Source organism: Nocardia sp. CDC160, from assembly GCF_035818795.1.
In the GTDB taxonomy this organism is placed as follows: Bacteria; Actinomycetota; Actinomycetes; order Mycobacteriales; family Mycobacteriaceae; genus Nocardia.
Window position 1 is genome coordinate 57,672 of sequence record NZ_JAYKYT010000010.1, and the last position, 56,057, is coordinate 113,728.

Annotated in this window: 58 protein-coding genes and 1 pseudogene (1 of these 59 only partly in view); 27 read left to right on the top strand and 32 right to left on the bottom strand. The window is 64.0% G+C overall.

What is annotated here, in order from left to right:
* On the bottom strand, positions 1-465 hold the 5' end (the start) of the coding sequence (locus tag VMT40_RS37055) for an NADP-dependent oxidoreductase (RefSeq protein ID WP_326364332.1). 498 nt of this gene lie to the left of the window's left edge; 465 of the gene's 963 nt are visible here — the first part of the coding sequence; it begins with the start codon at positions 463-465; the stop codon falls past the left edge of the window.
* 75 nt (positions 466-540) lie between these two features.
* Between VMT40_RS37055 and VMT40_RS37060 the strand changes: the two genes are divergently transcribed.
* Entirely contained in the window at positions 541-987 is a 447-nt protein-coding gene (locus tag VMT40_RS37060; protein ID WP_326364333.1) for a winged helix-turn-helix transcriptional regulator, read from the top strand.
* 1,143 nt (positions 988-2,130) lie between these two features.
* On the opposite strand, the gene VMT40_RS37065 is transcribed toward VMT40_RS37060, so the two are convergent.
* Genes VMT40_RS37065 through VMT40_RS37075 form a run of 3 tightly spaced genes read right to left on the bottom strand, consistent with a single transcriptional unit; the run spans position 2,131 to position 4,060 of the window.
* On the bottom strand, positions 2,131-2,613 hold the full coding sequence (locus tag VMT40_RS37065; protein ID WP_326364334.1) for an ABA4-like family protein: 483 nt from the start codon (positions 2,611-2,613) through the stop codon (positions 2,131-2,133).
* Positions 2,610-3,548, bottom strand: coding sequence for a hypothetical protein (locus VMT40_RS37070; protein WP_326364335.1), 939 nt, complete (start codon positions 3,546-3,548; stop codon positions 2,610-2,612). The genes VMT40_RS37065 and VMT40_RS37070 overlap by 4 nt, the downstream gene beginning before the upstream one ends.
* Positions 3,549-3,577: 29 nt before the next feature.
* The gene (locus tag VMT40_RS37075; protein ID WP_326364336.1) at positions 3,578-4,060 is read right to left on the bottom strand and encodes a DoxX family protein; all 483 of its coding nucleotides are present in this window, start codon (positions 4,058-4,060) and stop codon (positions 3,578-3,580) included.
* Positions 4,061-4,149: 89 nt separating this feature from the next.
* Between VMT40_RS37075 and VMT40_RS37080 the strand changes: the two genes are divergently transcribed.
* On the top strand, positions 4,150-4,710 hold the full coding sequence (locus VMT40_RS37080) for a TetR/AcrR family transcriptional regulator (protein WP_326364337.1): 561 nt from the start codon (positions 4,150-4,152) through the stop codon (positions 4,708-4,710).
* Between the two features lie 315 nt (positions 4,711-5,025).
* Here VMT40_RS37080 and VMT40_RS37085 read toward each other — a convergent pair whose 3' ends face one another.
* The 5 genes from VMT40_RS37085 to VMT40_RS37105 form a co-directional block, all read right to left on the bottom strand.
* On the bottom strand, positions 5,026-6,045 hold the full coding sequence (locus VMT40_RS37085; RefSeq protein ID WP_326364338.1) for a fused (3R)-hydroxyacyl-ACP dehydratase subunits HadA/HadB: 1,020 nt from the start codon (positions 6,043-6,045) through the stop codon (positions 5,026-5,028).
* Between the two features lie 562 nt (positions 6,046-6,607).
* Positions 6,608-7,057 carry a nitroreductase/quinone reductase family protein gene (locus VMT40_RS37090; RefSeq protein ID WP_326364339.1) on the bottom strand — a complete coding sequence of 150 codons (450 nt, stop codon included), beginning with the start codon at positions 7,055-7,057 and terminating at the stop codon, positions 6,608-6,610.
* Positions 7,058-7,067: 10 nt separating this feature from the next.
* Positions 7,068-8,585 (bottom strand): multicopper oxidase family protein, encoded by a 1,518-nt coding sequence (locus VMT40_RS37095; protein WP_326364340.1) that lies wholly within the window; start codon positions 8,583-8,585, stop codon positions 7,068-7,070.
* Complete coding sequence (locus VMT40_RS37100; RefSeq protein ID WP_326364341.1) at positions 8,582-8,965, bottom strand: hypothetical protein; 384 nt, start codon at positions 8,963-8,965, stop codon at positions 8,582-8,584. Before VMT40_RS37100 ends, VMT40_RS37095 begins: the two co-directional genes overlap by 4 nt.
* Complete coding sequence (locus VMT40_RS37105) at positions 8,962-9,780, bottom strand: NmrA/HSCARG family protein (RefSeq protein WP_326364342.1); 819 nt, start codon at positions 9,778-9,780, stop codon at positions 8,962-8,964. Before VMT40_RS37105 ends, VMT40_RS37100 begins: the two co-directional genes overlap by 4 nt.
* A gap of 82 nt (positions 9,781-9,862) precedes the next feature.
* Between VMT40_RS37105 and VMT40_RS37110 the strand changes: the two genes are divergently transcribed.
* Positions 9,863-10,285: a MarR family winged helix-turn-helix transcriptional regulator gene (locus VMT40_RS37110; protein ID WP_326364343.1), complete on the top strand. Its 423-nt coding sequence runs from the start codon at positions 9,863-9,865 to the stop codon at positions 10,283-10,285.
* A gap of 116 nt (positions 10,286-10,401) precedes the next feature.
* Positions 10,402-11,178, top strand: coding sequence for an enoyl-CoA hydratase/isomerase family protein (locus tag VMT40_RS37115; protein WP_326364344.1), 777 nt, complete (start codon positions 10,402-10,404; stop codon positions 11,176-11,178).
* Positions 11,179-11,302: 124 nt separating this feature from the next.
* Here the strand turns inward: VMT40_RS37115 and VMT40_RS37120 are convergent, their stop codons facing one another.
* The 3 genes from VMT40_RS37120 to VMT40_RS37130 all read right to left on the bottom strand — a co-directional run bounded on the left by VMT40_RS37120 (position 11,303) and on the right by VMT40_RS37130 (position 13,577).
* Positions 11,303-12,184, bottom strand: a complete 882-nt coding sequence (locus tag VMT40_RS37120; protein ID WP_326364345.1) for a hypothetical protein — start codon at positions 12,182-12,184, stop codon at positions 11,303-11,305.
* A gap of 9 nt (positions 12,185-12,193) precedes the next feature.
* Complete coding sequence (locus tag VMT40_RS37125; protein WP_326364346.1) at positions 12,194-12,748, bottom strand: type VII secretion system-associated protein; 555 nt, start codon at positions 12,746-12,748, stop codon at positions 12,194-12,196.
* A 259-nt stretch (positions 12,749-13,007) separates the two neighbouring features.
* Positions 13,008-13,577 carry a helix-turn-helix domain-containing protein gene (locus tag VMT40_RS37130; protein WP_326364347.1) on the bottom strand — a complete coding sequence of 190 codons (570 nt, stop codon included), beginning with the start codon at positions 13,575-13,577 and terminating at the stop codon, positions 13,008-13,010.
* A gap of 120 nt (positions 13,578-13,697) precedes the next feature.
* Between VMT40_RS37130 and VMT40_RS37135 the strand changes: the two genes are divergently transcribed.
* From VMT40_RS37135 to VMT40_RS37165, 7 genes are read left to right on the top strand one after another with little or no spacing between them, the layout of a single operon-like run.
* Positions 13,698-14,522 (top strand): enoyl-CoA hydratase/isomerase family protein, encoded by an 825-nt coding sequence (locus VMT40_RS37135; protein ID WP_326364348.1) that lies wholly within the window; start codon positions 13,698-13,700, stop codon positions 14,520-14,522.
* Between the two features lie 13 nt (positions 14,523-14,535).
* Positions 14,536-15,285, top strand: coding sequence for an SDR family NAD(P)-dependent oxidoreductase (locus VMT40_RS37140; RefSeq protein WP_326364349.1), 750 nt, complete (start codon positions 14,536-14,538; stop codon positions 15,283-15,285).
* Entirely contained in the window at positions 15,275-16,495 is a 1,221-nt protein-coding gene (locus VMT40_RS37145; RefSeq protein ID WP_326364350.1) for a mandelate racemase/muconate lactonizing enzyme family protein, read from the top strand. Before VMT40_RS37140 ends, VMT40_RS37145 begins: the two co-directional genes overlap by 11 nt.
* Before the next feature lie 56 nt (positions 16,496-16,551).
* Complete coding sequence (locus tag VMT40_RS37150) at positions 16,552-18,078, top strand: hypothetical protein (RefSeq protein ID WP_326364351.1); 1,527 nt, start codon at positions 16,552-16,554, stop codon at positions 18,076-18,078.
* 6 nt (positions 18,079-18,084) lie between these two features.
* Positions 18,085-18,975 carry an SMP-30/gluconolactonase/LRE family protein gene (locus VMT40_RS37155; protein ID WP_326364352.1) on the top strand — a complete coding sequence of 297 codons (891 nt, stop codon included), beginning with the start codon at positions 18,085-18,087 and terminating at the stop codon, positions 18,973-18,975.
* A gap of 13 nt (positions 18,976-18,988) precedes the next feature.
* Positions 18,989-19,849, top strand: coding sequence for a fumarylacetoacetate hydrolase family protein (locus VMT40_RS37160; RefSeq protein WP_326364353.1), 861 nt, complete (start codon positions 18,989-18,991; stop codon positions 19,847-19,849).
* A gap of 53 nt (positions 19,850-19,902) precedes the next feature.
* Positions 19,903-20,577 (top strand): SDR family NAD(P)-dependent oxidoreductase, encoded by a 675-nt coding sequence (locus tag VMT40_RS37165; protein WP_326364354.1) that lies wholly within the window; start codon positions 19,903-19,905, stop codon positions 20,575-20,577.
* A gap of 128 nt (positions 20,578-20,705) precedes the next feature.
* Here the strand turns inward: VMT40_RS37165 and VMT40_RS37170 are convergent, their stop codons facing one another.
* On the bottom strand, positions 20,706-20,846 hold the full coding sequence (locus tag VMT40_RS37170; protein WP_326364355.1) for a hypothetical protein: 141 nt from the start codon (positions 20,844-20,846) through the stop codon (positions 20,706-20,708).
* A gap of 231 nt (positions 20,847-21,077) precedes the next feature.
* On the opposite strand from VMT40_RS37170, the gene VMT40_RS37175 reads away from it, so the two are divergent.
* A complete protein-coding gene (locus VMT40_RS37175; RefSeq protein WP_326364356.1) occupies positions 21,078-21,314 on the top strand; it encodes a hypothetical protein in 237 nt (78 codons plus the stop codon).
* Positions 21,315-21,509: 195 nt separating this feature from the next.
* Positions 21,510-22,817 carry an ADP-ribosyltransferase gene (locus VMT40_RS37180; RefSeq protein ID WP_326364357.1) on the top strand — a complete coding sequence of 436 codons (1,308 nt, stop codon included), beginning with the start codon at positions 21,510-21,512 and terminating at the stop codon, positions 22,815-22,817.
* A gap of 1,041 nt (positions 22,818-23,858) precedes the next feature.
* On the opposite strand, the gene VMT40_RS37185 is transcribed toward VMT40_RS37180, so the two are convergent.
* From VMT40_RS37185 to VMT40_RS37195, 3 genes are all read right to left on the bottom strand, one after another.
* The gene (locus VMT40_RS37185) at positions 23,859-25,508 is read right to left on the bottom strand and encodes a WXG100-like domain-containing protein (protein ID WP_326364358.1); all 1,650 of its coding nucleotides are present in this window, start codon (positions 25,506-25,508) and stop codon (positions 23,859-23,861) included.
* Between the two features lie 328 nt (positions 25,509-25,836).
* Positions 25,837-27,441: a DUF885 domain-containing protein gene (locus tag VMT40_RS37190; RefSeq protein ID WP_326364359.1), complete on the bottom strand. Its 1,605-nt coding sequence runs from the start codon at positions 27,439-27,441 to the stop codon at positions 25,837-25,839.
* 31 nt (positions 27,442-27,472) lie between these two features.
* Entirely contained in the window at positions 27,473-28,231 is a 759-nt protein-coding gene (locus VMT40_RS37195) for a Clp protease N-terminal domain-containing protein (protein ID WP_326364360.1), read from the bottom strand.
* Positions 28,232-29,008: 777 nt separating this feature from the next.
* Between VMT40_RS37195 and VMT40_RS37200 the strand changes: the two genes are divergently transcribed.
* Positions 29,009-29,914 carry an alpha/beta fold hydrolase gene (locus tag VMT40_RS37200; protein ID WP_326364361.1) on the top strand — a complete coding sequence of 302 codons (906 nt, stop codon included), beginning with the start codon at positions 29,009-29,011 and terminating at the stop codon, positions 29,912-29,914.
* An 18-nt stretch (positions 29,915-29,932) separates the two neighbouring features.
* Here the strand turns inward: VMT40_RS37200 and VMT40_RS37205 are convergent, their stop codons facing one another.
* Both VMT40_RS37205 and VMT40_RS37210 read right to left on the bottom strand, forming a co-directional pair.
* Complete coding sequence (locus VMT40_RS37205) at positions 29,933-30,181, bottom strand: hypothetical protein (protein WP_326364362.1); 249 nt, start codon at positions 30,179-30,181, stop codon at positions 29,933-29,935.
* The gene (locus tag VMT40_RS37210; RefSeq protein ID WP_326364363.1) at positions 30,178-30,930 is read right to left on the bottom strand and encodes a GAF domain-containing protein; all 753 of its coding nucleotides are present in this window, start codon (positions 30,928-30,930) and stop codon (positions 30,178-30,180) included. The genes VMT40_RS37205 and VMT40_RS37210 overlap by 4 nt, the downstream gene beginning before the upstream one ends.
* 339 nt (positions 30,931-31,269) lie before the next feature.
* Between VMT40_RS37210 and VMT40_RS37215 the strand changes: the two genes are divergently transcribed.
* Complete coding sequence (locus VMT40_RS37215; protein ID WP_326364364.1) at positions 31,270-31,752, top strand: hypothetical protein; 483 nt, start codon at positions 31,270-31,272, stop codon at positions 31,750-31,752.
* A gap of 15 nt (positions 31,753-31,767) precedes the next feature.
* Here the strand turns inward: VMT40_RS37215 and VMT40_RS37220 are convergent, their stop codons facing one another.
* Positions 31,768-31,965: a hypothetical protein gene (locus VMT40_RS37220; RefSeq protein ID WP_326364365.1), complete on the bottom strand. Its 198-nt coding sequence runs from the start codon at positions 31,963-31,965 to the stop codon at positions 31,768-31,770.
* 355 nt (positions 31,966-32,320) lie between these two features.
* Between VMT40_RS37220 and VMT40_RS37225 the strand changes: the two genes are divergently transcribed.
* The 3 genes from VMT40_RS37225 (at position 32,321) to VMT40_RS37235 (ending at position 35,596) form a co-directional block, all read left to right on the top strand.
* A complete protein-coding gene (locus tag VMT40_RS37225) occupies positions 32,321-33,655 on the top strand; it encodes a hypothetical protein (protein WP_326364366.1) in 1,335 nt (444 codons plus the stop codon).
* Entirely contained in the window at positions 33,652-34,251 is a 600-nt protein-coding gene (locus tag VMT40_RS37230; RefSeq protein ID WP_326364367.1) for a GNAT family N-acetyltransferase, read from the top strand. Before VMT40_RS37225 ends, VMT40_RS37230 begins: the two co-directional genes overlap by 4 nt.
* Before the next feature lie 121 nt (positions 34,252-34,372).
* Positions 34,373-35,596: a DNA cytosine methyltransferase gene (locus VMT40_RS37235; RefSeq protein WP_326364368.1), complete on the top strand. Its 1,224-nt coding sequence runs from the start codon at positions 34,373-34,375 to the stop codon at positions 35,594-35,596.
* A 387-nt stretch (positions 35,597-35,983) separates the two neighbouring features.
* Here VMT40_RS37235 and VMT40_RS37240 read toward each other — a convergent pair.
* From VMT40_RS37240 to VMT40_RS37250, 3 genes and pseudogenes are all read right to left on the bottom strand, one after another.
* Positions 35,984-36,844 (bottom strand): annotated as a pseudogene (locus tag VMT40_RS37240) (IS5 family transposase); the annotation flags it as partial.
* A 2-nt stretch (positions 36,845-36,846) separates the two neighbouring features.
* On the bottom strand, positions 36,847-37,272 hold the full coding sequence (locus VMT40_RS37245) for a hypothetical protein (RefSeq protein WP_326364370.1): 426 nt from the start codon (positions 37,270-37,272) through the stop codon (positions 36,847-36,849).
* A 5-nt stretch (positions 37,273-37,277) separates the two neighbouring features.
* Positions 37,278-38,147 carry a DUF6192 family protein gene (locus VMT40_RS37250; protein WP_326364371.1) on the bottom strand — a complete coding sequence of 290 codons (870 nt, stop codon included), beginning with the start codon at positions 38,145-38,147 and terminating at the stop codon, positions 37,278-37,280.
* A 666-nt stretch (positions 38,148-38,813) separates the two neighbouring features.
* On the opposite strand from VMT40_RS37250, the gene VMT40_RS37255 reads away from it, so the two are divergent.
* Both VMT40_RS37255 and VMT40_RS37260 read left to right on the top strand, forming a co-directional pair.
* On the top strand, positions 38,814-39,044 hold the full coding sequence (locus VMT40_RS37255; RefSeq protein ID WP_326364372.1) for a hypothetical protein: 231 nt from the start codon (positions 38,814-38,816) through the stop codon (positions 39,042-39,044).
* The gene (locus VMT40_RS37260) at positions 39,041-39,451 is read left to right on the top strand and encodes a hypothetical protein (protein ID WP_326364373.1); all 411 of its coding nucleotides are present in this window, start codon (positions 39,041-39,043) and stop codon (positions 39,449-39,451) included. The genes VMT40_RS37255 and VMT40_RS37260 overlap by 4 nt, the downstream gene beginning before the upstream one ends.
* A 108-nt stretch (positions 39,452-39,559) precedes the next feature.
* Here VMT40_RS37260 and VMT40_RS37265 read toward each other — a convergent pair whose 3' ends face one another.
* The 4 genes from VMT40_RS37265 to VMT40_RS37280 form a co-directional block, all read right to left on the bottom strand.
* Complete coding sequence (locus tag VMT40_RS37265) at positions 39,560-39,787, bottom strand: hypothetical protein (protein ID WP_326364374.1); 228 nt, start codon at positions 39,785-39,787, stop codon at positions 39,560-39,562.
* 716 nt (positions 39,788-40,503) lie between these two features.
* Positions 40,504-40,902, bottom strand: a complete 399-nt coding sequence (locus VMT40_RS37270; protein ID WP_326364375.1) for a hypothetical protein — start codon at positions 40,900-40,902, stop codon at positions 40,504-40,506.
* Positions 40,903-40,976: 74 nt separating this feature from the next.
* On the bottom strand, positions 40,977-41,549 hold the full coding sequence (locus VMT40_RS37275; RefSeq protein WP_326364376.1) for a hypothetical protein: 573 nt from the start codon (positions 41,547-41,549) through the stop codon (positions 40,977-40,979).
* Positions 41,546-42,328, bottom strand: coding sequence for a hypothetical protein (locus VMT40_RS37280; protein WP_326364377.1), 783 nt, complete (start codon positions 42,326-42,328; stop codon positions 41,546-41,548). Before VMT40_RS37280 ends, VMT40_RS37275 begins: the two co-directional genes overlap by 4 nt.
* A 149-nt stretch (positions 42,329-42,477) precedes the next feature.
* On the opposite strand from VMT40_RS37280, the gene VMT40_RS37285 reads away from it, so the two are divergent.
* From VMT40_RS37285 to VMT40_RS37295, 3 genes are all read left to right on the top strand, one after another.
* Entirely contained in the window at positions 42,478-42,810 is a 333-nt protein-coding gene (locus VMT40_RS37285; RefSeq protein WP_326364378.1) for a hypothetical protein, read from the top strand.
* A gap of 1,235 nt (positions 42,811-44,045) precedes the next feature.
* Positions 44,046-44,630: a hypothetical protein gene (locus VMT40_RS37290; RefSeq protein ID WP_326364379.1), complete on the top strand. Its 585-nt coding sequence runs from the start codon at positions 44,046-44,048 to the stop codon at positions 44,628-44,630.
* Between the two features lie 1,204 nt (positions 44,631-45,834).
* Entirely contained in the window at positions 45,835-46,248 is a 414-nt protein-coding gene (locus tag VMT40_RS37295) for a recombinase family protein (RefSeq protein WP_326364461.1), read from the top strand.
* Positions 46,249-46,440: 192 nt separating this feature from the next.
* Here the strand turns inward: VMT40_RS37295 and VMT40_RS37300 are convergent, their stop codons facing one another.
* The 3 genes from VMT40_RS37300 to VMT40_RS37310 all read right to left on the bottom strand — a co-directional run bounded on the left by VMT40_RS37300 (position 46,441) and on the right by VMT40_RS37310 (position 48,975).
* Positions 46,441-46,965 (bottom strand): hypothetical protein, encoded by a 525-nt coding sequence (locus VMT40_RS37300; protein ID WP_326364380.1) that lies wholly within the window; start codon positions 46,963-46,965, stop codon positions 46,441-46,443.
* Positions 46,966-47,360: 395 nt separating this feature from the next.
* On the bottom strand, positions 47,361-48,497 hold the full coding sequence (locus tag VMT40_RS37305; protein WP_326364381.1) for a SagB/ThcOx family dehydrogenase: 1,137 nt from the start codon (positions 48,495-48,497) through the stop codon (positions 47,361-47,363).
* A gap of 349 nt (positions 48,498-48,846) precedes the next feature.
* On the bottom strand, positions 48,847-48,975 hold the full coding sequence (locus VMT40_RS37310) for a hypothetical protein (RefSeq protein ID WP_326364382.1): 129 nt from the start codon (positions 48,973-48,975) through the stop codon (positions 48,847-48,849).
* 212 nt (positions 48,976-49,187) lie between these two features.
* On the opposite strand from VMT40_RS37310, the gene VMT40_RS37315 reads away from it, so the two are divergent.
* The 3 genes from VMT40_RS37315 (at position 49,188) to VMT40_RS37325 (ending at position 52,234) form a co-directional block, all read left to right on the top strand.
* Entirely contained in the window at positions 49,188-49,535 is a 348-nt protein-coding gene (locus VMT40_RS37315) for a hypothetical protein (RefSeq protein ID WP_326364383.1), read from the top strand.
* Positions 49,536-50,455: 920 nt separating this feature from the next.
* On the top strand, positions 50,456-50,701 hold the full coding sequence (locus VMT40_RS37320; protein WP_326364384.1) for a hypothetical protein: 246 nt from the start codon (positions 50,456-50,458) through the stop codon (positions 50,699-50,701).
* A 33-nt stretch (positions 50,702-50,734) separates the two neighbouring features.
* Positions 50,735-52,234, top strand: a complete 1,500-nt coding sequence (locus VMT40_RS37325; RefSeq protein ID WP_326364385.1) for a hypothetical protein — start codon at positions 50,735-50,737, stop codon at positions 52,232-52,234.
* A gap of 713 nt (positions 52,235-52,947) precedes the next feature.
* On the opposite strand, the gene VMT40_RS37330 is transcribed toward VMT40_RS37325, so the two are convergent.
* Both VMT40_RS37330 and VMT40_RS37335 read right to left on the bottom strand, forming a co-directional pair.
* Complete coding sequence (locus VMT40_RS37330; protein WP_326364386.1) at positions 52,948-53,334, bottom strand: hypothetical protein; 387 nt, start codon at positions 53,332-53,334, stop codon at positions 52,948-52,950.
* A gap of 121 nt (positions 53,335-53,455) precedes the next feature.
* Positions 53,456-54,118 carry a dihydrofolate reductase family protein gene (locus tag VMT40_RS37335; RefSeq protein WP_326364387.1) on the bottom strand — a complete coding sequence of 221 codons (663 nt, stop codon included), beginning with the start codon at positions 54,116-54,118 and terminating at the stop codon, positions 53,456-53,458.
* A 525-nt stretch (positions 54,119-54,643) separates the two neighbouring features.
* On the opposite strand from VMT40_RS37335, the gene VMT40_RS37340 reads away from it, so the two are divergent.
* A complete protein-coding gene (locus VMT40_RS37340) occupies positions 54,644-55,216 on the top strand; it encodes a recombinase family protein (RefSeq protein WP_326364388.1) in 573 nt (190 codons plus the stop codon).
* A gap of 248 nt (positions 55,217-55,464) precedes the next feature.
* Here VMT40_RS37340 and VMT40_RS37345 read toward each other — a convergent pair whose 3' ends face one another.
* A complete protein-coding gene (locus VMT40_RS37345; protein WP_326364389.1) occupies positions 55,465-55,932 on the bottom strand; it encodes an Rv0361 family membrane protein in 468 nt (155 codons plus the stop codon).
* Positions 55,933-56,057: the final 125 nt, after the last annotated feature.

Genomic DNA, 56,057 nt, shown 5'->3' on the forward strand with positions numbered 1-56,057 from the left:
CGCTCCCAGTCCATTGAGCGGCACTGTCGAGGCTGACACCAGATCGAGTCCCTCCGGCACTATGGCGAGGTCGGCGGCGTTGACGATGAGTTGCTCGGCATAGGTGCCGAAGTCGCGGTCGAAACCGAGTACGACACCGGCAACCGGAGTTCCGATCGCTAGGTCTACCCCCTCTCCTACTGCTTGGACGGTACCGGCGAAGTCCCAGCCGAGCCCGGTGTAGTCGGGCTGGTTGATCAGACCCAGGTCGTGGAAGAATCCGCCGACGACCCCAAGATCTGTAGGATTGACCGGCGCGGCGGCAATCGCGACCAGGACCTGACCCGGGCCGGGCTCCGCAGAGGGTATATCGATGAGTTTGATCGATTCAGGTCCACTCGGGTGGCGGACGACAGCGGCGCGAAAGGTGGACGCGGTCATGATCTCATCCTCCTGATTGTGTTGACGCTTGATCACCTCCATCATTGATAGGTAACTCCCCATTGGGAAGTACGCACTTCAGAGTGCGTAAGCTACTCTTCGGAAAGAGAGGGGCGGTCCATGGCAACGAGGACAATCGCCCAACGGCGGGAAGATGCGCGGACACAGTACGATGCGTTCCTGGCTGGTTGCCCGAGCCGACAGTTGCTAGCGCGGATCTCTGACAAATGGGTCGCGCTGATTCTGGCCGCCTTGGGCGGCGACGGTCCAAGTTCCGGGGACCATTGCGATGACAACCCGCAGCCACTGCGGTACTCAGAGCTATCGCGGCGGCTGGCCGGAGTCAGCCAGAAGATGCTCACACAGACGTTGCGGTCCCTCGAGCGCGACGGCCTTGTCGACCGGATCGTGACCCCGACGGTTCCTACAACAGTGACCTACAGATTGACCGACCTTGGATTGTCCCTGCACCATCTGATGCGCGGAATCAAAGACTGGGCCGAGCTGCATATGAACGATGTGCTCGCCAATCGTGAGAACTACGACCTCCGCGATTCGGGGCGATGATGCATATGAGCCGCCCTGTGTGCACGATCGGCGGGAGAATCGCGTGAGCGACCGGAGGCCTTGCTAACTGGCGCGAACCCAAATGCCCGATATGCCCCGATTCGGGCTGCTTCGAAATTGGTGGCTCACGCCGACTTGGCGAGTCCATGGCCGGGCACCGCAGTTGCATGCACCATACCGTGCATCCTGCTCCGCCGTTGGGTCGGAGGTCGAGCCTGAGCGGAGCGCTGGGCCGTTACTGCGCATGGCCATTCGCTCAGTTCCGATGTCAGTCTGACGGATCGGGCGCGGGTGAATAGCGACAACCTTGAGGAATTGTCAGCCGTGCCCGATCCAAAGCAGAGTGTAGTACAAGTTCTACGGTAAGGACCCGCCGCCGACAGCATCGACTGGAACAACTCGTTGCCACACCGAGGAGCCGATCGGCTATCAATCCATCACCGACGACGAGTTTGTCTCCAACGCCACCACCCTGGGCACAACGTCTGCGTGATCGATATCCTGCTCGGTGTTTACCGGGCATTTCGCACAGGTTGGACCGGCACTCCGACCGACGACCTCGCAATGATCCTGCGACGCCCGCCCAGGCATACCATCGATGCCGTCGCTGCCATCACCGCCCGAAGAAGGTAAATCACGCCACGCGGAACGCAGTCGCCTAGACGGGCGTCGTTGGTTTTGGCCGCCGCAACGTCCACGGCCAGAGGGACTCCGGTGTGATCGGACAGCCCGCGCAGTTGTGACCCGGATTTGTCGCGATCGACCGGATTCGGCCGGTCAGATTGCACCTTCTTGCTGCTCTCACGCTTGCCGCGTCGATCCCGCCCGCGACCAGTAGATCAAGCGTTGGTTGCCCAATTCGAGTCGGTCCGGTGTAGATGGTGCCACAAGGCAGTCTTGCTCCATACCGCGAACCGCTGGTAGCAGTCGCGACGTTGACTCCGAACGACGGCGGCAGCATCCGCCGATGACAGACGCTGGTCAGTACCTACACGACGGCGGTGAAGACCGCTCGACGGTCCGGTCGGTCGGCGCAGAGCCGCAGCGCTGCTTGCCCGGCGCGAACTTCGGCAGCAGCGGCTCAGCCAGCTCCCGCAACTTGGGTATCCGGCTAAGGGCCTTTGGCACTCCGTGCTCACACGTCTACTTAGCCGAACCAGGACGGTTGGTCGGTTCGTCCACGTTTGCAATGGGTGTACGGCAATGGGCCAAGGCCGGCCCGCTCGCGCGTATGGCGAGATAACCCAGTAGCCCGAATGGTGAAAGCAGGATCGTGAGGGCAAGTATTGGTGAAATGATCCAAGGGTGGATATGTCGGATACGACTGTCCAGATATATCCAGCGCCCGACGAAAAGGTCGAATCCGACCAGATGTGCCCATACAGCCGCCGCCCCGTGGCGCTCGCCGAGCAGTGTTTGGAGCACGTCCAGGTCGGGGTTGCTGACAGCGGTCCAGAACTGGATAAACACTGGCATTAATAGGCACAGATAAATAAGCAACGGTGGCACAACAATATAGGGCGAGGCAACGACCCGCCTGGTGTGGTTCCACGTTGGTGCGAAAATCATCAACGCCCAAAAGGGTGTCGCTGTCAAGAAGGAGAGCTGAAATAGCGACTCGGTCACCGCGCTGCCCTCTTCGATCCGACTGCGATCAAGCGTCGCGGATGCACCGTCGCGTCGGTGCCGTGGTGAGCACGAATCAGGGCCAATGTGGCGCCGGTCGTTCCGAATACGATCGCGGCGAAAACTAGCCACGTGATCTCATCGGGGTGGAGGATCGACTGTGCGCGCAACGCCTGCCAGGTCAAAAGGACGAGGAGTGCGACATACACACCGGCGGCGAGTGTGATCAGCCTGCGGCGGAAGTCCGGGTGCCGCAGCAAAGGAATCCGTCGAGCCATGAGCTCCAGCATGATCGCAATCAACGGGATCACCTGTAGGGCGTGCATCCCCACAAAGTGTGGAATGCGTAGATCACCCCCGATTGTGCTCCATCCAACGAGGGGCAATCCCGGTCCACCGTCGCTCGCCCCCACCGTGTGTGCTCCTCGGATAAGGCTGTGTGTGCGCTGCTGGGCCTTGGTCGGGAAGATCATCAGGATCCCGAGCGCCATTCCGAGCACCGAGACCCATGAGCCGAGAAGCACGGCGCGGTTGCGGGTCTGGTCGGCTACGGGATTGCGAATGAGCAGGATCGCCACGCCTAAGGTCGCCAGCCACACCACAATGATCGACTGACCCATGATGTCCCACAGTGTGCTGTTCAAGGTAGTGGTGCGGTTGAAGTGGCTAGTCGTTCCCCGTACGACTTGTGCCACGATGATGATGATCTCGATGGTGAGGCCCGCGGCCGCAACCGTGCCGAACCACCACGCGATGCGGTGGCTGCGGCGCAGCTGTGCGATGAGCCAGGCCCATGTGATCGCGTATACGACGATCGAGAGCGAGAACTTGGCGGGCTTGGCCCAGATCGGCAACCCAGTCAGCACTCGATGATCGATCATCAGGCCAGTGACGCACCCGAGGAACAACAGCGATGTCGCCGCCGCGAGCGTCATCAGCGGTGGATGCCACCACCAAGCGCGGATCATCGCAAGCTCTCCACCGCTGTCCGTCGTATCTCGGCCCGCCGCGTGCGGGCCGCCACCGTGCCGGTTGCGGCCAGGAACACCAGTTGCATGATGGTGCGCGGCACGAGCTGATCTTCGAATGCAGTCGATTGATGATCGATAGCGGCGTAGACATTCGCCGGGAACATCGCCACCAGCTGAACTGTGAGCCCGATCGCAGTCCAATGGGCCGTCTGTCGCTGCCACAGCAGGCCGGCTACACCCATCAATTCGAGTACTCCGGTAATCGTGACCAGAAGCCCCGGTGAGGGCAGGGCAGGAGGAACCATCGCGATAAGTTCCTGTCGCATCCCGATGAAATGGGCCAGGCCTGTTGCGGTGAACATCGCGGCCAGACCACCGCGCAACCCGTTAGTCGGGTCGCGCAGCGCCGCGATACCGAATCGGCCGGCGACGATGAGGGTCAGGGTGACTGCGATGAGGATGACGAGCGGTGCCATGGCGATCCCTTCTCAGATCTTTCCAGTGGAAAGATTGAACATCAACCGGATGCATCTTGTCAATGGTTAGATCGAGGTAGGGTTAGTTGGTGACCAACAACAAGCCTTACCACCACGGTGACCTGCGTCGAGCCATGCTTGCAGTTGCCGTGGCCGCGATTGACGAGCAAGGTCCGACGTCGGTCAGCCTCCGTGACTTGGCCCGACGGGCGGGGGTTTCTCATGCCGCTCCGGTGCATCACTTCGGTGATAAGGCCGGATTGCTGACGGCGTTGGCCACCGAGGGATTCGACCTACTGGCCGACTACTTGGCGGATGCGGTGGGGCGCGGAATCGTGGAATTGGGTGTCCGCTACGTGCGTTTCGCGACCGATCATCGAGCGCACTTCGAGGTCATGTTCCGTCCGGACCTCTACCGTGCCGACGACCCAGACGTCTCGCGGGCGGGAGATCGCGCCTATTCGCTGCTGGCTGAAGGAATCGGAGCAGAGGTCGATGAGGCGGAGTTCGGATCGGCGGTCGTGGCGGCTTGGTCCTTGGTGCATGGCTTCGCGACGCTATGGAACGTGCACATGATGCCGTCGGATGTTGTGGCTGATCCAGCAAAAGGTGCGCGAGTGATCGGGGAACTGTTTGCTCGTGCTTTGTAATGGAACTTGGAGATTGTCGGTCGGACGGTTTCGCGCCAATCGACCACCCGGCCGAATCTGTCAGTCGCCGCGCGTGAAAGTTATTGCGCGACCTTGAAATGCAAGGTTGCACGTCTCGATGGTGAAGCCTCGGCAGACAATTTTTTTTCCTACTTCTTCTCGGCATGCGCGCTGCACTCGTGGACGAGTTCCGGAAACCACCCCAGAGCTGGACTGCATTACAGTTCGAACCCCTTGTGCTGGGCTCCCATCATTCGAAATCGCTGGCTATGACCACTGGTGTGCTGGCAGCCTTCGGAGTTGTAGAGGCACAGGTTATGCGAGGCGGACATCGGCGGTGGCGAGGCCGAAAACCTTGCGTCCGCTGGACTTTGCGACGAGAGAGACTACTGCGGTCCGGGTCTCGGAGTCGACCGATTTGATGCGGCCGGTGAACTCGAGGCTTCCAGCGGAGGCGGCTTCGATGACTGTGTAGTTCGACAGCCTGACCCTGTATCTAGTCATCGCACTCGGATCGGCGAGCCATGCGGTGACAAATCCTGCTCCCAGGCCCATTGTGAGCATGCCGTGGGCGATCACATCCGGAAGGCCCGCCAGCGCGGCGACGGCGTCATGCCAATGGATCGGGTTTACATCGCCGGAGACCCCGGCGTAATTCACCAAATCCCCACGCGTCAGCCTAACGGTGCGAGCAGGAAGCTCGTCGCCGACCGCGATGTCCTCGAATCGGATTGCGGTGCGGGGGACGCGCGTGCGTGAGATCGACGAAAGGTTCGCAGCAGTCGCTGTATTCGGAGCGCTCGTCGGCATTCCCTCCGCGGCCGTGTCGAGTCCACTCATGATCACACGCTCGATCATGTCGCTGATGCCGACGTCGACGTGGTCGATGGTGATGCCGACCAGCGTGGTGTGCATGACCTGCACAACTTCGCCGGTCTGGTCGATGAAGGTATTGGTTACAGTGATCAGGTCCTTGCCTGCGATTTTGCGCACCGACGAGAGCTCGACATCGCTGACCAAGCGGTCGCCAGTGAGCACTGGCTTGTACATTTCGAAGACCTGATCGGTCTGCACGACCGCGTCGTAGCCGGCAGTCGTCACGATCTCGAGAAGCCGACGATTGGCCACCGCCGCGACGGTTGAAAGAAACGTTGGCGGTGCGATCAGGCCGGTGTACCCGAGCTCGCCAGCAGCGTCCTCACTCCAGTGCGCCAGGTGGAAATCCTGCACCGCTCGCGCATACTCGCGAATCTTCTCCCGCCCCACCTCGTAGAAGTCGTCCGTGCGATAGCCATACCCCACCAGCCCAGCAACATCGAACAATACCTTCACCAAGCCCTCCTCCGTCGGATTGCCTTCAGTACTCGTAACCCGCACCGGTGGAACCGAGTTCACGAGTGAAGCCCACCCTCTCACACACCATGTTTCGAGCCGAGGAGAACAAGCGCCCGCCTCACAAGATGCATTCGGCCGCAGTCGATTTGCGTAGATCAGATCCGATTACGGCATCCCCGACACCTGGGCTCTGTGTCGCCGCTCAGGTCAAGCCTCGAGCCTGTTCTCCCCGCCGTTTCGAATGGCACAGTCGGGTGAAATGACCTCGGTCCGTTGATCTTCGGAGGGCTGACTCGTCGGGTTCGGCCGGTGCGGTCGAAGGCGAGCAGACGTGTCAACCGACTCGCCGAAAGTGGGGCGCTGATCAGCCGCTGCGTCAATTGGTGTTCGACGGATTCGTCGTCCCCGCCACGAGTGTGCCCTGTGGCATGGTCGAGGCAGCGCGCCGCCGTTGGGGCGCGAGCGTTGGCTGCGGGTGTCGGCGCCTGGTTGTTGTGAATGTGGACCCCTGTTCACGATGTCACCGAGTTCGCCGGCGAACCAGAGGAACGAGAAGAGGCGGTCACGGCGTAGGGCGAAAGATGACGATCGGAAATGTGCGGGTGGTGCGTGCTTGCAGGCCCTGGTAGATCTGAGGGGCGGACGTGACGAGTCGTGCCCACAACTCGTCGCGTGTCTGTGGGTCGACAATCTCGGCGACGGCCGTCATTGTGCGGTCTTTCACCTGAATCGTGACCTGTGGTTGCGTTCGCACGTTGTGGTACCAGCCTGGTTGGGTATCGCGGCCGCCATTGGTGGCCGCGACAATGTAGGTCGAGTTGCTGGCGAGATAGCTCACCGGCACTGTGCGTCGCTGTCCGGATCGGCGGCCCGTGGTGGTCAACAGCATGATCGAGGTGCCGTTCATCGAGCCTGCGAGACGACCGCCGCTGAGTCGATACAGTCCGATGAGTACCGGCAGCATGACCTTCAGTGCCAGCTCCTCAGCACGACTGCTGGTGGAGCGTGTCATGGTTTCCTCCCTATCGATGGGTGACAAGTGTTGCCATCATGGCCATGTCCTCGTGTTCGAGGTTGTGGCAATGGATCAGATAACGGCCCGTGTAGTCGCCGAAACGGATCGCGATTTCGGCCTCCTCGCTGGCGCCGAGATTCAGGGTGTCCTTGCGCCCCAGGTCGGTTGGTCTGGGCGGGCGGCGGTTTCGAGACAGCACTTGGAATTGATCGAGATGGACGTGCACCGGGTGATTGAAATTCGTTGTCAACCGCCATATCTCGACCTGTCCAAGCTTGACGTCAGCGTCGACCAACAGCGGGTCGAACGGGCGACCGTTGATAAGCCATGCGTCCCTGGCTCGGTCCTGCCGGAAGTCGAACGATCGATGCGTCGCGGTTCGTGTGTCGATCTGCTCGACGTCCGCGAGGCGATCCGGTATCCGGGAGGTGTCGGTCACCGTGCGGGTGATTCGTAGGCGCAACACGGGAACAGTGCTGCCGGTCCCGAGGTCGTTGACCACGGTGAGTTCGTCGCCGACCCGGTAGCCAGACAAATCCAACACTGTGTCGATACGTTCTCCGGGTGCGATATCGAAGGCGTCGAGGTGCTGCGGTGCGCCCAGCAAGCCTCCGTCCGAACCGATCTGAATGAAGTTCGGTGCCTCTCGGTGGGTGCCGTGCAGGACGAGTCGGTAGACGCGAGCATTGCTGGCATTGAGCCACCGCAGGCGATACCGTGCGGCGGCGACGGAGTAGAGCGGCCAGGGGACTCCGTTGACCAGCACGACATCACCGAGCATTCCCTGGGAGTGGTGGCCGGGTTCCATGCCGGAATAGAGGAATGACCCATCGGATCCGAAAGACCTGTCGCACAACAGCAGAGGCAGATCGTAGTCCTCGCGAGGCAGCCCCAGCGAGTCCTCAATGTCGTCGCCGATCAGATGGAAGCCCGCCAGTCCGCGCCACACGGTGGCGCCTGTATGGCCCATGCGGTGGTCGTGGTACCAGAGGGTGGCGGCGGGCTGTTGATGGGGATAGACGTAGTCGCGGCTGCCCTGGGTGATCCTCGCCTGGGGATCGTCGGGATCCATTGTGGGGGCCGGGCTTCCCTCCGGGTAGAGCAGGTCGGTGGGGTAACCGTCGTATTCGGCGGGGGTGTGCCCGCCATGCAGGTGCACTACCGTCGGTTCCGGCAATTCGTTGCGGTGGGTCACCACCGCGGTACGACCACGGGTGGCCTTCAGCGTGGGTCCGGGGAATAGTCCGTTGTAGCCCCATATTTCGGTCAAGTGTCCGGGAATGATCTGCACATGCGCGCGCAGCTGCGTGAGCTGGTAATAGTCGGTGGTCGAGTCTTGTCGCTGCGGCTCGAGAACCGCCGGAATTGTCCCCGGCAGGGTGAATGGCTCCGGCAAGGCGAGCTCGCTGCGTGCCATCTCGCCGACCTGACGCGCCCCAGACAGTTCCCATGTCAACCCGGCTCCGGCGGCGGCCGCGATCGCCGCCAATCCGAGTACGCGCCGGCGGGTCAATCTGCCGCTCACCGCGCCAACTCCACGACAGGGCGGGTGCGCCACGACCAGACCGTCACCATCAACAGGCTGGTCACGATTGTGATGCCGAGCGGAACATGCCATGCCAGGCGGTTGGACTCACCCAGCCATCTCTGGATGCCCAAGGCCACCTGAACAGCTGCGATGGTGAGGATCGGCCACCAGGGTCCGTGTGACAGTTGCCGATCGAGGAGCGCTGCGAGGAGGAACACCAGTGTGATCAGCGCGAGGACGCCGCCGTTGCCGGCGTGCACACCAAGGGCGTCATAGTTGCCCGCCAGGAACTTGCCGGCCAGCATAGCCTGGACGATGGCGTCCGCTGCTGCCGCCGTCGCCACCATCCGCACCGCCCACCGCGCGGCGATGCTCATCCTTTGGCCTGTTGGGTGAACCACTGCTCGAACGTGAGCAGACCCGGGTGACGGCGGCGCAGATCTGCGATGTCGGCCTGGTATCCGGACTCGCCGAACCAGAAGAACATTCGCGACTCCGGTCCCATCGCACGCAGCAGCCACTGCGGCATACGTCGCCAGTATTTCTTGCCGGTGAAGCGGGCCATCTGCGGAACGGTCAACTCGTCGCCCGCCAACTCCAGTGTCTCGCCGATGTAGGTCGCTGGGCTGGCGAAGGCCAGAGCGGCGAAAATCCCGATGTCGCGAACCGCGATCATCTGCAGGGTTTTCGAGTCACCCAGTGTCGCCGACATCATCGACATCCCCATCGTCGCCGCGCCAGGCATGGTGAAGCCCTCCATGTAGCTGGACGGTCGCAGGACCGTGGCAGGCAACCCGCTCTGTCGCAGGTGCTTTTCGACCTCCCACTTGCTGTCGAAGTGCGGGATGCCGCGGACTCGCTCCACGCCGCCGACAGACGAGTAGACGAAATGCTCGACGCCCGCCTGTACTGCGGCATCGATCAGGGACACGCCGCGCGCGGTCTCCTTCTTGCCGCGCTGTTGCACCCCGAAAACCCCATAGGCGCCCTCCAGGGCGGGAGTCAGTGTTTCAGGCCGATCCAGATCGGCTTCCACGGGCTCCACTCCGCGAACCGCCAGAGCCTTGGCCGCGGCACTGTCAGCCTTCCGCGTCAGGGCTCGTACCCGCCATGGCGTGCCGGATGCCAGCAGCGCATCCACCACCGCGCCACCCTGATGACCTGTCGCGCCTGTGACCACGATCGTCTTCATGTCCACCTCCAGTTACTTACCTACCAGATAGTTACATCTTCCATTATTACTGACTTCTCCTATTTTGGCTACACTAGGCCTCATGACACATGTGACGGCCACCGAACTGGGCGAACTGCTACACCGCGCCTCCGGCTCCTTCGCCCGCCGTGGCCTCGCGGGCTTCGCCGAGCACGGCCTATCCCCAGCACGGGTTCGACTGGTGGTGGCGGTCGGTGAAACGCCGGGGATCCGGATGCGGGACCTGGCCGACCAGCTGGGCGTCACCGCCCGCGCCGTCACCCCCCTGGTCGACGGACTGGAAGCCGAGGGTCTGATGCTGCGCAATCCGGATCCAGCTGATCGGCGCGCGTTTCGGTTGCGCCTGACCGAGGCGGGAGAATCTCTACAAGCAGTGATATCCGACCTGCAGGAAAGGGTCAGCTCCGATATTTTCGGCGCTCTGGATCAATCCCAACGCGATCAGCTGGCCGAGTTGCTCCGCAAGCTCATCGCCGGAATCTGACGGCTATGCGCCCACTCACGGCTTCCCGACCGATACCACTCAAGCCTCTGAGTGTTCTGCCAGCAACGATCTAGGAGAACCAGATGCCTCTCTGGCGCATAGCACGGGGTAAGCAGGTGGCCGTCTTGACTTATCATCATCCACCGCGAAACTTCCTGACCTTCCATGGCCTCGCTGAACTTGGCAATCGGTTGGGAGATCTTGCCGAGGACGATTCGGTGCGTGTCGTCGTGCTGGAGAGTGCGGTGCCCTCCTTTTTTGCAGCGCACGCGGACCTGGACGAGCTTGCGGGGTTGGCCGTCGGCGCACCGCCCGAGGCACGCGCCTGGTGCGACACGTTCCGGCGTATCGAAGACATTCCGCAACCGGTAGTAGTCGCCATCGATGGACAGGCGTGGGGCGGTGCGGTGGAACTGAGCCTGTCGGCTACGTTCCGGATAGCCAGCGAACGCGCACACTTCCGACTGCCCGAAATCGGTCTCGGATTCCTTCCCGGTGCCGGAGTTACCCGACGGCTCTCCCGTCTCCTCGGTGCCAGGGCTGCCGCCGGTGTGGTGCTGAGCGGACGAGTGATCGATGCCGAGGAGGCGCTGCGGCTCGGACTCGTCCAGCGAGTCCTGCCGACGGCCACATTTGCCGCGGACGTACTCGACCTCGCGGAGCAGATGGCTGTCTTTCCGCGTGCAGAGCTGGCTGCTGGGAAGGAAGCCATCATCCAAGGCGAACAGCTACCGGTATCCGACGGCCTGAAACTCGAGGGACGCCTGTTCGCCGAGCTGCTGCGGCAGACTGAGAGTCGAGCACTGGATGCAGCGGTCCGACACGCCGACGAGATTGCATCCGGTCGCACACATGTGGCCTTCGGCGACCTCCGCGTTCAAGTTTCACGGTGAATCATGGTGTCGTTTTCGTCACTGGAGTCAGCAGGTATGAGCAATGTGTACTTCTCCCGGCTGGTCGATCGGGCTCTGTCGGCTGAAAACCAGCTGACGTAGTTAGGACCTGCTGCCTCGGGCGCTAGGGCGGGTCCGATCCGGTAGTTGGGGGAGGGACCGTCGCGATCGGCGATGTGGGAGCGCCTGAGGCACCCGTCACCTGTGCGGCTCCGAGGTTGGCCTCTCCCGTAACCGGGTTTGATGGCCAGATGACCTCGTTGATGAATCCGTGCACGCTGCCGGTGAGAGCGCCCGATTCGTGCAGGTGTGCGGCCGTGCCCTCCAGTGCGGAGCCGTCGGGAGATCCGGCGTTGCACGAGATCAGCACCAGGTCCTTGTCCTTGGTGGCCCCAGCGGCTCGGGTGAAGTATCTGTTGGCCTCGAGCAACTTGCCGTATTCGGTTCCGTCCAGGCTGACGATTGTGCTCCGGCGCCGGAATGGAGTTCGGATGGTGACCTTAACGTCGTACGAAGTCGCCGTGCCGTGGGCGTGTGCGTAGATGGTGTCGCGGTCGGCCCAAGGCGTCGCAACATACGGACCGAAAGCCCACATGTGCTTGACGCCGTCACCGTCGTCTGTAGGAATCTTCTCGACGTCCTGGTATTTGATGGCGGCGTTCCGTGTCGGCATGCGAGCCCACTGACGGAGTTCTTCGGCATCGTCGGCTTTCGACGGGAACGATACACCGATGACCTCGCCGTCGGAGGTTCGCAGCGGGATGCTGCGCACCTGACGTGCGTTGAAGCGTACGGAGTTCCCGCTGCGATCTGTGCCATGTAGGTCGATATCGTTGTCGCGCCACGATATTCGGACGGCGCCGTCGACGTTGGCCAAGTCCTGGGTGGCCACTCCGATTCGCTCACGGGTGTCGAGCAGGCGGGCGCCGATCGTATCGGCCCCCTCCTTCAAGGCCTGACTGATCCGCTTGCTGACCTGCTCGAACTGGAATGCGAGTCTACCCATCAGTGACCGTCATTCAACGTGACGCAGCGCTTTGGCGACGAGCCGGAACTGGGCCGGTCCACCGGGATTGAACAGGATGTCCGCACCTGGCGGTGTTAGCTCGGGCAGGCAATCGCCGGTGATAGACAGCCAGCGGTCTACATTCACCCGCCGTTTGTGTACCTCGGCAGTGACCACCGCGACGCACGGCGCCCCGTCTGGGGCGCGACACGGCCGCGGCGCGCCACGCTCGTCGCATCCGATCTGTAGGACTGCGCCGAGCACCATGGGGACGATCCGGTGGCCGACATCCTCGCCTGCGGCGAAAAGGCGCAGAACCGCGTCAAGGGGATCGGTGGGCGTGGCTCCATCGTGCGGGCGATAATGCGGATTGGGCTGGAACGGGCCGGGTCGGCCGTTCTCACCAAGCCTCCAGCCGCCGACCATTGCTCCCGACGGGAGTGGAGACTCCGCATCCCATTCCGGTTCCGGAAGGATGAGCCATACGCTGTCGCTGTCGGGACCGCGACGAGCGTCGTTTGCGATCGGACCCGCCGGTTCCTCTCGAATTCGCCCTCGGTCCATAGAACTATCCAATTGCTCGTTATACCTGCCCCGCAGCCTATGCCGATAGCACACGCTCAGGGCGATGCTAGTGCTGTCGGTGGTGGGGGCCTCGCCGCGTTCGAATGTGCGCTGATCCTGGAGCGTCAGCTCGAAGGTATCGCAGCCCCCAAGGCCTGCGGCGGTCTACAGGAAGAGCTATCTGCCACATGTCGGTCGTCGGGTTTCCGAACACCTACAGTCCAGGTCCAGACGACGAGATCAGAATGGTTTAGCAGCTCTACGAGTCGCAGTGCCAGCCCTCGGTGAAGAGGGCCAGGAACCGGTGCGAGGACAGTCCGACGGGTAGCTGGCCCAACCACGCTGCCGCATTGGCGGTGGCCAGTATTTCGTGTGTTTGCAGGTCCGATCGCACCTGGCCGGCGTTTCGGGCACTGGTCAGCAGGTTGGTAGCGGCGCTGCCGAGCCTGCTGCAGGCCTCGTGCAACGGCGAGGTCGGATCCTGCAGCGAACTCTGTACCGCGCCGGGCAGGCCGACGTAGGCGTTCAATGCGTCGACCAGTTCGCACATCCAGGTGAAAAGACCGTCGTCCGCGCCAGTCAGGGTGTGGGCGCGCGCCGTGAGGTGGTCGAACAGGTCGCGGACCACCGCCTCCAGCAGGGCTTCCCGGTTCGGGAAATGCCGATACAGCGTCGCGATATTCACACCAGCCCGGCGAGCCACCTCCCGCAGCGACGCATCGACGCCCTCGGTCGCGAAAGTGGCGCGCGCAGCGTCCATCAGCTGGTCACGGTTGCGCCGACCGTCGGCGCGCATCGCCACGTCGGTCGCTCGATCCGGGGTGTTCATGACATCCATCCTTGCGTCGATGATCGCCCACTTGCCAAACGAAGCACTGCTTCGTATAGTCGAAGCAGTGCTTCGGTTAGTAATTCAGGATAGCTGGACCAATCTCAGAAAGGTATTTCGATGCCCAAAGAACTCGACGACTGGCATGCCCAAGTCGGTGGTTTCGTCGCACGCCCGAATTTCGACACCTACGCCGAGAAGTACGCCGATTACTTCGTCATGCAACGCCGTAATGGCATCATCGAGCTGCGAATGCACACCGACGGCGGACCCGCGCGATTCGGTTTCGCCATGCACAACGCGTGGGCGCAAGCATGGCAGGAGATCGGCAACGATCCCGACAACGAGGTGCTGATCCTCACCGGGACAGGCGACCAGTGGCTCGGAGTACCAGACCCGACGGGCGCCGGTCCCGCGGATGCCACGCGGCCCAAGGACTTCGCCTACGAGCACGGTTTCTACGACATGACGAAACTGCTGGAGAACTTCGTGTTCGGCATCGACATCCCAACGATCGCGGCCATCAACGGACCGAGCATCGCGCACACCGAGTTCGCTCTGCTCTCTGATATCACTCTCGCCGCAGAGACGGCGACCATAATCGACCCTCACCTGCTGGCCGGCAGCGCACCGGGTGATGGCCAGCAACTGACCTTGCAGGAACTCATCGGCACCAAACGAGCCGCCTACCATCTCTACACGGGCCTACCCATCGGGGCCCAACAGGCCCTGGAACTCGGGCTGGTCAACGAGGTCCTACCCGCCGACCGCCTGCTGCCACGTGCCTGGGAGCTTGCCGAGATGATCGTGAGCCGCCCCCGCACCGCACGGCGGCTGACGCACGCTATCGCGCAGCGTCCTTGGAAGCGACGGCTGGTGCAAGACTTGGGATTCGGTGCCGCGCACGAAGCATTCGGCTTGTACGCCGACGGCATCATGCATTAGCGAGGAACCGATCGTGCGCAGCGGGTTGACCGATCGGGTGGCGGTCGTGACCGGTGGCGGCCGCGGTATCGGCGCCGCCATCGGCGAAGCATTGCATGCGGCGGGAGCGTCGGTGGCCGTGGTCGACATCGATACCTCCGGGGCGCAGGGGTTGGTGCGCCGGTCAGCCGGCCGCGTTCGTTGTTACACGGTCGACGTGACCGACGAAGAGTCGGTGCGCCGGGCGGCCGATCGGGTGACCGACGAGTTCGGAAGTTGTGACATCCTCGTCAACAACGCCGCCGTGAGTATGCCGAGTCCCACCGTCGACACTGGTTATGGCGACTGGGAGCGTGTGCTGAGGGTGAACCTGTCGGGTGCGTTCCTATGGACCCGACAGGTGCTACCCGCGATGCGTGACAAGGGTTTCGGTCGCATCATCGGCATCGCCTCCATGAGCGCCAAGACCGCGCCGCTATACGGCGACAACGTCTCCTACGCGGCATCCAAAGCCGGAATGATCGGAATGACCCGTAATGTCGCGATCGAGGTTGCACGCTGGGGCATTACCGTCAACGCGATCGCCCCTGGCATCGTCGACACCGACCTGTTCCGACAGTCACATTCACCCCAGCGTCAAAGCGATCTGGCGAACAAGATACCGATCGGCCGCTTGACCACTCCCCAGGAGATCGCCGCACTCGCAGTGTTCCTGTCCTCGGACGCGGCCGCCTCCATCACCGGCGAGACCGTCAACGTGAACGGAGGACTCTATGTCGACTGAATTCGATCAGCTTGCGAGGCAACACGATCAGGATATCCGCGTGGCCGCGATCGAGGTGGTGGCGCTGGCGGCACCGTTCGCCGATGCGTACGGCGGCATCGACAATGTTCCGCATTGGCTGACCCATCCCGCCGCCAGCCATCGGGTGTTGCCCCGGCTTGGGCAGTACACCACGCTCGTGTTCGTGCATGCTGACGACGGCACTATCGGAGTCGGTGAGGCATACGGTTTACCAGCGCCCGAGGTCACCGCCACTGTGATCGATCGGATCATCGCCCCGCTGCTGCTCGGCACCGATGCGATGTCCAGCGTGTCGGCGTGGGAAACGATGTATCAGGCGCAGGCAGCGCTCGGGCACAACCGTGGCTTCTACATGGAAGCGCTGTCGGGAGTGGATTTGGCACTGTGGGATCTGCGGGGAAAGGCGCTGGGGATGCCGGTGTACCGGCTCCTGGGCGGTCCGATCCGCCGATCAGTGGAGTGCTACGCCAGTCCCGTCCCGCTGCTCGACGAGCCGGCCGAATCCGCTCGCCGCGCCGTAGAATTCGCTGCGCAGGGGTTTCGCGCGATCAAACTCAAACTTGGTCGCGGTGTCGGCATCGACCTTGCGCATGTGGCCGCGGTGGTCGAGGCGGTCGGGGAGGGCGTCGAGGTGCTCGTCGACGCCAATTGCAGCTATCACCTCGACGCCGCAACCCGGCTCGGCCGAGGGCTGGCCGAACTCGGTGTTTCCTGGCTGGAAGAGCCACTAACGGTAGACGACCTCGATTCGCTGGCCGAATTGCGTCACCGGACCGGTTTGACGATCGTCAACGGCGAGACCCACTTCACGCGTTATGACGTTCGAGATTCACTGACCTGGGGAGCAATCGATGTCGTCATGCCGAACCTGACCCGGTGCGGCGGCCTCACCGAGGCGCTGCGGATAGCCGCGCTGGCGGGGACGTTCCATGTCGACGTCTCGCCACACGGCGTCGGGTCGGCGGTGGCGATGCACGCGGCACTACACTATCTGGCCTCGGTTCCCAACGCCCGACGCTACGAATACAACCAGTTACCCAACGCTCTGCGACACCAGCTGGTACAGCAGGCCCCGCTCTACGAATCCGGACGGCTGAGCGTGCCCGATGGTCCCGGTCTCGGATTCGAGCTCGACCCGGAAGTCGTGGACCGATACACCGTAAACCGTAGCCGGTGGCCTCGCGCGTGACTTCCCGCAGCGATTTTCGTCCAGAGTTGGAACGCCCGATTCACAGGTAGGAATCCATGTCCGACAATCCCGTTGATACCACGCTCGACGCACCCACTATCCGGTTCATCGACGACCTCGCACGACACGAAGCGGAACGTATCGCCGCCTACCATTACCCCGAGCAACGGCCCGCGAGAGTCGAACCGGCCTCCGAGCGGTCCCGGATCGTCGTGCACACCGACGCACCCAAACAGCTAATCACCGGTATCGGATTCGAGATCATGTCGGATTCGATAGGGTCGGGTAACCTGGGCATCCCCGAGGAGACGACCAGTGTCCCGCATGACCTGACTCCTGCCGAACGCCAGCGGCTCTACCGGGAGATGCTGTCGGGCTTCCGATACTGTCGGCTGGCCGGCGGTCTGTTCGTCCGAGGTACCGACGCCGAGCGCAAACACCTGCGGCCCCGATGGCCTACACAATTCGACGAGTTGCGCGAGATGATCGAGGTCGCCGGGATCGAAGGTGTTTCCTACGAATACTGGTCCCCGCAACCATATTGGAAGACCAGCGGATCCTATATCGGGATCGACCATGACCAGGACGGCCTGCGCTGCTTCGGGCCCGATTTCGCCGACGACCCCGAGTATCACGGAGACGTCGACCGGTTCCTCGCCGACTTCGCGGCCTCACGTGTCCAAGACCTGCGCACCCTCGACGAGGCCGGAATACCGGTGGCCATGTGGGGAATGCAGAACGAACCCTTCTTCTACAGCACCTGGCCCGGATGTTCCTATCGCCCAGAGGATTACGTGCGGGCATTTCAGGCCGTGGCTCCGGCCGTCCGCGCGTATAACCCGCGCATCGCCATCCTCGCCGACACCGGCCTGTCCTGGGATTTCCGTTTCATCAGGCCGGTACTCGACGACCCCGCCCACCACAACCTGGTCGACATCCTGGTGATGCACCTGGTCGGTTCGGACTCCAAGCACATCCGCCCGCCCAGCGAGCCGACCGGCAAACCTCGGATGAACAACGAGTTCGAATACCTGCAGGGGCCGGCGACACCGGCACGCTGCTTAAACACAGTGCAGAACATCATGAATTGGTTCCAGCTCGCTGACGCACCGTCCTGGTTCTGGATCCACGCACTCAAACCGCTCGGCCACGAGGAAGCCAGCGGCTACTCGCTGGGCCTGTGGCAACCACACGGGCACAACGGGACCAACCTCCCCGAGTTGCCCCCGGGACATTGGACGTGGAATCCCTACAACTGGCATGCCGTGGGCAGCTTCGTCCGGCACATGCCCTGGGACTGCCGCTCGGTCACCGTCGAGGAACCCGACGGCTCGGACGACGATCTGCGGGTCTGCGCCTTTACCCGGCCGGACGGCAAACTCACTGTGGCGCTGTCCAATCGCTCCTTCCGCTCGCATACCTACCACGTCGAGACCAACCGCGGAGCCGAGTTCCGCGGCTTTCGGTACACCCCGGACTCAGCCGGGGAACAGTGCCGCGGAGTACCGATCGGGACGTGCCACGGACCGGACCTCAGCATCGAAATACCCGATATGGCTTGGGAATTCTGGGAAGAAGTGTGACCTCTCATGATCGCAACGCCAAAGGTCGCCACTGATAGGACCCATGTATTAGCTGAAGGCCCTTTCTGGGATCCGGCCCGGCAGCAGGTGCTATGGGTCGACACGCCGCAGGGCGATATCTACCTCGGAACACTCGACAACGCAGACAACATCACAGTTACCGAGATCCTGCATCTCGATGAGACTGTCAGCGCCGTCACAGCCACCATGACCGGCGAGCTCGTTGTCGCCGGCACCGAGCGCCTCTACACGGTGGCTGCGGGCCGATTCAGTCCTGGGCCTATGGTTCTCGGTCTCGACCACCGCCGCCGGCTCAACGATGCCAAGGCCGACCCTGTCGGCCGATATCTCGTCGGTACGGCCTGTGTCGACGGCCCATCGGACTCGGAGATGCTGGTGTGTGTCGGCACAGATGGGCTGATCACTGTCATCGACGATGACCTCAGCCTCGCCAACGGGCTGGTGTGGAGTCCGGATGGCCGCCTGCTGTACAGCATCGACTCCTCACGGGGAGTGGTGTTTCGCCGCCACTATGATCCGGCGACCGGTGCGACGGGCCAACGTGAGATTTTCATCCGGTTCCGCCGCGGATTGCCCGACGGAATGACCATCGATTCCGAACATCATCTCTGGATCGCCGTGTGGGGACTGGGCCAGGTCCAGCGCTACTCACCGCAGGGACATCTGGTTCAGGCGATCGAGGTTCCCGCCCCTCACACCTCCAGCGTCGTCTTCGCCGGACCTCGACTCGAGACCCTGGTCATCACCACCGGCACCCACCGCCTCACTGCCGATCAAGTTGCCCGCTACCCGGACTCCGGCCGGATCTTCACTATCCGCACCGGGATTCGCGGGATTCCCCAGCCACTCGCCACCGGGTTCGGGTCGCCATCATGATCGGAGGCAAGCCGTGAAGCTGTTGCGGATCGGAGCGCTCGGCGCCGAAAAACCCGCCGCTCTTGTAGCGGAAGACTGGTACGTCGACCTCTCCGACGTTGTCACAGACTTCGACGAGTCGTTCTTCGGGTCGGGCGGGATCGCGCGTATACGGTCGATCGTCGCCGAGCGTCACGCCCTTGGGCAAACCCATCGGTTGGGTTCACAACGCATCGGGGCGCCGATCGCCCGGCCGCACCAGATTCTCTGCGTAGGACTGAATTTCCGTGACCATGCCGCGGAGACCGGCCAGCCCGTGCCCAGGGAACCGATCCTGTTCACCAAGTCGCCCAATACCATGGTCGGACCTTACGACGACGTCCGTATCCCGCGCGGTGCGACGAAGACGGACTGGGAAGTGGAACTGGGCGTTGTCATCGGCACGCGTAGTAGTTACCTGGAATCCGACGAGGCCGCCAGGGCTGCGATCGCGGGCTGGGTGCTGGTCAACGACATCAGCGAACGTGCTTTTCAGCTGGAACGCAACGGTCAATGGCTAAAAGGGAAATCGTCGGAGACGTTCAATCCGGCAGGTCCGTGGCTGGTGACAACCGATGAGATCGAACGCATTTCGTCGCTGCACATGTGGCTCGATGTCAACGGGGTTCGACGGCAGGACGGCACGACCGCTGCGATGATCTTCCACCCGTACACCATCGTGCGTTACATCTCGCAGTTTCTGGTTCTGGAACCCGGAGACCTGATCAACACCGGCACACCACCTGGGGTTGGAATGAGCTTCGACCCGCCGATCTGGTTGCAGCCGGGAGACGTCATGGACCTCGGCATCGACGGCCTCGGGCGACAGCGGCAGAAAGTAGTGGCACCGCGATGACAACTCACACGCAGCACGCGGAAGCGGGAGGAACAACCGGGGATTCGGCGTCTGTGCGGACCGCTGTGATCACCGGTGGTGCGGGCGGGCTCGGTGCCGCGACCGCAGCCAAACTTCGCAGCGACGGGATCAAAACCGTCACCATCGATATCGCCGCAGGCGCCGACATCTGCGTCGACATCACCGACGTAGCTGCGCTACGCACGGTCGCGGACCACCTTGGAGCCGTTGACATTCTGGTCAACTCGGCGGGCGTCGTCGGATCAAGCCTGCCGATGCTCGACACCCGGCTCGAGCAGTGGCGCACGGTATTCGAGGTGAATCTCCTCGGCGTGGTTGCGGCTATGCAGGCGTTCGTGCCAGGCATGGTGGCGCGCGGGTGGGGACGAGTAATCAACATCGCCAGCATGGCCGGCAAGGATGGAAACCCCAACCTGTCGATCTACTCGGCATCCAAGGCCGCTGTCATCGCCCTGACCAAAGCCGCGGGTAAGGAATTGGCCACCTCAGGCGTGTTGATCAACGCGATCGCCCCTGCAGTGTTCGCAACACCGATGAACGACAACACCTCCCCGGAGGTCCTCGCACGGATCACCGGCCTGATACCCATGCAGCGAGTCGGCCGCCCGGACGAACTCGCCGAACTCGTCGCATGGCTTGCCTCGGATCGGATGAGCTTCTCCACTGGCGCGGTCTTCGACATCAGCGGTGGACGCGCTACCTACTGATGCTGTGCTCGGACACGAGTTCCACCGTCACCGCCCGCTGGTACCCGCAGCCTTGGAATGAGATCGGGGGATCGCCTCGGGGCGGTTGCCGGCTCGAACCGATAGAGCATTGCGAGGCGGTGAAACGGTTACGAGGCCAGGACCACGATCGCGCGCCGCACCCGCACCGGTTGCTTGCTGGGGCAGGTGATCTGCTGCAGTCCGGCCATCGTCCAGGGGCACCGGCCGAACGACCATACCTGGCCTACCAGCCACGACACCACATCCACCGGCGCACCACGGCCCGGTCACTACGCTCAATCCGCCAGCCCGATTCCCACATCAACGGTTCCGGACGCGGTACTGGCTCGGGACTCATTCGGCTGTTGTGTCGATGAGGTCGCATGCTTCCCAGCACGGGAACAGTCGGCCAATTGCGTCGCCAACTGATGTGCCGTTAAATGACGGTACATCATTGAGTGCTCTCGAGCTGGTTTCGAGGCGACACTGGAGGAACCCCCATGTTCGGCTACCTGGCCAAGTTCTTCGTCGGATCGTTTATCGCCGTCGCGTTGACCGCATCAGCAACAGCTGTGGCGACGCCTGCACTGGCCGAGCCCAGTTGCCACTCGAGCGACAATCATGGAGGCAACAGGCTCGGCGATGGTCACCACGCCAGCTTTCTTCTTCCCAACGGCGCCGCATTACCGCTAGGTTGCGTCCCGGGCTCTGTGCAACATTCCTGCGGAGATCGTTGAGCTTCGTCTTCGACGCCGTCTCGAAGGAACCGGTTAGTTCAGTGGACGTTCCTCCGAAGAGGCGCGCCGTTACGCGGCAGCGATCGAGCCGGTAATCGGAGGATGAGAGCTGCACCTGCAGGGTAAAGAACGCCGACGATGACGGGTGCGCCCGGGCAAGAGTTGCGACAACAGCTGCAACGGATGGCGGACGGCATGGTTGAGCTGCTGAGCCATCGGACCGGTTCCCATATGCACGACACGCTGGGCGAACTCGCCGAGGAAGTTCGTGCGAGGAGTCGGGAAATCGACAGTATCGACGAACGCGGCCAGCAACTGCTCGAAAGCCATGTGTGTGAGACGGATCAACCGGCGACCATCCACGACACTCATGGAAATGGCGGCCAGAGTCGCTTTTTGAACGATGCGTCCGATCTGCGCGATCGTGTGCGCTCCTCCAGTGCGGATGTCGACTCCGCCGCCACGCGGACCGAACACGCCGCGCTGAAGCGATGCCATGAACAGCTCCGAGTGGATGAGCGCCCCCTGGGCCCGGAGACATTCGATCATCCCGAAGAACTGCCGCGGGATGGACCGAACCGCACCAGCTTTCCGCCGGGGGTTCGGCTCTGGGGTGGATATCTACACTTCGAAACAAGCGCAGCAGCCGAGCAATACGGCGAGGAATTTCTCGGCCCGATCCGTGACGCCTTGCCGACGGATCAGCTTGATGCTGTTCGGAAGTTCACCGAGTGGTCGTATCCTTTCCGTCTCTTGCGGGATACGGATCCAACAGCAAGGGTGAGGCAGTGGATCAACGCGCAACGCGTTTACGAAGACTTGATCCCGATCACCGGGGAGAAGCCGGTTCCGACGACTGCTCTACTGAGATTGTTGGGCTCCAGAGATGATATCAGCGACCTACAGAGAATGCATGTATTCTCTATATTGAGAAGTCCCAGCCCGCAAGGGAAAATAGATCAGATCTGGCTCGACTCATTTATTTGCAGGCGTGCTGAGAATTTTCTCGGCGAGCCCCCCAGTGTCGGGGCTGTGACTAGGCTTGCGGAGGTGATACGCAATGCGGTAGATGTCCCTATTCCTGATCCTGTTCATGCAATTCGAGAGCTGCGAGACATCGACTTTATTGTCGACATAAATGGTATAAGAATAGGTTCACGGCCAATCAATGAAGAACTGCTGGAGTCGTTACATGGAGCAGCTCAAACCGAACTGGGTTTCATGTCGACAAGTCTGGGGCCAGATCGTGCCCAGGTTGACGCTGATGAATCGAAGCACGCCGACAAGGATTTGTCCAAGATCGACAAGGAGCAGAGGGAGGCTAAGCATGTGTTGGCGATTGACATACCACGGGGCAGCCACGGTCTGTGGATAGGCTCGCGAAGCGTTTATCCAGAACAGCGCGAGCTCCTCTTGGCGCCAAAGACTCGATACGTGATCACAGGGGCAAGGCCCAACGACTTGGGTGGGTTAACCCTCAACGCAGAGGTTATTCACAGATAGTGGCCGGGACGAGCGAGCAGTGCGGTCGACCCAATCAACCACGGGGGCTGGCCACGCGAGAGAGATGGGATCGATGTCCAATTCTGATGAGTACCCAATATTCGAAGGATACGAAAGGTGGACCAGAAAACCCTTGGTCTATCTACCGGTGGTATTGCGAGGCGAGTTGATAGGGTATTTGTGGGGCTCCAAGTCCTACACCTCGGCGGGGTTTGCGCGGCGCTTCCCGGTCCCCGGGCCGCCCCTAGATTCCCTGCTCTTCTGGGAAGAACGGCTCGATAGCTGCTATCGCCAAGGGCTGACCCCACTGCAAGCCGTCAGGCGGTGGATTGGTGTTCCGGAAGACGCCGTCGGAGGCGGGATACCTGATACCCGTGAACGAGAAGCGCCCAGCCTGCTAGCGCTGTGGCGTCAGCTCAACCCGACCGGCCCTCCGCTTGGAGTTGGGCCGAATATCCAGGACGGGATGTTCGATGACGGTACGCCTCTGGACCGCGCCGACGGATGGAGTCCACTGGCCGGTGCGCCACCTCCGCGGACATATCACGCCGAGACCGATGCGGCCGTCCGGTACCTGATTGTCATGAAAGATGGTGCACCGATCGGCTATATATGGTCCTCCATCTCAGGTGACGCCGCCGGATATCTGCCTAATGCTACTGCAGGCTGTTCAGGTAGAAGGGCCGAGGGACTCTGGAGAATGAGACTCAACGATGCATACTCGCGGGGCGAATCGTCTCGCGTTGCCCTGCAGTATTGCAGGACATTCCTCATGCATCACCTGATGGGTGGCATTGAAGAGGACGCGCCTGAGTACGAAGCGGCGAGCCTTGTCGAACTCCGAAACATCGCTAATCGCACCAGCCGATCTCTGGAAGACCTGTAGTGATTACCTTTCATTCCTGGACCAGGCTTATTCGCTGTTCGCGTGACTTGATTACTAATTCTGTGATTTCGAGAGGCGTTGGTGTCGTAGCCTGTGCGGGACCGCGTCCGTCACTGCGAAGCGATGAGCCGCGGAGGTTGGGTCGCACTGGCCGTTTACTTTTCCGCGACGTGTGCAGAGGAATGCTTGGACTGTTCAGTCTGCGGTGTATCGGGAGTATTCGTGGTCTCAGTTGGCCTGTCGGCCAGCCAGGGTGCTGATCGTGCTTCCGGTTGGGCGAACACCGTGGGCTCGGAACTCGGCGGAGCAGTACGGGCCGCCCATGGCGTGCCAGAGGCGGGGGCCGCTTTTGGAGTGGAGTGTCTACGAACTGCCTTGCTGCGAGCAGACTTTCGCCAGGGGGTGATGCGTTGGTCGGAGCCCCCGCCGGCGCGCGTGGCGGGGTCCGACCGGCTCGGCGCCAACGGATCGTCGGTAACACCCGCCTGCGCAAGGGATTCCAGGAAATCGCGCGCCCGATCCGGCCCCATCGCCGAGTATGGGTCCTCTGAAGCGGCAGCACGCCATGGTGACTGAGGATCGGACACCGGGTTGTGTGTGCGTGTATCGCCGTGGTCGTGCTGGGCAGTGAAGCCAGAGTCGGTCCTTGCCGTCGGTCCATCTGGACTCGTCCCAGCCGTGCCCGCCGCGGGATTCGGCGGCCAGCCATCGGGGCTCGCTGTCACATGACCGCCACCAGTGCGTGAGGTAGGGTCGCTGGTCTCCGGATTCGGTTGCACACCACCGGTTCCCATGTTCGGTAGTGCATCCGGTCTCGGCAATCGGGCTGCGGAAAGGTGCGCCCGATGCCCGGTAGCCTCAGCGGGCCCTTCGAGCACCGGCGTGCGGGAGTGATTGGGCAGATTTCCAGAAGAGAGCGGATATCCAGAAGGGAGATGGGCAGCGCCCTGCACGCCAGTCGAGTCCGTCGTTGATGTGGTGGTCACAGATGGGGGGGTATGTTCTTCCGTCGCGACCCGCGATCCCTCTCCTCTATAGGGATCCACGACATGCATGCCGTCACCACCGTCGTCGAAGGTTGGGGAGGTAAAGTCCAGTCCCGCGACCTTGTCCGCGAAAGCCGATGCCTGACGCCCGATTTCACCGGCCAGCCGGTCCAAGGCATCGCTGTAGTTAATGACCTCGTCTGGTTCGATGTACAGCGGCTGCTCGGTCGATCCGAGCGGCGGACCCAACAGTTCATCCGCGACATCGTCCACTATCCCCCGGACCATGCGGTCGATGGCATGCTCAAGCGGCTCGATCGCCTTTCCGATCACTTCGGACAGGATGTAGCCGATCAGCACCTGCTCCATGACCTGGCAGATCTTGCGGGCGGCGGCGGTGATCGCCTGCTCGATCGCAACGAACAGGCCATCGGTAGCTATTGCAGCGGTCATTGCGGCGGCGTAACTGGCTGCTAGCCCTGCGAGTTCGTCCAGCACCGCGATCTTAGTCATCTTGATCACGACAGCAGCCGTATCCAGAGCAGTGGCCACCACGTGGCACGCCGCGTCCAAGTTGGCCATATGCGACTTCGACATTCGCCCCCAGGCTGCAACCAACGCCCGGTATGAGTATCCGGAGTAGACCTTCCCCATATCCTTGATCACACGATTCGCGGTATCGTGCGTGCTGGCCACGCCGTCCGCGAAGTTCCGCACATGAGCTCCCAGCGCGCGGACCTGATCCTCGTTGATGTCGGGATAGGGCACACCGGCGTAGTTGAGAAACAACGCCACATCGTGCGGAATCTCGACTGCCATGATTCTGCCCTTTCCCAGACAAACTAACGGGACGCGAATCACGACCCGACGAGGGCATGCCAGACATGGTAACTGTCGCTCCGGAATGCGATGTCACTCTGCGGAGCCCTGACCTCATCTCGGCGGTCCCAATCCATTAACGTATGGATCTCGTCGTGGCCAGGCACGTTGGATGACGAGGCGGAAACCGGCGCTCAGCGCCTTCGCCGTAACCTTCGAAGGCCGATCGCCCCGACCGGAAACTAACCACCGAGGTCGGATCCACCTTTAATGCAACAGGCCCGTTCCCAGCACCGCGATTGCGAGATTCGCATTCCCTATTCCCTCGTCATTCCCTCGTCGCGCGGGCTGCAAGGCGCAGGGGTAGCGCGCCGCTGCTGGTGAGCTGGTCGTGGACGTGGCGTTGGGGCGTGGCGTCGGTTTCGGCGACGAGGCTGGCGATTTCAGTGGCGCCTACGAGGTAGGAGGCTGCCTGTGTCGGGTAGGCGAGGTATCGGTCGATTTCGGCGGTGGCGAGCTGATGTGGTAGCCGGACGTTCTCGATGAGGTACGACTCGGCCTGCTCGCAGGTCATGTCGCCGCTGTGGAGGGCAGAGTCGACAGTAGCGCGGGCGGCCCGAACGAGGGCAGAGCCCAAGTGGGCTTGACGCGATTCCGGCTCGGTGAAGTAGCCATGCTGGTGGGCGAGTTGTTCGACGTAGAACCCCCAGCCTTCGTTGAAGAAGGCGCTGGGGAACAGGGCGCGTACGGGGTGTTCGCGAACGGTCGTGGCCATGCGGGTGTGGTGGGCGTGGTGACCTGGATAGGTTTCGTGGATGGTGGTGTTGGCGAAACCGGCAACGCGTTGCGTGGCCAGCAATTTCGGAATGTTCTCCGGTGGGGTGTTTGGTGGTGGAGCGGGGACGAGGAAACATCCCTGCTGGATTGCATGAGTGGATAGCAGGGCTGGGGGCTGGTAGGAGGCGACGGGCAGCAGCGCGAGCTGGAATTCTGGGGTGGGCGCGACATCGCAGTGTTCGTTGTCGGGCAGTGTGAGCAGGCTGTGTTCGATGCAGAACTGTCGTGCTCGGACGACTTCGGTGCGGTAGCGATCCAGCAGCTCTGTGGTGGTAGCGGGGTGGGCCGCAATTTGGGTCGAGGTACGAAGGTCTGGATGGTCGCGGTAGAGCTGGGCCAGCTGTTGCCGGATTTGCCGCATCTGTTGTGTGCCTAATTCGTAGACGTCGTCGGCGGCGAGGCGACTGCCTTCCTTGGTGGCCAGCAGGGCGGTGTACCGGGTTTCGCCGATGACCGGGTCGCCGGTGGCGTTGTCGGCCAGCTTCGTCAGGTAGATCGCAAACTGTTCGTAGGCGTCGGCGGCGATGTCGCCGGCGGTGTGGAGGTGGACATGGTCGGTGGTGTCGTCGAGCCCGACCAGCCCAGCCATGTTGCGGCAGAATGCTGCTCCGGCGCGTGCGTGGTTCGCGGCGCGTCGGAGCAGCCGCTGGCTGGCAAGACTCGGGTCGAGAGCGATGCGGGCCTGGTGCAGCAGTTCCGGCGCTTGCCGAAGCCGAGCCGCTGCATCGCGGGCCAGCTCCGTAGGAGGGCGTAGTCGATGCTGGAACAGTGCTTGGACACCTACTAACGTGGGGCTGGTATAGAGTTCGGCGCTGCGCTGCTCAATGTGCCAGTCACGCAACAGCAGCCGCCCTCGTAGGCCGGCGAGTGCGACCTCGCAGTCCAGCTGTTGGGCGAAGTTGGCCCGGCTACTGTCGACCTCGTCGAGCCTGGACACCCAGCGTCGATCCGCGGCGGCAGATGCCCGGCGACCAGTCTCGGACAGATCGGGCAGGGTCGAGTCGTGCGTGGGATCGGCTCCGAGTCTGCTGGCAGTGACAGGGCTGCGTGTCAGCTCGTCGGTGCAGAAGTCTTGGAGCAGGGCAGTGAGATCCACGTTGATCAGCCTCTTCTCGGGGTGCTCGATGTCATGAGTCGGCCTGTGCTGGCCCGGCCCCGCGCTCCGCTGAGCGCTGCTGTGCGAGTAGGTGCAGGATCTCGGTCTGGGTGTCGGCTGGGCGGACCTCGTATTCGGCGAGAACCTCGGCAGCCATGCCCGCTTGTGTGGTGAGCAGACCCAGCAGCAGGTGCTCGGTGCCAACCCAGTCGTGTCCGAGCTCGAGGGCTTTGCGGGCTGTGAGTTCGAGGGTCTTCTTCCCGCTGAGTGTGAATGGAAGCCGTTCTGGCACTTCGCTGCTGGGATTGGCCAGTCGCATAACCACCGTCGCCTCGAGGTCGTTCACCGCGACACCGCTGGCCTGGAGAGCGAGCACGCCCAGGCTGTGTTTCTGGCGACAGATCCCGAGCAGGATGTGTTCGGTGCCGATGTAGTGATGGTGATGGCTCCGGGCGATATCCTGCGCTGCGGCGATCGCCCGGCGGGCGTCGTCGGTGTAGCGCCCGAAGACCCTTTGCTTCAGCGTGGCCGGTTCCTCGGGAACATCCCGTGGCGCGAAGCGCTTGCGAGCTGCCTGCTTGGTGATACCGATACGCTCGCCGATCTGGGTCCACGACAGGCCTGCCTCACGTGCCTCATCGACGAAGTGCCCTAACAGATGGTCGCCCACCATCTCCAGATCAGCGGCCGTGCGGCACGCGGCCTCCACCCGATCCAACGGTCCGGAATCTGGCTCGGATTCTCGGACGTAGGCGATCAGCGAGGTCAACTGCACTGGATTCGTCGACATGCGACAACTCTAGGTTGTCCGGATCGATAAGACAACCTCAAGTTGTCGCTACCGTGGCTGCCTCGTCGTTGCGTGGTTTGCTGGAAATGTCCCCGCCGAGCGGGCGCGGTTGGTTGTCAAAGCGCGCACCATTACCTCCCATGAGGTTCAAGCGATCCATCTCGGCGTGCCGGTTCCGATGGCGCAACCTGCTGAATCGCACCCGACAACAAGGACATTCCGGAGGATCCCGGGTCGCGATCGCGGTGCCGTCGGCGCTTCTATCTGCTGCGGATTCGTCGGCTCACCAGGGCAGCGACGAACACCGGTTGCGCCGGGAGTGACGACACAGGTAGTCGCGTTGACCGTCGTGCCGGTATCGGCCTCCGACTCTCGAAACTGTCTGCACTGGCGGGCGCTCTCACGTCGGATCGCGCGAATTTCCTGCACCACCCTGTGGTTCAGCGTGTGCGGCCTTGTTTGGGATCTGGATGGCCATTTCCTCGTATGCCTTGCAGTCGTGGAAGACGGGGACGGGGATTTCCGACAGTGGGGATGTCGAGCAGGGCCTGGGGGCGCCGTCGAGGATGCAGGTCCATTGGGCTCCCAGCAGCATCCGGTTCTCGTTGGCAGCGAATCGCACCCGGGCGCGGGTGGGGTCGTCCGCCAGGTGGTCGAGTATTCCCGAGGTCTTCAAAGGCACTGGCAGCCTGACATCTCGGGCAGAGTGCTGGTTGGCGTGCTAGCAGTTCGCCATTTCGGTGTGCTGGTCATTCGCTGGCTCGTAGGGTCGCGTGCATGCCTTCTTCGAAGCTGTGGTCGATGAGATTGCAGGGTGCGGTGGTGGGTGGGATGGATTGCGGGGACCACACCGGGTACCCGGTCCTCGCCTTTCATGGTTCGCCCGGTTGCCACGTCGAGGCCGTGGCGTTCGCCGATGCTCCGGCGGCGGCCGCGGGCCTGCGGCTGGTCGCGGTGGATCGGCCGGGGATGGGGATGTCGGAGCTGGCTCCGCAGCGTCAGGTGATCGAGTGGACTGAGACGGTGGCCGCGGTGGCCGATCATTTCGGGTTCGACGAGTTCGCGGTGCTGGGCGCTTCGGGCGGCGGTCCGTACGCGATGGCGTGCGCGCACGCCTTGCCCGACCGTGTGAGTAGTTGCGTGCTGGTCAGCTCGCTGGCACCGGTTACCGATGCTGCGGCGGCGGATTCGGGGGAGGGCAAGCGGGCGGGAGGGTTGATGATATTGCGGCTGTTCCCGTTTCTGGCGCGCCCGGTCGCACGGCGGTTGTCGTCGATCGTGAAGAAGGATCGGGGTGTGGCGGCGATGATCGCGCAGATGTCGCAGGCCGATCAGGACCGGATCGCCCGTGACGACCAGCTGCGTGCCGATATCACGGCCAACATCCGCACGGCGTTCGTGCCGGGCAGCCGGGGAACCGCAGCGGATATGCAGCGGTTGTTCGCGCGCCCGTGGGGGTTCGATCCCGCCGATATCGTTGTGCCGACCGTGATCTGGCACGGTACGCGCGATGCCAACGTCCCCGTAGGCGATGGCCGTCGCTTGGCCGCGATGATCCCGGGCGCGCAGATGCGCCTGGTCGAGGGGGCCGGCCACTTGCTGTTCGTCGACCACGCGGCTGCGGTATTGGATACCGTTCGCCAGCGCAGCGGTGAACGTGACGAGCGCGCTCTGCCGGACTGAGGTCAGTGCGTGGCGAGATCAGTACCGCGGCTTGGCCTTGTTCATGTTGTTGGCCATTTCCTGGCACGCTTTGCAGTCGCGTACGACGGGGACGGGGACCTCGCCCATCGGGGTGATGTCGAGCAGGGCTTGGGGGCGTTCGCCATCGAGGATGCGAGTCCATTTCGCGTCCAGCAGCATCCAGTCCTCGGTGGGGGCCAGGCGGACGCGGGCGCGGGTGGCGGCGGTGTCCTCGACCCCGGCGGCCAGGGCGAAGACCGCGCTCACGACGGCGAGTTTGTCGTCTTCGTGGAATTCGGGGTGGTGTTGCCGCCGGAGGCGTCGGCGATGACCGCCCGTACTCGGCGTTCTCCGTCGATGCGGGTGGCGCGGGCGGCGATGAAGACGTTGTGGCGCTCGCCGTACTCGTCGATGGTGACCGCGGTGCCTGACCAGCGGTCGGCGGGGGTGTCGACGGTGGGCAGGTTGAACAGCGACAAGAACCCGTGGTGGTCGATGCTCTCAAAGGCTGCGATAGTCTCCGGAATCGTGTGGCCGCTCAGGGCATCTCCGGCCGGAGTGCGTAGCAGGAACATCGCGGCTGGGTTCGCGGACACGATGCCCGAGCCGTTCCATTCGGCCGCGCCGATAACGGGGATTGCGGGGAGGGGTTCGGAGATGTTGCCGCACCACATTGCGATGGCCTGCACGACGCCGGCAGGGCCGAGAACCGGGACGCCGATCAGGTGCTGGACGCGGTCGTCGGTGAGGGTGATGTATTTGTCGCGGGTGCGGCCGGTGTCGTAGACCTCATGGATGAGCGGATCCATCATGCGGGCCACGCTGCCCACGCGGGCGATGGAGCAGCGGTTGAGGCGGGAGAACTCACGGGGGGTGTCGCCGTCGAGGACGACGGTGGCCTGGTCGGGGCCGTCCATTGTGTCGATCACGACCCAGTTCCAGCGGGCCGCGATGGACTTGGCGGTACCCGGCTGTGTGGGGGCTGAATCGGCGTCGGTGTGAGTTTCGGGGCGCATGGTGGACCTCCCTCTGCGGGTGGGGATCGGTGGGCCCGATTCAGGCGGTGGTCGTCTGGCGCTTCCTCGATCTTGGTCGAGCCTGCTTGAAGCGTAGGCGCATATTCAACGAGAAATCAACACTAAATCGACAGTATTGCAGCATGTTACCGACGATTCATGTGGGTTCACCGCTGAATTCGGCACTCCGAGCGGCAGGTCTCGCCCCCATCTGAAAAGGATTTTTGCCATACAATCGGGAGGCCAACCTCGCAGTTGTGCGCGTTGCCGAAATTGCTAACGACGGTCGGTCCGAATCCGATGTCTTTGTGGCCGTTTAATCGACATATACTCACCGGTATGACTGGCACAGCGGACCCCGTGCGCTTCGGCATGATCGTGAGAGCGGCACGTCGACGGCGAGGCTTGACCCAGGACGACATCCCCGGACTGGGCTCTACGCGGGTACGCGAGCTCGAGAAGGGCCTTGGCGGGATCCCGCGCAAGGAGACCACCGATGCCCTCGACGCGGTGTTCGGCTGGCGGCGCGGCGCGGCGCGGGAGGCCTACTTCGGTGGCTCGAACCCGGACGAGGACGCGCGCCACAGGCGCCGCCGAGCGGCCCAGTCTCGCGGTGCGGTAGGGGAGCCTGCCGAGGTACCGGCCTCGCCGCGGGTGCAGCGGATCGCGTCTCGGCTCGCGGAGATGACCCCGGCGCAGCTGGATCAGGTCGAGATCGCATTCCGGCTCGCGGAGATGACCCCGGCACAGCGCGATCAGATGGATACTTTGGTTGATCTTGTGAAACAGATGGGGCGGGACGCGCAAGGATCCGAGGACTGACGACCAGGAGGGGATCTACCTGAGTGAGCCGCTGATCACGACGCCTTCGTCTCGGCTGCCGGGACGGTACATGCTGTTGCGGGCGGTCAGCGCGTGGACCGCGCGGCAGAGAGGGTCGTCGATGGTGTTGTCGCACAACGCCAGATGCAGTGCGGTCTTGCTCGGCAACCCCCGGTGACCGGTGGGGCAGACCGGGGCCGTGACGGCGTTCATGGGCGGTGGGTACGGGCCCGCCGAAGGGATGCCGGTAGGGCGCCAGGCGTGCCGGGTGTGGGGCAGGCCGGGGTGATCGGGGCGGCAGCCATAGGGGTCCCTCCGTTGGGATGGGGGAGCACCCGGTGCCGGGGATCTCTCTGCGGGGTCGATTCCCTTGCTGGTGGCGGGGCGAGCGCGACACCTGCGGGCACCGGATGCTGGTGTCGAGCTTGCGGGCTGACCCGATTCGAGTGAAGGAGGTTGTGGTGTATGCGGGTGGCCGCTGGTGTACGGCGGTGTACGCGGGGGTTGCGCTGGCCGCTAGGTGTTTACGCTGAGGGCACGCATTTCCCGCCGGGCGAGGGGACAGGGTATGCAGTGGACCGGTGCTGACACTGTGGTGCTGCGTAAGGCCGTGGATCTGACGCAGGAACAGATGGCGGCGGTGATCGGCTGCTCGATATGGGTGGTCAAGAAGTGGGCCCGCCGCGGCGAGACCATCGTGCTGGGTGAGGAATTCGCCGACGCGATGGACACCCTGCTGGCGCGGGCGAAACCGGCCCAGCAGCAACGCTTTACCCAGATGATCGAACAACGACAGTCCGACCGGACCGCACCACGCACGCATGGGGCCGGTGTGGTCGGTGAGTGGTCCCGCGGCGGTGCGTCGTCGGGTGAATGTGGGTTGTATGCATGGGAAGTCGATGACGACGTGAGGCGGCGTGATTTCGGGTTGGCGGCCGTGGCCGGAGCCGCGATGCTGGTGCTGGGGGACCGGGAGCATCTGGGCAGCAGCGACGTGTCCCGGCTGCTGGCCGGGGTCGACGCGCTCGAGCGCGAGGATCAACGCTCTGGCGGCGCGGGCCTGGTCGACTTCGCTGTCGAGCAGCTGGCCCGCCACAAACACCGCCTCGACACCGGCGACTACACTGCGGCCACCGGCACCGCCTACGCCAGCGCCACCGGGCAGCTCGCGGTCCTGGCGGGATGGCTGGCCTACGATGCGGACCGGCACCCGCTCGCGCGCCGCTGCTACGCCGACGCGATGGAGAAAGGCACCGAGTCCGGCGACGACGACCTGATCGCCCACACCTGCCTCTACGCAGCCAACCAGTCCATCGCGCTCTCGCGTATCGGAGCGGGCAGCCCGCACCGGGCACTGACCCTGACCGCGCGGGCCCGTGATCTCATGGCCGGTCGCCCTCCTGGGCGTATTCACGCGCTGATCGCCGTGCGCGAAGCCCAAGCGCGGGGCGTGCTGGAGGATCGGGCCGGGTTCGGGCGGGCGTTGGCGATGGCGTGGCGAGAGATGGACCAGGCCGCCGCGTTCGAGCCGCTCGAGCAGACTCCGCAGTGGCTGCGGTTCGTCACCCACGCCGAGATCGCTGGGCACGAGGCCCGCGGCTACGCCGATATCGGCGAGCTGACGCGGGCGGTCGAGTTGTACGGGGCGGCCGCCGAGCAGCAGGCCGGAACCCGCAACGCCACCAACCTGCGCGCCTGGTCGGCCACCACCCGCGCCCAGATCGGGGATCTCACCGGCGCCCTCGAGGAAGCCACACCCGTGCTGACCAGCCTGGCCAAGGTCTCCTCCACCCGCACCCTGCGCGTCCTCGAACCGCTGCGCACCGCAGTCGACCAGCTCACGATCGGCAGCGGCTTCCGCGACCAATTCGATTCGCTCGCAACGAAAGCCATCACCGCATGACCACACCGCCGACCGGTGTCACCTTCGAACACCTCACCGCCGAGCAAGCCCGCGAAATGCGGGAGGTGGTCGAGGACATCTACCGTCGCTCCTACGTCGAAGCCATCGCTTCCGGGGATCCGTTCGACGCACCCGAGCAGTTCATGCACCGATTCGACGCCTACACCGACCCATCGCGTTCCCGCGGGTTCGAACTGGTCCTCGCCCGCGTCGACGGCCACCCCGCAGGTCAGACCTGGGGGTGGCCGCTGCCACCGGATGCGGCCTGGTGGAGAGACTTTCATCTCGACCACGGCGACCGGGCCGCGTTCACCGCCGAGGACGGCCACCGCACCTTCGCACTCAGCGAGATCATGGTCTGCACTGAGCACACCGGTCACGGACTCGCACGCGCCCTGCACGACGAACTCCTGCGCGGCCGTCCCGAGCAGCGGGCCACGCTGCTGGTCGAACCCGACAACACCCGCGCCTACAGCGCCTACCGCAAATGGGGCTGGCAACGCGTCGGAACCCTGCGCCCCTCATGGCCCGACGCACCCCAGTTCGACGTCCTGATCCAGCCGCTCACCACCACCGACACCCCGAAGCCGATCTGAGAACCTGTCTGCGAACTTCGGGCCGGGCGAGTCTTCGATTCTGTGGCGCTTGAGGATCGGTTGTCGGTAGCGGCTGCCATCATGGTCGTGGCCATGTGTCAGTGGAAGGGTGAGCGAAGGGATGGCGGTGGCAGAGGAGTTCCTGTCGGTCGAGATCTGCGCTGGAGCGGGTGGGCAGGCCGCTGGTCTGCACCGCGCTGGTTTCCGCCACTTGGCCCTTGTCGAGCTCGACGAGCACGCGGCACAGACCTTGCGACTCAATATCGCCAATCCAGAAGGGCGGCCGCCGCGGTCGGGTTCGTGGGAACGATGCGATGTGCTCGCGATGGATGTGAAGGACTTCGATCCCACGCGGGATCTGGCCTGGGGGGCCGAGTTGTTGGCGCAGCGTGGGCTGGATCTGCTGGCCGGTGGAGTGCCGTGTCCCCCGTTTTCCCACGCGGGCAAGCAGTTGGGGCGGGAGGACGAACGTGACCTGTTCCCGCGCATGCTGGAGTTGGTCGAGCTGCTGCGTCCGCGCGCGGTGATGATCGAGAACGTGCGCGGGATCATGGATCCCAAGTTCGCGGGCTACCGTGACTGGATCATCTCGAAACTGCAAGGCGGACCGTACTTCGCTGATGACGGCCAAATCGGAGAGGAACCCGGGCTCGGTTACACCGTGTGCCGATGGGACGTGTTGGAGGCTAGCGATTTCGGAGTACCGCAATTGCGGCCTCGGGCGATACTGGTCGCGTTTCGTGACGACGTGATCGCCGACCTCGACTACGTGTGGCCCGAACCCACGCATCGGGTTGCGGTGACTGTCGCCGACGCCCTTGAGGCGTCGATGCGGGTCCGGTTCGAACCCTATTTCGTCGGCGAGCACTCCGACCGGGCTCACGCGGCGTTCAATCGGTGGCGGGAAAGGTCGTGCGCCGGTGTCGCACCGACCTTGGTGGGTGGATCGAAGAAGCACGGCGGCGCGGACCTGGGACCCACCAGGGCCAAGGCCGCGTGGAAACAGCTCGGGATCTGCGGTCTGGGCGTGGCCAATGACGCGGTGACGTGTCGGCAGAAGCAGACCGAGGAGCGTGACCTGTTCGGCGCTGATGGGCCGATGCTGACCGTTGAGCAGGCCGCCACGATTCAGGGATTCCCTGCCGGATGGGTGTTCTCGGGCGCGAAGACAGCGCAGTACCGGCAGGTGGGCAACGCGTTCCCGCCGCCAGTGGCCACGGCGGTGGGTGAGTCGATCATCGCGGTACTACGGGCGGCACGAGAACGCGATCAGGTCACCGCCGACACTGCGCAGCGGGTGCCTGCAGAGCGGGAGTTGGCGTCGCGGACAGCCGTCACCGCGTGACGGCTGTTGAACGCTACCGGCTGGTTCGGCGGGCTCTCCACGCCTTGGTTCGGCACGCGGGACGGCAATAGAGCGCATCGGCACGGGTGATGGCCGCGGGCCAGGACTTCCCGCAGACCGGGCAGGTTTTGCGGGGCCGGGTGGGTTTCGCGCCGGTCTGCCACAGTCGGTATTGCTCACCGCCGAAGGCGACGAGCTCGGCGATACGTCGGTCATGGGCGCGCAGCTCCCGCCAGGCGCGGCCCCGACATCGCGCACTACAGAAGCGGCGGCTACGGCGGCAGTGCTCCGGCAGCGGCTTTCCGCATTGCGCGCATCGGCGCGGGCGGGAACGACGCGCCACAGCGTTCACGCCGCCCGACGATCCGCGCTCTGGGCACGCTGTTCGCGGGTCAAACGCCTCGTCATCAAAGTGATTGCGGCCCAGGTCAAGTGAGCCTCCGAGTGGTCTGGGCGACGCTCATAGTCCCTCGCGTTGCGCCGCGCGTTGAGCAGCCAGCCGAACGTCCTCTCGATCACCCAGCGTTTGGGCAGAACGACGAACTTCGACTGACCGGGCAGTTTGGCGACTACGTTGAGGGTGAGCCCGAGGAACTGGGAGGCCCAGCCGACCAGCGCGCCGTTATAGGCCGAGTCGGCCCATGCGATGGTCAGCTCCGGATGCAGTATCCGCAACCGCCACAGCAGTTCCCGGGCGGCGTCGCGGTCGCTCTGATTGGCCGGGGTGACCAGGATCAGCACGGGCAGGCCCTTACTGTCCGTGGCTAGGTGGCGCTTCCTTCCATTGATGCGTTTACCCGCATCATATCCCCTGGTCAGAGCGCTGACGGTCTCCGCGCCCTTCACGCTCTGGGAGTCGATCACCACCGCCACCGCGCCGGGCGGGCGACCCATCCGCTCCCGGATCCGGCGGCGCAGCTGGTCGCGGATGCGACCCAGCACCCCGGCGCGGGCCCACCTCGAGAAGAATCCGAAAACTGTTTGGAACGGGGGAAAGTCGGCGGGAATCGCTCGCCACTTACAGCCATTATCGACCAGATAGCGGATGGCATCGACGATCACGCGGCGATCGTGCTTCTCCGGCCGACCGCCCTTGCTGGTTCGGCACGCCGGGGTCGGCAACAGCGGCTCGAGCAGCGCCCACTCCAGATCGGTGCAGTCGGTCGGATACCGGCGGGCCCGGGCGAGGATGGCCGGGCGGCGGGCTCGCTTGCGCTTGCGGCGGGCGGGAATTCGGTTCGGGCACATGGTCAGACCTTCAGCCTGGTGAGCATCTCGAAAGTCGCTCGCACGCCTCCGACCTGTTCCAGGACCAACCGAATCCAGTCGTCACCGTTGCTGCCGTCCACGGGCTGGCGCGCACGATGAGGGTCCAGCACGGCGGTGAGCATCCTGGTGATACGGGTCAGCTCCATCCGGAAGAACCCGCGTTCTGCCGCGATCCAATAGACCTCGTCGTCCGAGAGCGCGTAACCGAGCACACGGTTATAGGTCAGCGGGGTCATATGCTCAGCCGCGGTGACTTTCCGGATCCAGCCTAATCCGCTCCGGACCTGCGCGGGGGTCAGGTCGGTGGCCGCGCACAGCTGCCGCAGCGTCAGCCCGGCCGGGCGCGCCTCGAGCAGGGCGATCCGCACCATCTCCCCGCTGACATGGGGAGGCAGCGGCCGGACCATGATGGTTACTCGCCGCGCAGTAGTCGGGCGAATCCCTCATCGAGGGTGAGGTTTCCGGACTCGACGGCGGTCTCCACCCAATCCGCGGTCGCGCGCACCCGCGCCACGTTGTTATGCACCGTCGCGATCTCATCAGCGCTGAACTGGTGGCCGCGCAAGGTCGGGATCACCCTCCCCACCTGCGCGGTGAATGCCGCGCACGCCCCGATCAGTTCCATGAACTGCGCGGTGTGTTCGACCCGCTCCACCGCGGGGGTTCGCTTGCGCACGTTCTCGCACACCACCTTGGAGCGGTCGATCTGGGCCTTGTTCACCAGATGCCGGGCGGTGTCATCGGCGATCACGCGGGCCGCGACCTCCGGGCGGCGGATGAAATCGGTCGCCACCCGCGCGGCCACGTGGTCATCGACGGCCAGATCGTGAATGCGGTCCACCCGCTCCTGGGCCGAGACCGCCTGCACGGGCCGTCGCCCGACCGCGCGCTTGGCCTCATCCAGAGTCCACCGCACTCCATCGGGCGGATTATCGATCAGTTCGAACGGATCGTTCGCGCTGCACAGAATTCGGTGCACATCGAAGGACACACCACGACGGCGCTGCTCTTCCGGCCAATGCGCGGCGGTGAACCGATACTCCTCCACAGTCTTCGGAGACAACCCGATATCGTCGGCGAACAGCGACAACGCCTGCGAGACCGTCAGCAACTCCTCACCCGGCCCTGACTTCTGGCCGCCTTGGGGGCGCATCGGCTCGATTTCCAGAGCCAGCTCACCGATGCGGAACTGCACACTGGTCTTCTGCCTCACCAGCTTGCGGCCCTCGGCCACGATCTCGTCATAGCGTTTGCGGCTGACACACCCGATCTTGGCAGACATCGCGGTTCACCACTTTCGCCACCGAGTCGCCGACACCGGATGCGCCGACAGAAGAACCTCGGCGTCCGACCACACCAGCATGCGCGCGGCGAACCCGAACCACCAGAGCTTCCACCCCCCTTATCTTCCCAGGTCAAACCCGTTTTATGGACCCGTCGGTATCCGTTCGCTCCTGCGTCACGGTGATGGTTTCGCGAACGCAGCTTCGCCGCCGCCAGCCCCGAGTCCGGCATTTAGCTGAGCAATACACCGCATTCGCCCGTCGTTGCAGACCCTTGGTCCACTCGGTCCCGCACTCCGGGCACACCATCCGCGCCGCCGGGGACTCGTCCCGCATCGCCGCGACCCGCGCACGGGCACGCCGCGCCCACCGCCAATGCCGCGCCCTACACGAATCCGAGCAATACACCGTCCGTGGCCCCCGCCGCGCCGAAAGCCCTCTCCCACAGCACAAACACCGCCGCAGAACCACCAAGCCCCCGCCTCCGTCAGCCCCCGCCTCCCTCTGCTTCCTGGCCACACCCGAGCCTATGACCCCCAGCGCACCGGATGGCAGCCCCCGCTATTCACGCGGGAAGAGGTTCAAAAACGGCTTCTGAGCCGAACAGCACCGAGCCATCGCCGTGTGGGTTTCGTGCGGTGGTGGCGGGCGATACGCTGGTGACCATGACCGACCGGGAGATTCAGGTGCGGCTGCCCGAGGAGGTGGCCGCACAGCTGCGTACCGCGTTGACCGCGGCGGCCCCGCAGCCGAGTGAGGCCGATCGGGAGCACGCTCTGGCCCGCATCAGCGAGCTCGCGGGCGGCAAGGTCGATCCGGCGCTGCTCAAGCGCGCCTACAAGGTGTTGGGCCACGATCCGGAGGCCCCCGAAGGGGCGCACGCCGGAGCGGCATGAGCGAAAAGCTCCCCAGCGGCGTGGTTTTCGACCGCGCCGCGTTGATCGAGTTCGCCCACCAAGGCCCCTATACTCTCGCGATCGCCTTCGCTGTCGTCGAGATGAGCGACACCCTGATCGTTCCCACCACCGCGCTCGCGGAGGCCCGCGCCCTGGTTCCGGCCGAGCGGCTGCCGGTGCTCGAGGTGCTACTGGACCTGCCGACCACCGTGGTGATCGACCTCGACCGAACCGCGGCCTGGTCCCAGGTCGGTGCCGTCCTCGCCGCCGCCCCACCGGTCCCGGACGGGCTGTCGGCCGCGCACGCCGTGGTCGCCGGGGTCGGGCGGGACTACCCCGTCGTCACCGACCGTGGGCCTGTGCTTGGGACTCTCGACCCGCGCGTCACCATCGACGAACTGCCCTGACCTGCCACAACACGGGCATGCCATGCTGGATGGGCGGTCGCAGGGCTCGGCGACGCAGGCGAGCCGGAGGACACCGTCATCGCGACGGCCCCGGCGGGTGCCCGCGCGCTACCCACCGCGATCCCGACCCCGATCACCGCGATCCCGCAAATGGCCGCCGCCGCTATCGCCCAGGGGGACACCGACCGGATCATCCTCGTCGACGCGGCCGAACCACCGATCGTGCGAACCCTCGGCTGGGTGCCCGGCCAGTGGCTCGAGTCGGGGGATTCCTCGCGCTACCGGTCCCATGCCCATGGTGCGGGTGGTGGCGCGACGGAGCAGGCTAATGTCCACCGGACACTCCACCGCCTGATCCGGCGTCGGGTTAACGTGCAGCCTGACCGACCTGGCGTGCCTATCACCTGGAAGAGGCTATCGTGCACCGGATCTCGCTCGTAATGTCGCGGATGGATTTCGAGGCCTGTCTCAGCAACCGCACCCGCTGGTGTCGCCTCCGGGTTACCGGGCGGCACTCACGCTTCGGCATCCCGGGAGCCGTCCGCCCTTGCGGCTTCCGAATCGGCGCTTCTCCCAGCCATGGAAGCGGCCGCGTGCGAGAACGCCCAACGACCGGCGGGATTCCCCGGATACCTTGCCATTCCGCCGGTCCAGGGAGCGCGACCTCCGAAGCGGGACGGGAACCAGGACAACAAAACCCGCGTCTTATGTTATTGCGTGGACGTATTCGTTATTGCTCCCGCGCCGACGACGGAACATGCCTGACCGGGCATAAGCCCACGCTTGTCGATTGCGGCCCTGGGGATTTCGAGTCGGTACGCAGGAAGCAAGACGGCAGGCGAGGCGCGCACACTCCGCTCGGCATGGTCGAGCTATGCGAGCACGGATTCCCATCCGCCGGTGCGGATCTGCTCGATGATGTGCTCGGCGACGGCGCACGGCCGGCCATGGGTCCCTGATTCTGCCCGACAAACCACCGCATGATTGCGGGAGGTCGGCCAGCCGGTCGTGCTCTGAGCGGCCGACCTGTCGAAGCCTGGCTATCTAGCCAGCTAGATCAGTTCTTCGCTGAGTTCTTCGGTTTGCTTGAGTTCCAGCCGCGCGGCCCGAATAGCGGATGAGGCTCGGCTGAGCTCGTCGCCCGCAGTGGCGTGGCCAGTGGCCGATGACCGCAGTCGTACGATGGCCTGCTCGGCCTGGGGTATCTGTTCGGAAACCGCGGTAGCGAGATGTCCGATCGCCCTCGCGGCGGTGGCGTCGATCGAACCCAATTCGGCGCTGATCTCGCGCAACTGCAGGGGATTCAGGGTGGAATAGTCGATGGTGCCGTCATCCACGTACCGCCACAACCAACGGATGGCGGTCACCGCCTGGGCGATGTCCTCCGCAGTGATCGGGGCCTCTGTCACGGGGAACGCTGCCTCGACGGCGGCGGATCGGTCGGTCGTCATGATGGTGGGTCTCCTCGGGTAGATGGTGTGGGACGGTGTTCCGGCGCGGCGGGCCTAAAGCGTGAACGCTCTGGTCAGTCGACAGCGCGGAGGTGCCGGTACCGAGGGCCCTGCTCGGCGTGGTCGAGCCATGCGAGCACGGATTCCCATCCGCCGGTGTGGATCTGCTCGATGATCTGTTCGGCGACGACGGTGTGGCCGCTGGGCGCGTACCCGGTCGGGCTGGCGTTGCTGTATGCCTGGTCGACCAGGTTTCGGAGTGTGCGGCCGCGTCGCTGCCAGATCTCGGGTGCCTGGTCGGGGTCGTCGGTGGCGTCGTGGGCCATGCCGAACAGGAAGGTCGGGGCGTAGGTGCTGGCGCGGTCGGGCTCGGCGTCGAGCCACAGCAGCATCGCCACGGCCTCGGATTCGTCTGTGCGGGAGCGTGAGAGCCGGAATTCGCCCAGCGGCGGCAGATCCGGGAACTGGTCGGCGTACTCGGTGAGCAAGGCCCGCATGGTGTCGAGAGTGGGCCCGTCGACCCAGTCCAGAACCCAGCCCCCGTATCGCCCCTGCTTCGGGCCGTCGTGGACGGCCCGGACAGAACGGCCGGTGCGCTCGCTGAGCAGTTGGGCGAGTTTGGCGGCTTGGCGGGATCGGTTGGTCATGACGCGCCTTCGGCGAGTGGGGGATCAGGTGCGGTGGTGTCGTCTGTTGCCGAAGGTGTTGGGGCGGTGTGGATCTGGGCTTCGAGTTCCCGCGCGTAGGCGCGTTGCATGTCGGCGGTGTGGCGGTGTTCGCGCCGACGGGCCTCGCTGGGTTCGTCGGCGGCCAGACGGTCGTAGAGCACGGCCGCGCGGCGCGCGATCGGGGCCATGAGCTCGGGTGGGGGAGAGAGGAATTCGTCGAGCACGATGCCGCGCAGGATGATCAGCTCACCGATCTCGGCCAGCGGGTCCATGCGGGCGATGCGATCGGCGACCGGGTGGGGCCCGTGGTCGGGGTCGAGGTGCTCGCGGTGGCGGACGAGCCACGCGTCCAGGCGGGCGATCCGTTCGCCGGCGTCGTGGTCGGGGTGCGGGCCGGTGCCCACCGCGTAGCGCAGCTGGGCGTCCTGGTGAGCACCCTTGAACCGGTTCTCGGCAGCCGACCAGCGGGCGTGCGCGGTGGACCGGGCGACCTCGGCGACCTCGGCGATGTCCTCCCAGCTGGTGCCGTAGACCCGCTCGGCGACCACCACGGCCTCGACCAGATCCTCGGCGTAGGAGCGCAGCCGCAGGACGTCCTCGAGGGCGTAGCCCTGGGTGCGTCCCGGGCCTGGGGGAATCACGAACCCGCGGGTGAAGTCGGCGAGCTCGCGGGCGGCTTCGCACACCCCCAGATCCGCACGGCCCAGTTCGGTCAGCGGAGCGAGATCGGCGATGGCCTGCTGAGGCGACTCGGTCATAGTGGTGAGTGTATGCCGGACAGCATGATCATTGTTCGAACTTCCGAACAGATCGCACGATGTGCGTGCCTGCCGGAAATGATCATGTCCGCCGATAGTTTCTGCTTATCGGAGCCCGGAACACGAGCTCTGATAAATACTTTCAACTCATGGCAGATCGCGTGAATGCTCGTCCTGGTAGCAAGGTTTGGCGGCGAGTGGACGGCAAGTGGACTGGATTGCGGTCGCAGGTCTCCGGAGCCGGATATGTTGACCAGTTCCCGGGCGCCACGACCGAAGAGGTGCTTGCTGCGCAGATGAAGCAGCCTGGCGGCTTCTGGATCGTCGACAGCAACGCCACCGACGATCCCGATGGAGGGTTCGAAATCGAGAAGTACCTACCAGACAGCGTGACCGGCGATAACGGCATCGTCGTGTTGGCCCCGAGCAAGCCACCCTTCGGAGAATGGACCGAGCTCGACAAATGGCCGTCTGACGACTAGGGCCCGACCACCAAGAGGGCCACGCATCCGAAGTGAGGTTTTGGGCTCCCGCAAGATCGCCGGCAATTCGGTGAGTTCGACAGCCTGCGCACCGATTTCGACGACCACACCATTCCCGCCGAACTGCTCGAAGTAGCGGCCGTGGCACGGTATCGCCGGGGAAGACGACGGCCCGAACCCGACTCATGGACTAGGCAAATACGATGTCTGTCAAGTCTGTCCTCACATTGCCGAGCGGGGATCGGCCGACGGGTGGCTGCAATATCGGGACGGGGTCCTTGGGCACCGGTCGGTACCGACGGGTGGGTCGGTGAACCGATCACAGCGGCCGACCTGCTCACGGTCGCGCACGAGGATCTCACCGCGCTCGAGGCCGCCGGAGTCATCACCGAAGTCATACATCGAACCGGTGGTGGGGGGTCGACGCCGAGGTCGGCGATCAGCGAGGAGGGAAACACTGACCAGCTCGGCGTTGGGACGTGGGCCCACCGGGCAGCCCGTAGCGGCGGAAACCGTTTGAGCAGTTGTCTCAAGCAATTCGGACAGCCAGCCGGTTCATCGCCGGTTGCCGCGTCGATGCGAAGAGTCGAAGCAACGACGCGAACTCCGGCGACCACCAGTCCGTCCAGATGCGAGAACAGAACCGTCAACACTCCAAGATCAGAACACTAGCCAGGCAATCACCAAGTGTGTGCCAGATCCAACACTCGACCGGAGTAGACACCTCAAAGCGGCGTTATTGATATCCCCTGGATTTCGGTCCATAGGGGTTTGAGCTTGCTCCAGAATGGGCAGCGATCGTTCCGCGACCGCGTGCCTGGCCATGACCGGGCCAGGCACGCGGTCGCAGATCTGCGTGGTCGACTGCCTATGCGGTTGAACTGATCCGAATGGTCGGGGCGTCTACGACCTGCTGTTGCTGGAGCAGCCCAGGCGTGGAACGGCTTCCACACCTCCGCTATGTCAGCGATCGCGCATGCTGATCGTACGGTCGCAAGCCGCAATGTTCTCGACAGCCGTCCCCGCTATTGGGAATAGTTGTTCGCGGGCGAGCGCTGCGCAGGGGACACAACCGCTATCGATGTAATGCACTTGTTCTGGGGACCAGTCCTTGCTCGGCGAGCAGCCCGAGCCGGGGTGGCTGCCACTGTGGTTCGTGCTCAACGGAATACACGCGCGGAAGACTGCCACACCCGATACGGTGTGGGTCGGCTCAGACGCCGGGAGTCAGGTGTTTGCGGGCTCGTTCGACTGTTTGCTACTCGTTCGACGCCGTCGAGGTGTTTCTGCGCACGCCGCAGGGCCTGGATGCGGTCGACGAGATCAGCGAAATCGGCGGCCGCTGTGTCGTGGCCAGATCGGGCGGAAGCCACAGCAGCGCACACGGATTCGACCTCGGCGAATATCTGCTCCAGCTCACGTCGCACCCCGGCCTGTGGATCAGACCTGTCGGCACCGATGGGATCAGCGCGCCGACGAGTCGGCTCGGCCAAATCCTCCGCGTAATCGGCGGTGGGATCGACTCTCGTCGAGAGCGTTCCGACGCCGCGGTGCCCATCGCCGGGAACCGCGGTCAGCGCCGCGAGGCCGAACCCCTCGTACGCGACTGCGGCAGTGAGGGTTCCGGCGCGCAACCCCTCGGCCTCCGATTGATCGGCCAGGGCCGCCTGCAGGCTCGCACTGATCTCGCGCAGGACGGGTTCGCTCAGGCGCTGGCCCCGGCCCACGGCCAGCTCGGCGGCCTTACCGGCGACAGCCTTGACCATTTCCGCCGCGGCGTGATGAGGGCGCGCAGCTGTTCGCCCGAGAGTCCGCGCTGAGCATCACGCAGGGCCCTCGCCCACCTGCAGCAGTGCCCGGAGATCATCGCCCGCCTCACGAGGCACCAGATTTGGCGCCCACGCGGGCACCGTCGGCCACCGCAGCCTGCCGATAGCGGCGGTCATAGCTCTATGTACCCGGCATCGCGGGCCTGCCCCACACTCCGAGCCGGGTGCCGAATCAGTGGCTCGAGTCCGGGGGAGTCCCCCGCGCTGCCGGTCCCGTGCCCGTGGTGTTGGTGGTGGCGCGACGGCGCGTGTGAGTGCCCACCGTATGGCGCACCCGCGATTCGGCTGCTGGTTAACCTGTAGGCAACCTGAGGTGACCTGGTGTGCGCTGGACCGAACTGGTGTGCTTTCCGCCTGGAAGCGGTTGCACGCCAGGGTTTCTGCTCGTAGTGTTGCGGATGGGTCTCAAGGCTTGTTTCAGCACCCGCACCCTCTGGTGTCGCCCCTGGGCTATCGGGCGGCGCCCACGCTTCGAGATCCCGGAAGCCGCCCTCCCTTGCGGCTGCCGTATCGGCGCTTCTCCCAGCCATGGAAGCACCGAGCATGAAAACGCCCGACGGCCGGCGGGAATGCCCGAAACACGTTGCCCTCCCGCCGGTCCGGCAGCGTGACGTCCCCGGTGGGCGGGAACCTGGACGGGATATGGTGCGTCCTACTCGTATGGGCGACCATACGAAAGTCGTTGAGCTGTGGCCATATCCAGCCAGTACTGCCGCACGGTGGCGTGACGCGCAGGTGCGGATCGCGCTATACCTGGCGGGGTTGCGGGTAATGATCGCCGATAATCCAACGAGGTTCGGGATGTGCCCTGGTAGAAGTTGATTTGTCGGTTTCGGTACGGAACAGGACGGTTGGTGCTTGGCTGGGCTGCCGATGAGGTCGGTGGGGGGGTGCCGGAGGGCTGGGTTCGCGGCGACCTCCATCCGAGACCAACACCCCGAAGCCCACCACTATGCGCTCACTGTGGCTGGCTGTGAGTCGATCTTCATCTGCAACGCCTTGGCGAGCTCGTCTCCCGCCCCCGAGCTGGCCAAGGCGTTGTTGGTCGCCAACCGGCCCGAAGGCTAACTGGTGGTGACCAAGCTCGACCGGCTCGGCCGCTCCCTCCTGCGGTTGATCTTTCGGTTGTACACCTGCTCGAACTGTCGAAGATCCTGCAGGAACGGAGCGTGGACCTGGTTGTCCTCGATCAGGCATTGACACCGCGACCGCTATCGGACGGATGTTCTTCCAAATCTTGAGTGCAATAGCCGAATTCGAGCACGCTCTGATGTCCAGACGCACCCGCGACGGCCTGGCCGCGGCGCGCGCTCGCGGACGCACCGGCGGGCAGAAGCCGAAATTCGGGCCCTGGCAGGTGAATCTGGTGCGGCAGATATACGACGAACTCGACGAACACGGCATGTCCCGCTACACCGTCGGCCAGATCGCCGCCGAGCTCGGCGTCACCCTCCCCACGATCTACCGCCACCTGGGCAAGCCGATCCCTTCGCACCATGGCTCTCACCAGCGTCTATGGGACTTCGTTGGATTTTCGGCGATTACTACGGTGGACCCATGTCGGCGAACTGGGATCGTCGTGGCTGCAGGTCTGGAAAGTACTCGATGACGGTGTCTTCGACGCACAGGCTCAGCACAGGTTGTTCACCGCGTCGTAGCGGCCAATCCCCCTGCAGATCCTTCGACATGTCCTGTTCCATTTGGAATGGCTGGCTGTATCATCGATGCTGCAGGACGCAATAGCATCCTTGAAGTGGACCCGGCAGCCATCCGGACGGTTGGTGAGCCGGGTTTCGCGTATCTAGGACAGCTTGCGGACCTGCGTGATGAGCGGGTCCACGCGTCGGCGCCAGTCACCGCCCTTGGCGACGCACCAGGCCACCGCGTCCGACACCCACAACAATGGCTCCTGGTTGGGGCGCCTGTGCTCATATTCCAGAGTGGCGGCCACATCGAACTTCCGCACCGCGTTGTAGAAGGTTCGGCGGTCGGCCTGGACCAGCGAATCGTCCTGCTCGATCGTCAACCGGCGACCGCCGAGCGCGGCCAGGTCTTCGACAACCGCTGTGAGGCAATCGGTTCGGGCTTCGACCGCGTCCTTGATGGCGGTCGCGTCGTACACCATCACCCGGACCTTCAGGGCGCACAGCGCCGAGCAGATCTCGTGGCGACGGGAATCCCTCTCGGTTTTGAAGTGAATGCGGTTTTGCCCCGGCAGCCGCTTGGATTGCAGCACCTTCCGTGCCTGTTGGAGGTGGCAGACTTCGGTGAGAGTGGAGACGATCAGCAGCCCGTGCTGTTTGGTCTCGTCCACGAATGCGTGCATCTCCGGTGACCCACGGCCTTTCCTCAGCGCCAGCGACCGGCGCGCAACTCATGCATTAAGCCTATGGGTCACTAACCGTTCCCGCTTCCCGACTCACCACTCTCAGGTTTCTGCCGCAGGAAGTGGGATATCCCTTTGCGTTCGTTGCGCCGACCAGCCGTAGTGTGAAACCAGCGGATCCTCTGTCGGAGTATCGGTGTGACGCCGGAGATCCGCCGGTTCAAACCTTTGTCTGTGGCACGAGGCACGAGCGACGGTCACTGGTTTCACCGCAGGTACGTCGTCATCGATAGCACTCGAACACGCATCCGGCAGAGCACGTACGTCCGGCGCGGTGGCGGTGAAATGCCGACCGGCAAACCGTCATAGGACGTTCGACAGTGGCTAGCACATAGTCAGGGCTCGAAAGTCAGCGTGGTCCGGCGCATTGTGTCGAGTTCCGCAACCGGTGGCGACAGAGACGGAGCGGGAGACGGATGGCCGGCGCCGAGAAGATACAGCGGCAGTTGGCCTATCCCGTCCAACGTGAAGGCTTCGCAGAGCGCGAGGTCGTCGCAGATAGCGGTCTGGAAAGGGCCTAAACCAAGCGCGGTGGCTGTCATGGCGAAGGTCTGGCCGAGGTGGCCCGCGTTGATCAATGACGCCCGATAGACCCGCGGAATGGCGTATTTGCTGCGCATTCGGTCGATCATTGCCACGAGGACGACGAAGAACGCCATACCGCCTGCCCACTCCTGCCCCGCACAGAGATCGGTGATCTGTCGGCTGGTTAGCCCTTCGCCCAGCAGCTCGAGGGAGTGTTCTCGCACGTTGTAGTGGTAGAAGCCCGCAGGCACGTCCTCGACAGCACGCACTCCGACGTAGGCGTCGAGTTCTTGGCGGGATCCACCGGCAGCGCTGGTGCGGCGGAACAAGGCGCTAGTCCCGGAATTGATGTAATCGACCGGTCCGAACACGGTGGCCAACAACGCGGCAAAGGTATTTAACGCAATGGGCGCATCGGTGAAGTCTCGACAAGTGCGTCGTTCGAACAGTACTTGCTCGAACGATATATCGAAACGAACGGGCCTGCGCGGCAGGAACATTCGATTCGCTGCCGGATACTCGGTGAACAGTGTGTGGGTCGGCGGCAACGTGGAAAGTTCCGGATTCGACGCAGGCACCGCTTCAGACTGAGGATAAGCGACAGCGGTTGTCGCATAGTGAAAGAAGGACGCCTCGGGCACCCATGAACCCCAATGTGACGCTATTGCCTCGTCACGCGCGGCCTCATCGGTGCCTTCGGCCAGTAGTAGGCCCGCCTCGTGCAAGGAGTCCACCGCGCCCAGGAAGAGTGGATTCGCTTGGGCCGCCACCTCGGGATCCGTCCAGGATTCGAACGCCGCGAGTATCTCGACACTGAAGGGCGCCAATGTGAGTGGTTCGCGATCCGGGTAGGCATGGGCCACGAAGAATCCGTCGAACCAGTAGCAGACCAGACACTGTCGGCGGCGAAAACGCATCGGTTGTTTACCGGCTTTCGCTGCCGCCATCCTCCCACTTCCAACCCATCAGGACTACCGGCATGACGGGCCGATCTCCCCGGACAAGCTGGGCGATGCCCAATTCTCGATTGTCGTGTTTCTGAGCGTCCATGTTCATCTGAACCACCAGCCTCTGTGAGTCGGATCATGCGTCGTTTCGTTGACGTTAGCGCGCTGGCCCAAAGCCAGGCTTACGGGCTTCCCATCGATGGGAAGTATTGCTGGGCGGTCGTGTCGGTTCAGACCGGTCCGATGATCGGCTCCTCACATGCTGACGCGTGCTGACGCGCCGATTCCGCTCAAGCAGTGTGTAGGCGCCACGCGCAGTGCACTGACTGGCCACACCGGCTCGGTATTCTCACTCGCCGTCACGTTGTCCGCGGCCAACATCAACGATCACCTGATGCTGCTCAAACTGCTCGACCGGTCCAGCGCTGCCGGGCGGCCGGGCCAGCGTCGCCGGATCACGAACCTGCCCGTTCATCATCTTCGCGGGCGTCCACCTCGGGCGCGGTCCGCTGGACGTCGCAGGCACAGAACGGGTTCGGGCACCTGGTCGCCGGGGGCATGACGCAGGCACCGACCCGGGGACTGTGGGAACTGATCGACACCGGCTAGACCAGAGCCGTGTTGAAGGTGTCCGGCTTGCGTCTGCACGCGACCTGACCGCCGGTGATGACGGCCTTATGCTGGGCAAAGATGCCCTTGGTGAACAGAAAGAAGCAGGGGTTGTCATGGGCGGCGCGGATCCGCGAGAGACTGAGTCGGAATATCGGTAATGGGGGCGACCGACGCGAGAGCCGCCGAAGCGCGGGTGAGGACGGCGCGAGACATGATGTGCCGCACGATAATTCCGTCGCATCGGAAGCATGCCATGGTGTGCTGAAGCTGGTAGTAACCGCCAAGTTCGCAACCAAGTCCGGTACCCCAATCACACCGCCCGAGCAGCATGAATTGCTACGAATTACGTTGTGGCACACCGATATATGCCATGTTGACTACCTGCCGGTGATGCCGGATGCCGATGGCCAGCCGCCGCTGGCCTAGCATTGAACGCGGGCAGGTGAGCCAGATCGCTGCGCTTCATCCGAAACTCTCTCTGTATCAACATGATTACTTGTTTCGAACCGTCCGGCTGACACTCCAGGCGCCCGCCGACCGCGTTACTCGCATACCCTGGCGAGCAGCGCGGGGCGTCTGTACCGGGACAGGCAGGAGCCCGGCGTAATCCTCTAGCTTGAACCCCGCAGGCGGTTGCGCGTCGAGTGGGGACCAGCCCGGTTCCTCGTCGACCCACCCGGCCGGGGCGGGAATCACGTTGGCCGCCACGCACTTCCACAGCTCGTCGATCCCACCATGTTCGATGCCCGCCTCTCCGGTGACAACCGCAACCGGGCAACCAGCACGCCGCCACGCAAGCCCTCCACAGCGCGGAGAACCTGCGGGCCGCGGATGATGCGCTGCGCCCGGGCCGGGAACACCCTCGACGCAGCCCGCCAACTGACCAGTGTGAAGAATCGGAACAGCTCCTCGCGGCTGATCTCCGGGAACTCCCGAAGTCGCTGCAACTCCTCATCAGCGAACGCCTGTGTCGCCACGAACTCGAACCTCCGGCATACCCACCAGCATCATCGGCAGCCAAGCCAAGCACCACTCGCACCACCGCACCCCTCGAACGCGAAAACTGGTGCCCACCAGCGGACTACACCGTATCCGCCCGATATTCGGCGAATGCTACGGCGACCCCACATTGCGGGCATGGCGACCACAGTGGGTACACCTGTCGCCCGCAACAATTCCCTATCGAATTCGGCTGTAACCAGGCACTGCGAGGCGAGATTCGAGTACTGGACTACTCGTGCTGGGTGGTCGGTTGCCGGTCACGCTGGCGGGGACAGTGCCGCCGTGGTGGAGCCTCGACCGTCGTCCGACGTGCCGTACCGCGGGGGCTGTCGCCAGGAGAAATGATGATGATCGAAATCTTCGAACAAGAACCTGCACCGCCGCGCCCACGCCCCCGCCCGGCCCGACCGCAACCCGGTGTGCTAGGACGCTGGCACACTGCCAGCGGCGACATCGTGTTCCGGCAGGGCGAGTACGTCGTGGCCCCAATCCCCGTCGCGCTCATGCTGTTGCAGGAAGCCGCCCACAAAATCCGCGACCCCTACTACCAGCCCCGCTCCACACTCATCGCACGCCTGCACGGCCACTAACTCGACCACGCCTACGAGCACTACACCGGCTGCATGACCGCATCACTGGCATTGATGCCGCCCGCAGCGCGAGTCCGCGCGGTCGCGCAAACCCTCGACTTCGTCATACGACGCGGCGACGCCACCGGGGTCGAAGGATTCCTCACCTCGGCGCTGCAGTCCGCATGGGATGCACTTCCCCCCGACCTCGCCGCCGACGCCCTCAAGGTGTGGACGCGTCGGGTGCGCACCAGCGTGTTCGTCGCCCACCGCGCCACCACGGTCTTCGACTCCACGACCCGCCTGCTGACCGTGCTGCGTCCGCGCGACTGGGACAACATCACCCTCGACGCCGGGCTCGCCGACCTGGCCCGAAAATTCGCGCAGATGGCTCCCGGCTACGGTCCCGGACACAACGTCGGCGGCGCCAGCGGGGCGGGGCTGAACGGGCCCGGCGCCAACACCGGCAACGGCGGCATCAACACCCAAGGTGACAACAGCCATCACGCCCCTAGTGGCGGCGGCGATAGCGACAACTGGCAAAGCCAGTACGACCTCGGTGACCGCAACGCCCGCAACCCCTACGGCGATGCTTCGGACAATCAGGGCGGCGGTTTTGTGGGCGGGTTCGTCCCCGGCGGTAGCCAATCCGGCGGGGGTGGGGGCCACAAGGGCGGTGACGCTAACGATCCGCGTAGTCGCTACAACCTCGGTGACCGCAGCAGCGACAGCCGGTCTTCCGGCCGCCGGGGCGACAACGGCAGCGGCAGCCTCGGCGCATTGGGACCCGAACATCACAGTCTCGGTGACGGCGAGTTCGACGGTTCCGGCGGCCGCATGGGTGATCAGTATGGTCTGCACGATCATGGCCCGAACGGAAACGCCGGTCTCGGACCATCTTTCAGCGACACACCGGTGCTGGGAGGACCGTTCGGGTACGGAACAGGAGCTAGTCGCGTCACCGACGAGAACGACCGCCAGGCGGCGGAAGGACGCCAACAGGCACAGCAGGGACGCGACCAGCAAAGCAGAGGAAACGCGGAAACCCTGACTGGCATCGGTATCGCCGCCAGTGCTGGCATCGCTTTGCTCGCCATCAGCAACCCCGCAGGATGGGTTATCGGAGGCGCCTACGTTTTCGCTGCTATAGGCGGCGCGCTCATAGTCCAGGGTGCGAGTGACACCGCTAAAGGTCAGAAGAACGAAGCGGAAGGCAACAAGAAGGAGCAAGCTGCGGAGGCCAAGAAGCCGGGGGACTCGAAGCCCGCCGATCCCCCGAAGGATCCGCCGCCGGCCGATCCGCCGAAAGACCCGAAGGACAAGGGAGGAAACAAGCCGAACCCGGAGGACTTCCCCAACATTGAAGACGCCGGCGGCGGATCCGGTCACGGCGGCCCGCGTTCGTTCGACTTCTTTCCCGACCCGGACGGTTCCGGGGGCGGCGGCCCGAAGTCGATGGGTGTGCGGCTCGTGCACGCCACGGTCGCGACCGGTGCTGGCCTGAACAGCTTGGCCGTCGGCATCAACGCGTCGACCACGCGACTGCTCGTCTGAGCGGGCACGACCGCAGAAATCGATCGATCCCTCGCAGGCCGGTTGTAGGGCGAAGCCCAAGCGCATGCTGATCGTGGTGGCGGGCCGCGATCAGCATGCGGTCCTCGTCGCGGAGAGGGAAGTGGTGCTCGGCTCCGCGATAACGCCATCGAAGCCACCCCCTCCCAGCTGGGTCCTATCCCATAAAGCCGCGCACGAAACCACCCGTGCTGCAATGGCACTCGCCATCTGCTAGCAGGTCAGCGGTATCAACCCTGGTCGGCGCCGGATCCCAACTGGATGCACGATTGCTCCCACCCCTGAACAAGTCATCGCTCAGCGATCAGGGACGACCTACAGATCTCGGTCCGGAAAAGAGTCCAGTCGCTTGGCCACACAGCCTTCGAGCGCGTTGTCATTAGCCGCGTCGAGCATCGGCTCGGCGGACCCTCTCACCCAATGTGGCGGCCTCGTTCACCGCCGGCCCATCAGATCCAGCTCCTCCAGCAGTTCTCGCCGCTGCCGATAGGTCAGGCCTATCACGACCGTCCCATCAACTGCGAGCACGTCGAACAGTAGCGGCGCGGTGCAGAACTGCCAGGCGATGGCATCTCGCGTCCCCGCCCTTGCGGGTGACGGTGCCGCACCGGTTCACCGGATCCGAGCAGGTTGACGCAACCGGTTCGGAATGCCAGAACCGGCATGCAGCACAACCGCAATGGAATAGGTTGGGCTCATTGGTGATCGCTCGTCCATGCCGGGTGGCTGCGATAGGCGGCCAACGCTTCCTCCACCGCCGTCGAGGTGGGGTCATATGTCGATGGTTGCGTCCATACCGCCGCGACCTCGACCGGGGCGAGCCCGAGTCGGTCACACACCGCGCCGGCGACGAGGTCTGGGACCGCCATCCGGGGTAGGTTGAACCAGCCGTATCCGGTGGGCTCGGCCCGCTGCGGGCGCGCCCAACTCACCCAACTCCAGCCCTCCCGTTCACTCCACCCCACCACCAACTCGTCATCCCCACACGGCTCGGCCAACCCGAAACACATGTCGCGGTCGGGCCCAGGCCCGAAATCGTGGTAAGTGAGCCTGAGCCCGGTGCGGTTGAGCGCCTCGATCACCGCGGCACCATACGGGTGGTGCGCATCGTCGAACAAGAATCCCTCGCCGTCAGCAGCGCCCTCCATAACCCGCATGTATTCCGCTCCGTCATCTCCGACCTGATCATCTCAACGCCGTCAGCTACCGAGGATGAACAGCGTAGGTCAAATGCGTCACCCGCGACGACGACTCCGAACGGATCTGTTTCAGCGAGACCTTGGAGGAGTCCACGCCGTCGAACAGGCGGGTGCCGACGCCGAACAACACCGGCGACACGGCGATCGTGAACTCATCGACCAAGCCGGCGTTCAGGTACTGCACCATTGTCTCGCTGCCGCCTGCAATGCGGATGTCCCGCTCACCTGCTACATCGCGGGCCTGCTTCAGTGCGCTCTCGATTCCGTCGTTGACGAAGTAGAAGGTCGTTTCACCACGTGTCCAGGGCTCGCGCTCTTCGTGCGTCACCACGAACACAGGAGTATGGAACGGCGCCTCCTCCGGCCATGACTTCTCTCCAAGATTGAACATCCCCTTGCCCATGATGCTCACGCCGGTGCGCTCGAACGTCTCGCGGGCAATGTCGTTGTCGCGGCCTTCCTCGCCACCTTCGCCGAGTTTGAGGTTCTCTCGGAAAAACCGCAGCGGGACGAGCCATGCTTGCAGATCCAGCCACTGCTCGACACCACGCGCCAACTTCGGATCCCGCTTCAACTGCTCAGGCGTGGCGAAAAGACCATCCATCGACTCTGGTGCGCTGAATCCATCCAGCGACATGGACAAACTGAAGAACACTTTTCCGGTCATCAGCGACCCTCCATGGTCTCGACGATTTCAGCGACGTAAGAAGTCAGTGTTTTAGTGTTTGCTAGTCGCCGTCAACGGCGCGATACATTTCCTCCGCCGCGAAGCTCTTTGGTGAGGAAGGACTTTGCAAAACCAGGTTCCACCGACTGAGGGATGACACAACAGACATCGTGGTGCACGATATTGGTTCCCCGAGCGGGGCCGAAAGGACTGCATCAATATATCATGGCTATTGTGCGGCTACAATTCGGCTGTGGCGCATGACATGGGGTGCCGGTAAGAATTGTGTCACCTGGTACATGAAGCCGCCGATGCCTACCTGCTCCCGCAGGTTCTGGTGCCGGACGGTAAGGGGTCGGCCACGGCTGGAATGGACGAAAACGATCGTTTGTGTCCCATACCGAGCCACCTCACCGGCCGACCCGTCCGCCCAGGTCGACATTCGCCCGACTTGGGTCAGAACCCGTGTGCGATATCTACGAGACGAAACCCGACATGTCAGCCCTTTGTGGGACAGTCCGGGGCATGGCTCGGTTCGGGTACGCGCGGGTGTCCACGCGAGGGCAGAAAGACGACTCCCAGATCGACGCGCTCACCGCGGCCGGGTGCGAACGGATCTGGGTGGATAAGGCCTCCGGGAAGCTGGCGCGGCGCCCTGAGTGGGACAAATGCTTCGAATACCTGCGCCGCGGCGACGAATTGGTCATCACCCGGCTCTCGCGGCCGTTCCGCTCGGTGCGGCACATGACCGAACTCGCCGCCCAGCTCGACGAACGCGGCATCGACCTGGTCGTGCTCAAACAAGGCATCGACACCACCACCCCCGCCGGGCGGTTCCTGTTCCACGTCATCGCCGCCATGGACGAGATGCTCGCCGACCTCATCAGCGAAGGCACCCTCGAAGGACTCGAATCCGCCCGCGCCCGAGGACGAGTCGGCGGCCGGCCACCCGCCCTCACCGAGCTGCAAGCGCTCAAGGCCCGCGAGATGTACGACGAACGCGACCACCGAGGCAAACGCAAATACACCGTCACCCAGATCGCCGAAACCTTCGGCGTCTCCCGCAAAACCATCTACCGCCACCTCGAACCGACCTGACCCCAACGACCACTCGCGGCTCAAGGCAGCCGCAGGAACTCCAACACCATCACCGCTGGTCAAGCCATTGTCGTTGTTTTCCGCACGATTACTACCGGGACCCCGAATTCGGCCAACGGAGCAGTTTTGCGCCACTTCACTGAGTGGAAGCTCCGCGAACCAACCTAACCCGCCGGGTGTCTGCGGGAGACTCGATCAACCCTTTCGGTTCGGGTCTCCCGCAGGAATTCACCCTTTCCGTTCCATCGTCATTTCTGGTCAGATGGCGGCGCTATAGACTGTGGCCCGCAGACCCTCCAGTCTCCGGATTCTTTCTTGAAGTGATACTGGATGGGCGGATTCGGAAGAACGGCTCCGTTCTTCGCGTCGTTCTCGTAGTGGCTGACGATCCAAGCACTGCCGTCATGTAGGTAGATGAACGGGCTGACGAAGTCGTCGAGCACGATCTTCCCGTCCGTCTCGAGGTCCTTCTTCAATACGTCTGTGGCGGACTTGCCGTCGGTCGGCTTCTTGATGTCGTCAGCGGACTCCGAACAGCTTGCCGCCACCAGTTCGTCGAGGTTCTGGGAGTTGTATGCGGCCATATACTTATCGAAGGCGGCCCGCAGAGGTCCGCCGTTGCCGTCGTTCGTAGTCGACGACTCGTTGGAACAGCCTGCCACACCGACAGCGCAAGCTATGGCGGCGATGATCGCCACCGTGAGCTTATTCCCCATTCCGGGCTCCTAATACCTTGGAGATCACGTACCCCAGCGGCAGCAGCGCTGCCGTTGTGAGTATCACGACAAGGACGAAGTTCCATGACTTCACTCCGGCGGCGTGGGCGATGATCGCGACCGCG

Excerpts from the sequence above, each read along its gene's own strand:
- VMT40_RS37060 (WP_326364333.1), top strand. The coding sequence starts at position 541 with ATGGCAACGAGGACAATCGCCCAACGGCGGGAAGATGCGCGGACACAG.
- VMT40_RS37070 (WP_326364335.1), bottom strand. The coding sequence starts at position 3,548 with ATGACGCTCGCGGCGGCGACATCGCTGTTGTTCCTCGGGTGCGTCACT.
- VMT40_RS37075 (WP_326364336.1), bottom strand. The coding sequence starts at position 4,060 with ATGGCACCGCTCGTCATCCTCATCGCAGTCACCCTGACCCTCATCGTC.
- VMT40_RS37090 (WP_326364339.1), bottom strand. The coding sequence starts at position 7,057 with ATGACACGCTCCACCAGCAGTCGTGCTGAGGAGCTGGCACTGAAGGTC.
- VMT40_RS37100 (WP_326364341.1), bottom strand. The coding sequence starts at position 8,965 with ATGAGCATCGCCGCGCGGTGGGCGGTGCGGATGGTGGCGACGGCGGCA.
- VMT40_RS37105 (WP_326364342.1), bottom strand. The coding sequence starts at position 9,780 with ATGAAGACGATCGTGGTCACAGGCGCGACAGGTCATCAGGGTGGCGCG.
- VMT40_RS37110 (WP_326364343.1), top strand. The coding sequence starts at position 9,863 with ATGACACATGTGACGGCCACCGAACTGGGCGAACTGCTACACCGCGCC.
- VMT40_RS37120 (WP_326364345.1), bottom strand. The coding sequence starts at position 12,184 with ATGGGTAGACTCGCATTCCAGTTCGAGCAGGTCAGCAAGCGGATCAGT.
- VMT40_RS37125 (WP_326364346.1), bottom strand. The coding sequence starts at position 12,748 with ATGGACCGAGGGCGAATTCGAGAGGAACCGGCGGGTCCGATCGCAAAC.
- VMT40_RS37130 (WP_326364347.1), bottom strand. The coding sequence starts at position 13,577 with ATGAACACCCCGGATCGAGCGACCGACGTGGCGATGCGCGCCGACGGT.
- VMT40_RS37135 (WP_326364348.1), top strand. The coding sequence starts at position 13,698 with ATGCCCAAAGAACTCGACGACTGGCATGCCCAAGTCGGTGGTTTCGTC.
- VMT40_RS37145 (WP_326364350.1), top strand. The coding sequence starts at position 15,275 with ATGTCGACTGAATTCGATCAGCTTGCGAGGCAACACGATCAGGATATC.
- VMT40_RS37150 (WP_326364351.1), top strand. The coding sequence starts at position 16,552 with ATGTCCGACAATCCCGTTGATACCACGCTCGACGCACCCACTATCCGG.
- VMT40_RS37155 (WP_326364352.1), top strand. The coding sequence starts at position 18,085 with ATGATCGCAACGCCAAAGGTCGCCACTGATAGGACCCATGTATTAGCT.
- VMT40_RS37175 (WP_326364356.1), top strand. The coding sequence starts at position 21,078 with ATGTTCGGCTACCTGGCCAAGTTCTTCGTCGGATCGTTTATCGCCGTC.
- VMT40_RS37180 (WP_326364357.1), top strand. The coding sequence starts at position 21,510 with ATGGTTGAGCTGCTGAGCCATCGGACCGGTTCCCATATGCACGACACG.
- VMT40_RS37185 (WP_326364358.1), bottom strand. The coding sequence starts at position 25,508 with ATGGCAGTCGAGATTCCGCACGATGTGGCGTTGTTTCTCAACTACGCC.
- VMT40_RS37195 (WP_326364360.1), bottom strand. The coding sequence starts at position 28,231 with ATGTCGACGAATCCAGTGCAGTTGACCTCGCTGATCGCCTACGTCCGA.
- VMT40_RS37200 (WP_326364361.1), top strand. The coding sequence starts at position 29,009 with ATGCCTTCTTCGAAGCTGTGGTCGATGAGATTGCAGGGTGCGGTGGTG.
- VMT40_RS37210 (WP_326364363.1), bottom strand. The coding sequence starts at position 30,930 with ATGCGCCCCGAAACTCACACCGACGCCGATTCAGCCCCCACACAGCCG.
- VMT40_RS37215 (WP_326364364.1), top strand. The coding sequence starts at position 31,270 with ATGACTGGCACAGCGGACCCCGTGCGCTTCGGCATGATCGTGAGAGCG.
- VMT40_RS37220 (WP_326364365.1), bottom strand. The coding sequence starts at position 31,965 with ATGAACGCCGTCACGGCCCCGGTCTGCCCCACCGGTCACCGGGGGTTG.
- VMT40_RS37225 (WP_326364366.1), top strand. The coding sequence starts at position 32,321 with ATGCAGTGGACCGGTGCTGACACTGTGGTGCTGCGTAAGGCCGTGGAT.
- VMT40_RS37230 (WP_326364367.1), top strand. The coding sequence starts at position 33,652 with ATGACCACACCGCCGACCGGTGTCACCTTCGAACACCTCACCGCCGAG.
- VMT40_RS37235 (WP_326364368.1), top strand. The coding sequence starts at position 34,373 with ATGGCGGTGGCAGAGGAGTTCCTGTCGGTCGAGATCTGCGCTGGAGCG.
- VMT40_RS37245 (WP_326364370.1), bottom strand. The coding sequence starts at position 37,272 with ATGGTCCGGCCGCTGCCTCCCCATGTCAGCGGGGAGATGGTGCGGATC.
- VMT40_RS37250 (WP_326364371.1), bottom strand. The coding sequence starts at position 38,147 with ATGTCTGCCAAGATCGGGTGTGTCAGCCGCAAACGCTATGACGAGATC.
- VMT40_RS37255 (WP_326364372.1), top strand. The coding sequence starts at position 38,814 with ATGACCGACCGGGAGATTCAGGTGCGGCTGCCCGAGGAGGTGGCCGCA.
- VMT40_RS37260 (WP_326364373.1), top strand. The coding sequence starts at position 39,041 with ATGAGCGAAAAGCTCCCCAGCGGCGTGGTTTTCGACCGCGCCGCGTTG.
- VMT40_RS37270 (WP_326364375.1), bottom strand. The coding sequence starts at position 40,902 with ATGACGACCGACCGATCCGCCGCCGTCGAGGCAGCGTTCCCCGTGACA.
- VMT40_RS37275 (WP_326364376.1), bottom strand. The coding sequence starts at position 41,549 with ATGACCAACCGATCCCGCCAAGCCGCCAAACTCGCCCAACTGCTCAGC.
- VMT40_RS37280 (WP_326364377.1), bottom strand. The coding sequence starts at position 42,328 with ATGACCGAGTCGCCTCAGCAGGCCATCGCCGATCTCGCTCCGCTGACC.
- VMT40_RS37285 (WP_326364378.1), top strand. The coding sequence starts at position 42,478 with ATGGCAGATCGCGTGAATGCTCGTCCTGGTAGCAAGGTTTGGCGGCGA.
- VMT40_RS37300 (WP_326364380.1), bottom strand. The coding sequence starts at position 46,965 with ATGCACGCATTCGTGGACGAGACCAAACAGCACGGGCTGCTGATCGTC.
- VMT40_RS37305 (WP_326364381.1), bottom strand. The coding sequence starts at position 48,497 with ATGGCGGCAGCGAAAGCCGGTAAACAACCGATGCGTTTTCGCCGCCGA.
- VMT40_RS37310 (WP_326364382.1), bottom strand. The coding sequence starts at position 48,975 with ATGATGAACGGGCAGGTTCGTGATCCGGCGACGCTGGCCCGGCCGCCC.
- VMT40_RS37315 (WP_326364383.1), top strand. The coding sequence starts at position 49,188 with ATGCCCTTGGTGAACAGAAAGAAGCAGGGGTTGTCATGGGCGGCGCGG.
- VMT40_RS37320 (WP_326364384.1), top strand. The coding sequence starts at position 50,456 with ATGATGATCGAAATCTTCGAACAAGAACCTGCACCGCCGCGCCCACGC.
- VMT40_RS37325 (WP_326364385.1), top strand. The coding sequence starts at position 50,735 with ATGACCGCATCACTGGCATTGATGCCGCCCGCAGCGCGAGTCCGCGCG.
- VMT40_RS37335 (WP_326364387.1), bottom strand. The coding sequence starts at position 54,118 with ATGACCGGAAAAGTGTTCTTCAGTTTGTCCATGTCGCTGGATGGATTC.
- VMT40_RS37340 (WP_326364388.1), top strand. The coding sequence starts at position 54,644 with ATGGCTCGGTTCGGGTACGCGCGGGTGTCCACGCGAGGGCAGAAAGAC.
- VMT40_RS37345 (WP_326364389.1), bottom strand. The coding sequence starts at position 55,932 with ATGGGGAATAAGCTCACGGTGGCGATCATCGCCGCCATAGCTTGCGCT.